This window comes from Aureibaculum koreense, from assembly GCF_034296135.1.
Taxonomy (GTDB): Bacteria; Bacteroidota; Bacteroidia; order Flavobacteriales; family Flavobacteriaceae; genus Aureibaculum.
In genome coordinates, this window is the sequence record NZ_JAXKVV010000006.1 from 57672 (window position 1) to 115342 (window position 57671).

Here is a 57671-nt window from a genome sequence, read left to right on the forward strand (position 1 = left end):
TTAATAGATTTACCTGATAAATAACGTTGCACTTGACTTTGATCCGTGCCAAAATAAGACAATGCCAAAAAACTACCACCAATAATACCGCTCCAAAAGGTATATCTGTTGTTAAAATCGAATGAAAAATCTAGGACTTTCATTTTGTCACTTGCTCCTGCAATATCCAATGCTTTAGTAAATGTTACATCCGCTGGCAACGCGTTAACAATCATAAAAAAAGCAATAAACATGCCCGTAAATATAACCGCCATTTGATGTTTTTGGGTTACACTTACCGCTTTTGTACCGCCCGAAACGGTGTAAATAACAACTAAAATTCCGATGATAATATTTAGCGTAATCAAATCCCAACCCAACACTGCCGATAAAATTATAGCAGGTGCATAAATGGTTATTCCGGCCGCCAATCCACGTTGGATTAAAAATAAAATGGCCGCCAAACTTCTTGTTTTTAGATCGAAACGGCTTTCTAAGTATTCATAAGCAGTATAAACTTTAAGACGATGGTAAATGGGAATAAATACCAAACAAATAATAACCATGGCAATGGGTACACCAAAGTAAAATTGCACAAACCCCATTCCGTCATGAAAAGCTTGACCAGGCGTTGATAAAAAAGTAATGGCACTGGCTTGTGTTGCCATTACGGACAAACCAATTGTCCACCATTTGGACTGATTACCTCCACGAATAAAATCCTGAACATTTTTACTGCCCCTGGTTTTCCAAACACCATAGGCAACAATAGAAATTAAAGTAAAAATTAAAACTATCCAATCAATTTGTTGCATTAATTAATGAGTTATTGAGTTATTGAGAAAATTGTGTTATTAGTTATTAAAAACAATGAAAAATCTGACACCATAAACAATATAATTGGTTTAACTATTATCCATTCTGAACAGTCCGAAAAACGAAATCCTACAACCCGAAACCCTCAAGAAAAGAGTTTCATAATAATAAAAAAGAGTATTACATAAAAAGCATTGGTTACCAACACCCAAGTATATAATTTTTGCCAAATGTATTTTGGTTTTTCTTCCATTTGTTTATTTTTTACCAACCGACAACATATTAGCGAATAACTTATAAGCTCCCGGAACACCGGCCGGCAGCTCTCTAAAGAAGCTAATTCCGGTATAAATAAAATGCCCTTTGCCGTGTTTCGCTATTAACAAGCTTCCTTTTTTAGCAGATTCGCCTTTATCATTCATAGAAAGAATCGGTGTAAATTCTTTGCTCCATTCATCTGGAAAATAGAGACCACGTTCCTGAATCCATCCCTCAAAATCGCTTGAATTTATTGTATTCGGATAATTTAGCAAATCATGGTCTTTAGCCAATAAAGTTACTTCGGCATCTTCTTCCACTACTCTATCTCTAGACAATTTCAGTTCATAGGGAGCTACTCTATCTACTTTCAAACTTCTACTGGTGTTATATTGTACAATTAAAGTACCTCCGTTTTCTACATAGTTATGAAGGGCGTTTTGATAGAATTTTGCTTTATCACTAATATTATAAAGTCTTATTCCCAATACAACTGCATCATATTTTTGCAAATTGGTTAGATTGATATTATCTTCGTTCAATTCCTCCACTTTATACCCAATTTGAGCCAAACTGGTTGGAATTTGATCGCCCGCTCCTTGAATATATCCAATTAAATTCCCTTTCTTTTTTATATCCAATCGCACCAATTTTGCTTCTGAAGGCATTAGAACAGTTTGTTTCGGAATATGATCGTAATCGATATTTATCAATTCACTGGTGAAAATCTCCCCATCTATTGTTACCATAGGCGACATCAATCCCTCGCTTTGCTCATTTGGCGGTGTTACCTTAAAAACAACCGTTTTTTCACCGCCTCTGTTGTCGATGTTAAAATCAATTTTATCGGGACTCACTTTCCAGTCATTTGGATAGCATAAATTAACCGATCCTGATAGGTTATCTTTAGAAGATTTAATAACAACAGGGATTTCCTTTGAAGAATTATCAGCAAAAATATTTACCTTATTTGTAATTTTAGCGGTTACTTCAGGAAAAATTTCAAAAGGTTGGTACACCTCGCCTTTTACAGGACTATTATATTTGTAAACTATATCTTTTTGAAAAGGAATATCGGTACCGTTTATCTCGACGTTAAAAACTGCTAGCAACTCTTTAGGGGTTTCAGGGTTTCCTATTAAATTTTTATCTGTTACCTGATACATTCCCAAATTGCTAACTTTCCATAACCAATAAGGTGATGTGAATTGATTATTTTTCAAGACAACCGTTTTGGCAGTAGTTTTATAGGGTTCGTTATTTTTTAAATTCTGATTTATAATAAAGCTGTTACGCTCGTTTTGCAAATCGATCGAGTATAAAACAACAGGAACATCACTTCTATTTATAGCTTCCAAAGAAACCTTGATACTATCATTCAAGGAAGCATACGAAATTTCTGCTACTGCTTCTAAATATAGTCCGGCACAAGCAGCAATAATTTCCTTAATCTCAGGCAACTTAATGGATTTCCAATGTCCACTGGGCAATTTATTTATTAACTCATAAGCCTTTAGCAATTCAGGAATACTTTTAGCTGGATTTCTAAAATCATAATCTTGCTCAACTTTTGTCAAAACATCAGCTATGGCTTTACCACCTTTAATCCTGTTCCAAGAAGTATCTATACCATCAAAAACGTCGGCATTTTTTGGCATTTCACCTTTTAAAAGTTCAATATATTCCATTTCAGAACCTCTGGATCCAGTACTACCAAAACCTTGCGATTGGTGTTGGCTTCTACTCAAAGAAGCAATTTCGCTGTTGGACAACCCACTTGACGGATAATAAACGCCCATATCAAAATTCATCAAGTTAGATTTATCCGCTTTTTCAAATTTTTCTTGACTGCCATAAAACCACCAAGAAGTATTAAAAAATAAGTTTTTAGGCTGCCAAGGTTTATATAAATTATGGCCTTTAAAATTTTCATCGCTCACCAAGTCAAATGCCTCAACACTTAACATTGCCGAAGATGTATGATGTCCATGTGTGCTTCCAGGCGTTCTGTGGTCAAAACGATTGATGATAACATCGGGTTTGAATTTTCTGATGATGGAAACCACATCTTTTAACACCTCATCTTTGTTCCAGATGGCCAGCGTTTCATCGGGATGTTTAGAATAACCAAAATCTTTAGCCCTGGTAAAAAATTGTTCACCACCATCCACGTGTCTTGCAGCTAATAATTCCTGTGTTCGTATTACACCCAAAAGTTCTTGTAATTCTGAACCTATTAAATTTTGACCACCATCCCCTCTAGTTATTGACAAATAACCTGTTCTAGCTTTAACATGATTGGAAAAATAAGAAATTAAACGTGTGTTTTCATCGTCAGGATGTGCCGCAACATACAAAACCGTACCTAAAAAGTTTAACTTTTTTATGGATTCGTAAATTTCAGAAGAACTCGGTTTGTTGGGTTTTTGAGCATTTATCGGAATTATAGAAAGAAGAAATACTAGTAGAAATACTATTTTTTTCATGGATTTTAAGTAGTCTAATTAAATCTTAGGTTCACAAATCTACTTAAAATTTACGATTGTGAATAAAACAGTAAAATTTATTTTTTTCGCTCATTTATATTAATCTATATTTGTAATCATATACAAAACCCTTAATAAGGGATTTGGCACAAATTGTTTAGTCCGTTTTATAATCGCAAATGATTAAACTAAAAAACTCTTTAACCTATTTATAATCATATGAAATTTATAGTTTCAAGCAATCAACTATTAAAGCAACTTCAAGTTTTAGGAGGTGTTATCAATAATAGCAATACCCTACCCATTTTAGACAATTTCTTGTTCGAGTTGTCCAATAATCAATTAAAAGTTTCAGCATCTGATTTAGAAACGACCATGACTACGGTTATTGAGGCTGAGGCTGATGAAGATGGTACAGTTGCCATCAACGCGAGGTTATTATTAGATACGCTAAAAACTTTTCCCGAACAACCTTTAACTTTTGTGGTTGAAGAAAATAATACGCTTGAAATCAGTTCTGAAAGTGGTAAATATGCTTTGGCCTATGCAGATGGTGCTGAATTCCCAAAAGCAGTCGAGTTAGAAGATCCGAGTAAAACAGTGATAACCGGTGATATTTTAGCTACCGCCATTTCTAAAACTATTTTTGCTTCTGGTAATGATGATTTACGACCCGTGATGAGCGGGGTTTTCTTTCAATTTTCTAAAGAGAACTTAACTTTTGTGGCTACCGATGCCCATAAATTGGTTAAATATACACGTAATGATGTAAGTGCAAGTGAAACGGCAGAATTTATAATGCCCAAGAAACCGTTGAACTTGTTAAAGAACATTTTATCAGGTTCTCCAGATGATGTTGTTGTTGAATACAACGATGCAAATGCAAAATTCACTATTGATCAAACCGTTTTAGTTTGTCGTTTAATTGATGGTAAATACCCCAATTATGAGGCCGTTATACCTAAAGAAAATCCAAATAAACTAACATTGGAAAGAAGTTCTTTCCTAAATTCCGTAAGACGTGTTTCTATTTTTTCAAGCAAGACCACACATCAAATACGTTTAAAAATGGCAGGTACGGAATTAAATATTTCTGCCGAGGACATTGATTTTTCTAACAAGGCTGATGAACGCTTAAAATGTAACTACGAAGGTGATGATATGCAAATAGGCTTCAATTCTAAATTCTTATCAGAAATGTTAAACAATTTAGAATCAGATGAGATTTTGTTGGAGATGTCTTTACCAAATAGAGCTGGAATTTTAACACCCATTGACGGTTTAGAGGATGGCGAACAAATTACCATGTTGGTTATGCCCGTAATGTTGAATGGGTAATGTTAAGCTTTGGCTCTTTGAGCAACGGGATATTTTATCATATTCGACTGATTTTAAGACCAGTCGGTATGTTTTTTGTTAAAAAAACAGTTTACTATCAATAAATTACCATTCGCTTAGAAAAGCTTACTTTTTGTTGATTTTATTGTAATGTAATAAAATAATTAGTACATTAGCAATCTTATAGAACCCCTAAATTCTATTTTTTATCATTTTTTTGTATTTATAAAATTAATATTATTTCACTAAAATATTATTAATTTTCGTGTGTAAAAGCGAAGTGTAACTAAAGTAACTCTATGAAAAGAACACTACTCTCTATTTTAACATTCACGGTATTCACTTATGTAGCAGTCGCTCAGGCAACTGACTACAGCAAAGTTATTTTCAGTAGTAAAATATACGAATACAAAAATGACGAACCCAGAACTCAAGAATTGGGCATCGACAAGGATTTATTGTCCAATATTGTTGATAACCTTGGTGATTCGTTATATACGGAAAAAGAAAGAAAAGACATTGTTGACAAAGCATGGTTAGCTTTTTCAAATCCCAAATTATTTGATTTCGTATATAAAGATTTTGCCGTTAAAACCATTAATAATTGGGGGCAAGTAAATGCTAAAGGCGAACTGGTCTTAGAACCCAACCCTTATCTTACCGAATGGACAATTAATAGTGACGAATTCCCGTACTTTCAACTGGCCTTAAGTAAAATATTAAGTCATTATGATTTAATTACTTATGGTGATGACGCTGAAGGTGTGCAATCATCTTTCAATGAATTGCTAATTACAAAAAACATTAACTTTCAAGATCCAAAAGATGATGATTGGGCGTATTCCTATTTGGAAACCATTAACAAAGAATTAGCTCCTAAAGGATTGGTAGCCTTGGTTACAAAAGGTTACTACAATATTATTGTATGTAAAGTTGAAAAGAAAGAAGAAATCACCGAACTCTTTAAAAAAATTGAATGGGATTTTATTCAACCATAAATTTTAATAAAAAAATTATACTCAAATAATTAAAAAACCGTTCTTTAGGGAGCGGTTTTTTCCATGAAACTACCCAACACCAATTGATAACATTAAAACAGATTATATGAAGAAGATATTATTGCTTGGTATCGCAGTTATAGCGTTCAATTTTAACAGTTGGTCACAACCCGATTATGCTGAAATACGTTTTTACAGCACAATAAAAGAATACAAAAAAACCAAACCAAATATAGAAACTGAAGGGTTTAATATACAAAAGGAAGATATTTCAACTATTATTTCTCTATTGGGCAGTTCTTTTTATAATGATGAGGAAATCAATGATATAACTGAAAAAATTTGGTTGGCATTAATAGACCCGAAAAAATTTGATTACGTTTTTAAAGACATTGCCGTTCAATCCATTCCAAATTGGAATAAAAAGAACTTCAAGGGCGAAATTGTTATAGAGCCCAATCCTTTTTTGGCAAAATGGACCAACGCCCAAAACGATTTAGTTTATTTTAAAGAAGCCTTGGGGCAATTGCTCACATTTTACAAATTAATGGGCTATAGTGAAGAAGCCAAGGGAGTTAAAAAAGCATTGGCAAATATGCTACATACCGAAAAATATAAATTCAGACCCATTAGAAGTGATGATTGGACAAGTTACTATCTAAATTCCGCAAATGCAGTAATTAACCCCAAAGGATTGATTGCCATGCAGTCGAATTTTGATTTCTTTGTTTGCAAAAAAGAAAAGAAAGACAGTTTAGTTGCTCTATTTGAAAAGATGGACTGGCATTTTAGTATCCCTGAAAAATAAGTAAAATTTTGCAATTTCGATTGAGCTACTATCTGTAAAAACTGCCTACTGAATACTGCGGACTGAATACTTTTTTCCCTATCTTTCCCAAATGAATTTTTTGGCACATATATATCTTTCTGGTGATAACGATGAACTTAAAATCGGGAATTTTATTGCGGACGGCATAAGAGGTAAACGTTATAAAAAATATCCTTTAGATATTCAAAGAGGAATTTTATTGCATCGGCAAATAGATTCTTTTACCGATGCACATCCTATAGTACGTAAAAGCAAAAAACGGTTACACCCCAGGTACAGACATTACGACGGCGTTATTATAGATATTTTATATGACCATTATTTAGCCAAAAATTGGTCAAATTACAGTCAAACTCCATTAAAAGATACTGCTCAGGAATTTTATGCACTATTAGAATTCAATTATGACCTATTGCCCAATAAAATTCAAAATTTATTGCCCTACATGATTAAAGGAGATTGGTTGTATAATTATCGTACTTTAGAGGGTATTGAAAATGTATTGATAGGTATGAACAGACGCACAAAAAACATTTCTAAAATGAACTTGGCAATTGAAGACCTAAATCTATATTACACTGAATTTGAAAATGATTTTAAAGTTTTTTTCGAAGATTTGCGTGTATTTTCTTATGAGCAAATAGAGTTATTAAAATAATTAAAAAATGAAAAAACTACTAATTCTTCTATTTGTTGGTTTACTTATTGTTAACTGCAAAAAAAGCGAACCTAAAACATCAACGAGTAAAACTCAAGCCAAAACCGAAAAAACCTATGGCTTTATAGCTGATTCAGCAATGGTGGTTTCTGCAAGAGAAGAAGCCTCTAAAATTGGTATTGCTGTTATGAAACAAGGTGGCAATGCCTTTGATGCTATGGTCGCTACCGATTTGGCATTATTGGTTTCATTTCCGTTTGCAGGCAATATTGGTGGTGGTGGATTTATGGTGTATCGTTTAAACGATGGTAAAACCGGTAGCATAGATTATCGCGAAAAAGCTCCATTGGCAGCCACAAAAGATATGTACTTGGATAAAAATGGAAACATAATTCCCAATAAAAGCACTTTAGGTGCTATGGCGGTTGGTGTTCCCGGAACGGTTGCGGGACTGTTTCAAGTACATAAAAAATTTGGGACAATACCAATTGAAAAATTAATACAACCTGCTATTGACTTAGCTACTAATGGTGTTGTGGTTACTAAAAACCAAGCCAGAATGCTCAATGCCTACAGGCATCTTTTTGAAAAAGCCAATAATAGAACTATATTTTTAGATAAAGAGTGGGAAGTCGGTGACACCATCAAATATCCTGCCCTAGCAGCCACCTTAACCAGAATTAGGGATAATGGCAGGGATGAGTTTTACAAAGGTAAAACAGCGGACATGTTGGTTAACTATATACAAAAATTAGGAGGTATTATCACCAAAGAAGATTTAGCAAAGTATGAAGCCAAATGGCGAGACCCTATTACCTTTACTTATAAAGGAAATAAAATTATATCAATGTCGCCACCATCTAGCGGAGGTATTTGCATTGCCCAGATTTTAAAAAGTATTGAGCCTTATAATATCGGTCAATATGAACATAATTCACTGGAATACATTCAGTTAATTACAGAGGCAGAACGACGAACCTATGCGGACAGATCGGAATTTTTAGGTGATCCCGATTTTGTACCTATTCCTGTTGATACTTTGATTTCACCGTATTATTTGTCGCAAAGAATGTCCGATTTCAGTTGGGACAAGGCAACAAAATCTACTGATATTACTTATGGACAAATTACATTGCCCGAGAGCGAGGAGACCACACATTATTCAATCATTGACCAGTTTGGTAATGCCGTAGCGGTTACCACAACTTTGAACGGTGCTTATGGATCTAAAGTTTATGTGGAAGAAGCCGGATTCTTTTTGAACAACGAAATGGACGATTTCAGTTCTAAACCCGGAGAACCCAATATGTTCGGTCTGTTAGGTGCAGAAGCTAATGCCATAGCTCCGCAAAAGCGAATGCTAAGTGCCATGACCCCTACTATTGTTGAAAAAGATGGTAAACTGAAAATGGTAATTGGAACACCTGGTGGTTCAACAATTATCACTTCTGTTATGCAAAATATTTTAAACGTGTTGGAATTTGATATGACCATGCAAGAATCGGTTTCCCAGCCTAGATTCCACCACCAATGGTATCCTGATGATATAAAATTTGAAACTACTTTTGACACATTGGTTTTTTCAAGATTGCGGGAAAAAGGCTACAACATAGACCAAAGCGATTCTAGAATTATTGGTAAAGTAGATGCCATTTTGGTATTACCTGACGGAAAATTAGAAGGTGGTGCCGACCCAAGAGGCGACGATAGTGCCATAGGATTTTAGATTATTATAATCTGTCATTCCGACGCAGGAGGAATCTCATAAACAGTAAGTGTAATTTTAAAAGATTCCTTGTATCTCTTAATGACAAGATGATTTAACTTTTTTATAACCTACGGCTGAACAATCTTTTAACAAAATATAAGCCTATATGGCTAGTTTTTTATATTTTCGCAGTCTCAAAAACCCATCTGTTTTTTACTCTACAAATTTTGAGAACAATAGGGTTGATTTTATAGATTATGGAAGAAAAGAAATTTGACGTAAATTCCCTCATCGGTTTTTTATTATTAGGTGCCATAATGGTTTGGTATATGTACACCAACCAGCCTACCCCAGAAGAACTTGAGAAACAAAAAACCGAGCAAAGACAAGATTCGACTCAAAAAGCGAATCAACAACAAATTGCTCAACCCGATACTAAGGTTATTGACTCCACAATAACAACGGTAAATCCTACAGATTCTTTGGCATTAACTAATGCCCAAAGCCAATTGGGCGTATTTGCGTACAGTGCGACATTACCGTCTGCAACTGCTAATGAAACTGTACTTGAAAACGATTTGGTAAAAATTAAAGTGGGCAATAAAGGTGGGCAAATTACCGAAGTAGAGCTAAAAAACTTTAAAACCCATGACCAAAAACCCTTATATCTGATTAAAGATAATAATGCACTTTTTAATATCAATTTTGCGACTACCGATAATAGAACTTTAAACACAAAAGATTTATTTTTTGAACCTACTTTGACCAAGAATGGTGAAAATCAGGTGCTTTCCATGAAACTAAAAGTATCTAACAATCAGTTTTTAGAATATCGTTACGAAATAAAACCTGGTAATTATATGCTTGATTTTGCCATCAAATCACAAGGGATGGACCGGGCAATAAACACTTCGCAATCTTTACAACTGGATTGGGATTTAAAAGCTTATCGTCAAGAAAAAAGTGCCTATGCCGAAAATATGTACAGTTGGTATTATTATAAAGCCGACGATGATGTCAGTTATTTAAGCTCTGATGACGAAGATGAATTAGTTGATGTAAACTGGGTTGCCTTTAAGCAACACTTTTTTACCTCCATATTAAAGACAGATACACCGTTAAGTTCTGCCAAGGTTATTTCAAAAGATTTGATCGAGGATGATGAAAAGGATACTATTTTTACAAAAAAATTCAGTATTTCTGCACCGTTAAACATGAAAAATGGCGAGTTGGATTATGCCATGAACTGGTATTACGGCCCAACGGATTTTAATGTTTTCAAACAATACAAGGGCACGGACATTAAAGAAGTTGCCGATCTGGGTTGGGGTATTTTTGGATGGATAAACAGAATTATATTTATACCGGTATTTACATTTTTAAGTTCTTTTATCGGTAATTATGGCCTGATTATAATTTTAATGACCATTGTTGTACGGATCATTATGTCTCCCGTTGTTTACAAGTCGTATTTATCAAGTGCAAAAATGAAGGTATTACGCCCTGAAATGCAAGAGATAAACGAGAGGCTTAAAGGTAAAGAAAATGCCATGAAGCGTCAGCAAGAAACCATGGCGTTACAGCGTAAAGCAGGTGTAAGCCCATTGTCTGGGTGTATTCCCGCATTGATACAAATGCCCGTATTTTTTGCGTTGTTCAAGTTTTTCCCAACGCAGATAGGGTTACGTCAAAAAAGTTTTTTATGGGCGGAAGACCTAGCGTCTTACGATACCATTGCCAAATTACCTGAGTGGCTTGACATTCCTTTTTATGGAAACCACGTAAGTTTGTTCCCCATTTTGGCTTCGGTTGCTATTTTCTTTTATATGCGTATGACTCAAAGTCAGCAAATGAACATGCAACAACCTACACAAGAAGGTATGCCCGATATGGGCAAAATGATGAAGTATATGATGTACTTCTCCCCTATTATGATGCTCTTTTTCTTTAACAATTACGCCAGTAGTTTAAGTTTATACTACTTTGTATCTAACTTGTTAACCATTGTAATTATGTTGGTGATTAAGAAATTTATTATTGACGAAGATAAAATCCATGCTCAAATACAAGAAAACAAGGCCAAGCCCGAAAAGAAGAAAAGTAAATTCAGACAACGTTTGGACGATGCCATGAAACAAGCCCAAGAGCAACAGGCACAGCAGAAAAAAAAGAAGTAAATTTTAAAAACCGAAGCTTATTGTTTCGGTTTTTTTATGCGATTAACAATTTGATTTTTCGATAAAAAGTACGACCTTCGTTTAATATGACTTAAACTAAATGAATAAAGGAAAATCAAATAAGAGCTACTTTGGTCTGAAGTTCATTGCGACCGGGAATGAAACTGGAGGAAAATATTTCTTGAGCGAAACTATTATTCCGTCCGGTGATAGTGGACCGCCAATTCATAGTCATTCAAAAGAAGATGAAAGTTTCTTTGTACAAAGTGGTAAGTTGACGTTCAATGTTAACGGAAAAGAATTTGAATTGAACAAAGGAGAATTCTTAAACATTGAAAAGGGAGAAAAGCATACATGGAGAAACGACTCTGACAAAGATGCAGTAGTTTTAGTAACTTTTGCACCAGCTGGAATCGAAAATATGTTTGTGGAATTGGATGAGGATATATCTAAAATTAAGGAGGTTGGGCTAAAATTTGGAACTGAGTTCGAACTCTAAAAATGGGAAAGCCTATACAACATAACAGATATAAAGGCACACTCTATCTCGATTGTGCAGAATCATATCCAAATTGTTAAGAACAAGCTAAAAAACGAACAAAATATTAATGAACTATCAAACATTTCGACCACATTCAGATCTAGAATCACTCGTTAGTTGCTATTGGACTTTGGAAGTACCTGTCCAAAATGAAACGCAAAAACAACGGATTATACCTGATGGTTGCATTGAAATGGCTTTTATTCTTGGAGATGACATAAAAAGATATACTTCCGAAGATAACTTTATTCTTCAACCTCGTGCTATGGTTCTCGGACAAACCATTGAACCATTTTATATTGAGCCAACAGGTTACGTCAACACATTTGCAATTCGCTTTTACCCTTATGGTTTTGCAAACTTTGTAACCGTACCTATCGAAGATTTAGCAAATAAGGAAACACCAATAGAATTGCTATTTGGAACAAAGACCGCTAAAGAATTGGAACAAAATATTATTCAAGCAACAACCACTGAACAACGGATAGAAATCATTGAAAAATTTCTTTTAGATAAGTTAAATGACCTAGTAATTATTGACAAAATCGTAAAAAAGACCATTGAATCACTTCTATCAACAAATGGAAGTGCTTCTATAAACTCAATACTTAAAAGTGACCTGTCAAAAAGAAGACAGCTTGAAAGAAATTTTAAAAAACAAATTGGAGTTAGTCCGAAACAATTAGGTAAAGTAATTCGATTGCAAACAGCATTAAAAATGCTGCTTAACCATAAATCTGAAAACTTGACCAAAATAGCATACGAAAGTGAATATTTCGATCAAGCACATTTCATAAAAGACTTTAAGGAGTTTACCGGAATTAATCCAAAGGAGTTTATGGACAATGAGAATATGGCACTTTCAACGCTTTTCTACAAGTAGATTTAGGTGTCGCATTTTTACAATTTAAAACGATTTCCTACACATAAATTTGTCCCATTATTAAACAGTTTAACATGAAAAGTATAATCTTGGGTGTAATAATCATGGCTTTCAGCCTTATATCGTGTAAGAATAAGAACACTTCAATTTCTGAAACGAACATTAATGATTCAACCCAAACTAAAAATGTAAAAAATATGAATAGTTTTATTTCAATTTTTGAAATTCCAGCAACGGACATTTCAAGAGCAATCGGTTTTTATCAAGAAATTTTAGGAATTAATATTGAAAAAATGGATTTTCCTGAAATGGAAATGGGCTTGTTTCCTTATCAAGATCAATTGGTAACAGGAGTGATAATGAAAGGAGAAGGTTACCAACCTTCATCGGAAGGAGTAACTATCTATCTTAATGGTGGCGATAATCTTCAAGTAATTCTTGATAAAGTAGATGAAAATGGTGGAAAAACAATTATTCCAAAAACACCTCACGCAGACGAAAGTGGCTTTTTTGCTATTTTTCACGATTCTGAAGGAAATAAAATTGGACTTCATTCACCAAATTAAAAAAGAGCGAACGCACAACATTTTGTATAAGCCATAGCTGAGTTCAGACTCCTCTGTGGCTTTTCTTATAGAAAAACTACTACGGCTTATAAGAAGAACGTTTAAAGAAATCAAACTAGCCCCTTCAACACCTCAACCGTTTTATCAATCTCTTCTTTGGTATTGTATTTACCAAAAGAAAAACGGACCGAAGTATTTTTAGCCTCATCTTCAGATAAAATAGCATTTAAAACATGTGAGCCTTTGTTGCTTCCACTTTGGCAGGCACTTCCGCCAGAAGCCGCAATTCCTTTTAAGTCTAATTGAAACAGCAACATGGGCAATGTTTTTGGAAAACGAACATTTAAAATGGTGTAAGTACTATTTTCTAAATCAGCGGAGCATCCGTTGAACTCCACATTAGGCAAAGTACCTTTTAGTTTATCAATAAAGTACTTTTTTAATTCCGTAATGTGTTTTCTGTCCGCTTCAAGATTTTCCAATGCAATGTCCAACGCGGTTTGCATTCCAGCAATTTGCGGTACATTTTCCGTTCCCGCTCTCGCACCACGCTCCTGCTCTCCTCCAATTAAAATAGGTTTTATACCAAATCCTTTTTTGATAATGGCAAATCCCACTCCTTTTGGCCCATGGAATTTATGGGCACTTGCCGTTATAAAATCTATAGGTGTTTTTTGCAAATCCATTTTAAAATGTCCAATAGCCTGAACGGTATCGGAATGAAACAGAGCATTATTGGCAATACAAAGACCAGATACTTTTTTAATATCCAACAGATTGCCCAATTCATTATTTATGGACATTAAGCTGACTAAAGTTCTATTGAAATTATCCTCCAATAACGCTTCTAAATGTATGTAATCAACCATTCCTTTTTCGTCTAAATCCACAAAGTCAATGGCAAGGTTAAACTCATTCATTAAGGCTTCAACGGTATGCAATACAGCGTGGTGTTCTATTTTTGTAGTAATAATTCGTTTCACCCCTAAATTAACAATGGCATTTCGTAAAATCAAATTATCGGCTTCACTACCACCTGCGGTAAAAAAAACTTCACCAGCAGAAACGTTAAAGTGCTTGGCAATGCTTTTTCTAGCTTCTTCAACTACCACCTTAGCTTTTCTTCCCAATTGATGGGTAGAAGACGGATTTCCGTAAACGGTAGTCATTACCTCTGTAATTCGTTCAATTACGTTAGCATCTATTGGCGTTGTTGCAGCATTGTCAAGATAAATTGTACTCATGATTGCAAAAGTAATCAAAATTAACAGTAACTATTTTTACTTTGTAGTGCATTTCTGTTATTTTTGTCCGTATGAATAGAATAATAATACTTTTTATATTTTTAGCAACATTGTCCTGTGACGATGGTAATTTTGACATACCAGAATTTCAATTTTCATCAATAGATCCTGAAAGTTGCGGAGATGTGGTGCTTTACAAAGTCAATGAAAATGAAACACTAATTATTGAAATTAATACAAGCCTTCCAGATGCTGTAGATTCTTTTCTTACCAATAAATGGGATAATGAGGTATTCACAGTAAGCGAATCGGGAGCTAATAAAATTATTTACAGAACTTTATCCGAAAAACCTACCAATAATTATTTCTGTCAAAATATACCGCCAACCAGCCCAAAAGTTATTAGCGAGTGGATTGGGACCGGTTCTATATTGGTTAATACTGAATTTTCAGAAGACGACAATGACAATGTGGACGAAGAAGTTAATGAGGATATAGATTTAGATAAAGATGGTTTTCCAAATTATATCGATTCAGATGATGATGGCGATGGCATACCTACCTCCCAAGAAGATTTAGATGGAGATGGCGACCCCACAAACGACGATACCGACGGAGATGGTATCCCTGATTATTTAGAAGAAGATGATGATAATGATGGTACGTTAACTAAATTTGAATCAAAGACTGAAGATGCCAACGGAAACGATATTGTAGATTATCGAGACCCAGAAACTACAACTAAATTACCCGAAGCTAGACCAGTAAAAAATAGCTATGACAAAATTTATGTGCATACCATTAGAATTGAGCCTCTAAAATTAACAAATGAAAATGGCAACCCGATCAATCGGGATGTATATGAATTTGGCACAATAGAGGAAATAAAAACCGAAACCCAAGAATAATATGAGCATTGTCTCTTTTTTAGAAGAAAACATGCTTTCATGCCAATGGAAAAAAATTGGTATGGAATGTATGGGCTGTGGTATGCAACGTTCGTTGATTCATTTGCTGAAAGGGGAATTTATTGAGGCTTTTTATATGTACCCTGCCATCTATACTTTAGTAAGTATGTTTGTATATTTGGGCTTTCACTTAAAATTTGCTTTTAAGAACGGACATAAAATTCTATTATTTTTATTTATTGGTAATGTGCTGATAATGCTTAGTAACTACATCTTAAAATTTATTAATTAACTAAAATCAAAAAGAATCAACATTATGGAAAAACAAAACTTACCAAACGCAACGCTCATTTTAGTAATGGGAATTCTATCTATTGTGGGAGCTTGCTGTTATGCTTTACCGGGCTTATTGTTCGGCATAATCGGTCTGGTACTCGCTACAAAAGACACCAAATTGTACAAACAGGCCCCAGACAACTATTTAAATTATGGCAATGTACAGGCCTGAAAAATAATGTCTATTATAGGATTAATTTTGTCTATTTTATTTCTTCTTTCAATTGTTTGGGTAATTATGTATATTGGATGGGATGTAATGCAAGATCCAGAATTATTACAAGAAAGATTAGAAGAACTGCAAAATCAGTAAGCTAATAATTGTGAAATACAAGAAAATAATAATGCTGTTACTTTTAGTGGTAACAGCATTATTTTATTTTAGTATAAACCCAAATAGAGTTGATTTTCTGTTAAAATGCCCTTTATACTCAACTACGGGTATTTTCTGCCCTGGCTGTGGAAGTCAACGTGGATTTCACAATTTACTGCATGGTAATATTTTAGCCGCTTTACAGAATAATATACTATTGGTTTTAGGGCTGATTGGGCTGTTATATCACTATGGCATACAATTCAGTAATCATCTTTTCAAAACTACGTTCAAGAGTTTTTTTGACAATAAAAAAGCGGTATATTTTGTAATTGTTTTGCTCTTGTTATTTTGGATAGTAAGGAATATTCCTATGTCCCCTTTTAATTTATTAGCTCCAACAAATTAAGCAACATTTTTAGTTTATTTAAAATTTAGGTAGGACTTTTGCTTTCTTAATTGTTCTATATATAACCAACTTCCCGAACCTAAACCACACTATTAATCCTAATATTAAGGGTTAATAGCATTTTGTATTAACATAAATTTAAAATTTACGCTATGAAAAAGTTAATTTTAACAGCATTTTTAATGCTATCAATGTCCATATATTCGCAAGAATATAGCAGAATAACCATTGAACCTTCAATTGGTATTACAAAGATCCAAGATATAACCTCTTTTAGGTTTGCCAATTACAATCTAGGTGGCAGGTACATGTTTAACAATAAGTTTGGTGTTCGGTTAGCAGCAACTTACACGGATAATATTGAGAATTACACGTCAATTACCTTTCAAGGGGTAGCCAATGTGGGCAGAATGCTAAACTTTGAAGATTTTACAGATAAATATACCATATTACTTGGCATTGGTGGAGATTTTACATACCTGCATAAAATAAATAACCCAAAGATATTTAGACCAAATACAAATTTTCATTTAATGGCGAGTATTGATAACCTATATAAAATCAATAAAGATGTAGCATTAAAAGCGTCTTTAAATGTTGTTACTGGTATTAATGATATTCAACAAAGTGATCTTTACACTACAAATTCCATAGGTATAAATTTAGGTATTTCGTATACTTTAGGAAAAAAAGACCATATTGATTGGTATGTTAAGGAAATTGAACCAATTGTTATCGATAGTACCAAAACTATAATTGAAAAACCCGTTATAAATAATTACATCACTAAAGAAAGCGATTGTAATTGTAGCCAAAATGAATATGTATTCTTTGATAACGATAAATCAGAAATAAAAGAAACCGGTTTAAATGCTATTGCCAAGATCGTTAACTATTTGAAGGCTAATGCTGAAAAAGAAGTAATATTAATAGGTTATGCTTCTAATACAGCTAATACAACTGCCAAATATGACAACTCCCTTTCAGAAAAAAGAGCACAAACAATCTTTGAAAAACTAATGGAATTAGGTATTTCTGCGGGTAGAATAAACTTAGAATTTAGAGGAAAAGATATTGATAAAAAGGAAACTTCATTTGATTTTGCCCGAAGGGTAGAATTATTAATAAGGTAAATTAGACCTTTATATTAAAATAAAATATTTTCAAAACTCCTGAAATTTAAAAATTTTAGGAGTTTTCTATTATTTCTAAACTTAATAAATCGTAATGAGAAGCATACTTTACCGCTTTTCCGTTTTTTATAATGAGTAATTGTGGAGACTGATGAACGACATTAAATATTGAAGCAACTTCATTAGAGATATTTCTAAAATTCAATAAATCAAGATAGTACAAATCAACTGAATCGTCAATTTCTTTCTTTTCAAATTGACGAATTACGCCACTGCTAATTCCACATCTTGTGCTGTGTTTAAAAATAACCTGTGTTTTGGATTTTGATTTTTCTACAATTTCATCCAACTGTTTGTTCTCGGTTAACGGAATCCAATTAATTTTAGGTTGTTCGGTTTTAGTACTGCTTTTTCCAAAAAGACTTTTTAGTATTCCCATATAACTAATTCAAGTATTAAAGTTCAAAGTTAACTAATTTATCGCCAATTAAAAATTTATGAACTTTACCAAAATCTTTATGATTCGTGAGTGAAACGCACAGGAAAGACAAAAAGTCATCAAATATTTCAAAATACGGTCATTTTGTCCTGCTTTATATCTTTTTAATCAATGGAACACAAATTGCTCTTTATCCATAAAAAAAAGACAAATGAATTTTAATAACTATACTATAAAATCACAAGAAGCCGTACAACAAGCTCAGCAAATTGCACAAGGCTTTGGACATCAACAAATTGAAAATGCCCATATTTTAAAAGGTATTTTTGAAATTGATGAAAACGTTACTCCTTTTTTACTCAATAAACTAGGGGTTAATGTTGATATTTTCAAACAAACATTAGATAATATAATTGCTAGTTTTCCAAAAGTTTCTGGAGCAGAATTGATGCTCTCTAGAAATGCAGGAACCACCCTTACCGATGCTGCCAATATTGCTAAAAAAATGAAAGATGAGTATATCTCTATCGAACATATTTTATTGGCAATCTTAAAATCAAAAGATGATACTGGGCAGCTAATGAAAGATAACGGTATCTCTGAAAAAGATTTAAAAGCAGCTATTGAAGAATTGCGTAAAGGCAGTAAAGTAACCAGTCAAGGTGCAGAAGACACTTATAACGCTTTGAGCAAATATGGTAAAAATTTAAATCAGTTGGCCAATGATGGTAAACTGGATCCCGTTATTGGACGTGATGAGGAAATTCGTAGAATACTGCAAATTTTATCACGAAGAACGAAGAACAATCCTATACTTATTGGTGAACCAGGAGTGGGTAAAACCGCTATTGCAGAAGGTTTGGCACATAGAATCGTAAAAGGAGATGTTCCTGAAAATCTAGCTGAGAAAATAATTTATTCGTTAGATATGGGAGCATTAATTGCTGGTGCTAAATATAAAGGTGAATTTGAGGAAAGGTTGAAATCCGTTGTAAAAGAAGTAATTTCCGCTGACGGACAAATTGTACTCTTTATCGACGAGATTCACACGTTAGTTGGAGCTGGTGGTGGACAAGGAGCAATGGATGCCGCTAATATTTTAAAACCCGCTTTGGCAAGAGGTGAACTGCGTGCTATTGGTGCAACAACCTTGGATGAATATCAAAAACACTTTGAGAAAGACAAAGCATTGGAGCGTCGTTTCCAAAAAGTAGTGGTTGATGAACCCGATACAGAAAGTGCCATTTCAATATTACGCGGTATTAAAGATAAATACGAAACACATCATAAAGTACAAATAAAGGATGATGCGATTATAGCTGCCGTAGAACTTTCGCAACGTTATATTACGGATAGATTCTTACCAGATAAAGCTATTGACCTGATGGATGAATCAGCCGCTAAGTTACGTATGGAAATCAATTCTAAACCCGAGGAATTGGACGTGTTAGACAGAAAGATAATGCAATTGGAAATTGAAATTGAGGCCATTAAACGTGAAAAAGACGAGAAAAAACTGAAAAGTTTAAAAGAGGAAGTCGCCAATTTAAAAGAAGAACGCGAGAGCATTTATGCCAAATGGAAAAGTGAGAAAGAAGTTGTAGATCAAATTCAAGCCGCTAAAAAAGCCATTGAAGAATATAAATTGGAAGCAGAAAAAGCTGAACGAAATGGTGAGTATGGCAAGGTTGCTGAAATTCGTTATGGTAAAATAAAAGGTGAGGAAGAAAAGCTTGCTGAGCTGCAAAAAGATTTGCAAGAAAATCAGGAAAATGCCTTGATTAAAGAAGAAGTTACCGCTGAAGATATCGCAGAAGTTGTAGCTAAATGGACGGGAATTCCTGTTCAAAAAATGTTACAGAGCGAACGCGAAAAACTATTGCAATTGGAAGATGAACTTCACAAACGTGTTATTGGACAAGATGAAGCCATTCAGGCTGTTGCTGATGCGGTAAGGCGTTCAAAAGCAGGGTTGCAAGATAGCAAAAGGCCTGTTGGTAGTTTCTTGTTTTTGGGAACAACAGGGGTTGGTAAAACTGAGTTGGCAAAAGCCTTGGCAGAATATCTATTTGATGATGAAAGTGCCATGACCAGAATAGACATGAGCGAATATCAAGAACGCCATGCGGTAAGCCGACTGGTAGGTGCACCTCCAGGATATGTGGGTTATGAAGAAGGTGGGCAATTGACGGAAGCCGTAAGACGCAAACCATATTCTGTGGTGCTGTTGGACGAGATAGAAAAAGCACATCCTGATACGTTTAATATTTTATTGCAAGTGTTGGATGAAGGTCGCTTAACGGATAACAAAGGCCGTGTTGCCGATTTTAGGAATTCCATTATTATTATGACTTCGAATATGGGTTCAGAAATCATTCAAGAGAATTTCAAGGATTTTGATATGAACAATCGAGACCAAGTAACTGAAACCACTAAAGTAGATGTATTGGGCTTGTTGCGAAAAACCATTCGTCCGGAATTTATAAACAGGATAGACGAGATTGTAATGTTTACACCTTTAAATGAAGCTGAAGTTACGCAAATTGTAAATCTACAGTTAAACGGTTTGAAAAAAATGTTGAAAGAAAAAGGTATTACTTTAGATTCTACCAATGAAGCCATTGAAAGTCTATCACGCCAAGGTTTTGACCCACAATTTGGTGCAAGACCTATAAAGAGAGTGATACAGAAAAAAGTGTTAAACGAACTGTCAAAAGAAATGTTAGCTGGAAAAGTAACCGCAAACAGTTCGATTTTGTTGGATGCCTTTGATGATAAATTGGTGTTTAGGAATAAGTGAATGAGATGTTAGACAATAGATTTTAGACATTAGACTTAAAAATCAGGTCTTGATTGACCTGATTTTTTTTATTTAAAACAAACCCACTATGAACTGGCTTTTAGGCTTACTATTTATATTAATTATTATTTATTTAATAAATAATTACAACAAGAAAAAAAGATTGTCCAGATTAAAAAAAGGGTTTATAGAAAATTGGGGCAAACCAAAGTCGGAAAAATTTTATTTCCAATCCATTGGTCAGTATTTTTATAATAATCAACACAAAAATGAAATCTATCATTTAATTTCTGATCGCGTAAAATCCGATTTGGATATTGATGCTGTTTTTCAATTTATAGACCGTACAACTTCAAAAATTGGTCAGCAGTTTTTATACTATAAATTAAGAACAATTGGGAGCATTGAGAAATTAAAAAAGTTTAGTGCTTTTAGTAAAGTTTTTATAAACGACCCGTCATTAAGACTAAAGTGCCAAGTACTTTTGTCTAATTTAAACGCTACAGAATCTTACGAACTAGAAAAGTTAATTAATGATAAAACCATTGAAAAACCGAAGAATATAAAATGGGTTTATGCATTAACAATCACGGCAGTATTATCAATTATATTCGCATTTGTACATCCATTGTTTCTTTTGATTTTGATTCCTGTTTTTGCCATAAATACCATTTCTCATTATAAAAATAAAGAAAACATAACTTATTATCTAGATGGTGTAACACAACTGAACAAAAGTTTGATCGTAAGCAAGGAACTGATTAAATTTAAAAAAATAAAATCCTATTTTACTGATGTTGAATTTATTAAAAAGATAAATGCCATACATATTAAAACGAAATTTATCGGATTTGAAAAGCAAATAGAGGGCGAATTTACTGCATTATTTTGGCTGTTAATAGAATTGGTAAAAATCCTGTTCAACATAGAATATATTGTCTTTTATAATTTCATTGATGCTATCACTAAAGAGAAAAAAAGTATAGAACAACTGTTTCTTTTTATTGGTGAAATAGATGCGGCTATTTCAGTAGCATCTTTAAAGGCAGGTAAAGAACAAATCTGCACACCCAATTTTACTGACGAAAAACAAATTCAAATAACTGAAATTTATCATCCATTAATTAAAAATTGTGTTGATAATGATTTGAACCTCACGGATAAAAGTATGTTGTTGACAGGTTCTAATATGTCTGGAAAAACCACATTTATTCGAACTATTGCCGTAAATAGTATTTTGGCACAAACACTACATATTTGTTTTGCCAAAAGTTATACCACACCATTTTTCAAAGTTCATACTTCAATTAGAATTGCGGATGATCTGCAAGAAAGCACAAGTTATTATTTACAAGAAGTGCTTACAATTAAAGACTTGATAGAGGCTTCAAATACAGAAGAAAACTGCTTATTCGTACTTGACGAAATTTTTAAAGGTACAAATACCATTGAGCGAATTTCAGGAGGAAAAGCGATTTTATCGTATCTCAATCAAAAAAATCATATCGTTTTAGTTTCTACCCATGATATTGAATTGACGGAATTATTAGAAAAAGAAAACTACGACTTATATCATTTTAGTGAGCAAATTAAAAATGATAAATTGTTATTTGACCATAAACTAAAAAACGGAAAACTAAAAACAAGAAACGCCATTAAGATTTTGGAACTGTATGATTATCCAGCAGAAATTATCGCAGATGCTAAAAAAACTGAATTCGATGGTTTCAAATAATGTTACAAATTTCTTCCCTAATCCAAAATCATACTTCACTCATTAAAAAGTATTACTAACACAACATTAATTTTAAATTATTCAAGGTAAAGGTAGATTTACTACAAAATCAAACCTAACCAAAATGAAAAAATTACTATTTACACTACTCTTCATCAGTTCGCTAATAATTACGGCACAAGAAATTGCAATTAAAGGTATAGTTTCTGCCGAATCGTACCCTTTACCTGGTGCTAATGTAACGATTAAAGGATCTTCCATAGGCACTCAGACAGATTTTGACGGTAATTATGAAATCAAAGCAAAAATTGGAGACACTTTAACCTTTAGCTTTATTGGTTATCAAACCAAAGAAATAATGATAAGTGAAGAAAAGGATTTACATATTGAACTAACAATTGATGTTGATTTAGAAGTACATACTTTTCATTGTTATACTCTCTCAACCACTATAAGCCCATATTATACGCACGGTATGAAATACAACCACAGCGGAATTCACTTAGAAATAAACAATTTGTACCAACTAAGTCAAAACTTAAGTTTTAATTTAAGTTATCAGTCTAATTTTACAAGTAACACTATATTTCAGTTTGAAAGTACATTCAATAATTTATTTTACATAGGTGGCAATTATAATGCAACATTCGAATATAGAAATTACACAATTGAAGAACTTAATTTCAATTTAAAAGATTATAAAATAATTTTAGACTCATATTATAAGACTATATTTAATCGTTTTACAAAATTTTACTTTGGTCTTGGAATATCAAACTTCTACGAAGAAAACAATTTTGGAATTGAAGGTGGATTTCAACAGTATTTATTTTCTAATTTATCTATTTATTCTAAAACGACCTATTGGAGTAAATACTGGGAGTTTAAAAATGGAGTGAGATTTAATTTTAAAAGAATTGAACTTTTTGCAGAACATCATAAAATAAACAATTACCATGATTATATTTTAGGTATCGGATACAAATTTTATTTTTAAATTCAAATGCAAACTTAAAATCAGATCACTTTTGGTCTGATTTTTTAGTTTTATTATATTTTTTTCAATTTTATTAATAACTTACAGACAGATTTTTAAAAAATCAAATGCAAGATAAAAACTTCATTTTTTGGCAAAAATGGTTAACCTACGCAAATGTAATTACCGTTATAGTCGGTTTATTAGTTGCGTTTGCCGGAAATTCATTTTTCTTTGAATTGCATAATGAATATACTAGAGACGTTTTCTTTAAATCTAAAGAATTTCAACCAGAGGTATTAGCATTAAAAAACTGGCTCTTCGGAATAATTGGAGCCACTATTATAGGATTTCATATTTTGATGATAATGATTTCTGAAAATGCTTTTAAAAATGAAGAACGATGGGCGTACAATTCCATGTGGTACGGAATACTTTCTTGGTTTTTAATAGATAGTGGTATTTCTCTTTATTATGGAGCTATTCATAATGTTGTTTTAATTAATTTAGTTGCATTACTGATAATTGGGATTCCATTAGTTATGACCAGAAAAAATTTTTATCAATAAAAGAATGGGTTATATCTCCAAACGTTTACTAATACTTGCGGCATTATGTTTATTGACCAATTGTGGTAAAAAAAACGATGAAAGCTTAAAAATTAAAGCTAAATCCATAGATGCCGTTGTAGAAGGCGACATTTTAAAAGGTGAATCTGTGTTAAATGACCCAGATCGGTTTGTATGGGGAGCCTCTGTTATAAAAGGTGAGGATGGTAAATATCATATGTTTTATAGCACTTGGGAGTGTGGAGATTCCATTCCTAAATTTACAGATTCTTGGGTGTTGCACTCTAAAATAGCCTATGCAGTTTCTGACGAGCCTGATAAAAATTTTAAATTTCAAAAAATTGTATTGCAAGGGAAAGGCTTGGAGGGAGATTCTATTGCTTGGGATACACAAATGGTTCACAACCCGCATATAAAACGATTTGAAAACAAGTATTATTTATATTATTTAGGTTCAAAAGATCCGGGAATTCAACCGCAAGGTTCTAAAGGAGAAAAACTGAACAAACGTAATCGCGTACAGCAAAACCAGCAAATTGGTGTTATAGAATTTAATACTTTTGATGACTTAGTTGTTGGTAATTTTACAAGGCCTACTTCTCCCCTTTTATCTCCAAGAACTAGGGTAAAACCTGACAACATTGTCAATCCATCACCAGATGGCACAACCCCTAAGCCCGATAATATAATTGTGGTTAATCCATCTGTAGTGAAACGTCCGTCAGACGGAAAATTCTTACTGTACTTTAAAGGCAATTTTTACAATCCGCATTGGAGAGGGGTTCATGGTGTAGCTATTGCCGATTCTCCAAACGGTCCTTTTACCACAACCGATAATTTTGTATTTGACTTTATGGATGCCGAAGGAAAAATTGCTTCGGCTGAGGATCCTTATGTCTGGCATCATCCTGAACATAAGAAGTTTTATAGCGTAGTTAAAGATTTTTCTGGACTCATAACTGAAGGAAAACCTGGTTTGGCTTTGCTGGAATCTTTAGACGGAATAAAATGGACAAAACCAATTAATCCTTTCTTTATGAAAAAGGAAGTAGTTTTAAATTCTGGAGACAGCATAAAAGTCAATAGGTTGGAACGTCCACAATTGTTGATTGACGAAAATGGAAACCCAACCGTATTGTATGCCGCCTGTTCCATTGTTGATATCAACCCTCGACAGGATGGAGCTTCGTTTAATGTTCATATTCCACTTAAAATAACAAAATAAAAATTAAATATACCAATTGGTATATTTTTTATATATTTGCTTCATGTTAACTAAAGCAGAACTCACAAAACAGCATATTTTAAAAACAGTTGCCCCGATTTTTAATCAAAACGGTTATGCTGCTACAAGCATGAGCGATATTACCGCAGCGACCAATTTAACAAAAGGTGCCATTTATGGGCATTTTATAAATAAGGAAGAACTTGCCATTTCGGCGTTTAACTACAATGTAAGAAACATGTTGCTGCGTATTGGTGAACATTTGGACTCAAATGACTCACCTATTCAAAAATTATACTTAATTACCGACTTTTATCGCAATTATTACGATTACAGTCAAGAACTTGGTGGATGCCCTATCATAAATGTGGGCGTTGATGCCAATAACCAAAATACTATTTTGTTGGAACGTGTTCGTTATGTAGTTCAAAAAATACAAGACCAAATAGCAACATTAATCGAAAACGGAATTGAGGCTGGTGAAATAAGCTCGGAAATAAACGCTATGACCTATGCCAAACGAATTGACACCATGTTGCAAGGTGCCATTTTCTTAACCTATACCATGGATGATGATTCCTACCTAAAAGATACCACAAATCATATTGATAATATTATTACCAATGAATTAAAACAGTAAAAAAATTTATTTAACTATATACCGATTGGTATATTTAAAACCAATAACATGAAAGAAATTCCAAAAACTGTAACTAGTAAAACTAAAATTAGATTCCAAGATTGCGATCCCTTTAACCACCTAAACAATGGCAGTTATATCAATTACTTTATGAACCATCGTGAAGATATGTTAATTGAGCATTACAATGTCGATATTTATGCTCTGGCAAAGACCATTTGTAAAAGTTGGGTTTCATCTACAAACCAAATTGCTTATTTACGTCCTGCATTTTTAATGGAAACAGTTACCATTGAGTCACAATTAATTCGTTATACGGATACAGACCTTCTCGTAGAAATGCGAATGTACAATAAAGACAAAACGGAATTAAAAGCAATTATTTGGTGCGGATTTGTCCATTTTAACCTTTTGAAGCAAAGTCGCGAAAAACACGATGAAAATTTTATGAATTTGTTTAAAGACATTTGTCATCCTTTAGAAAATATCACAACTTTCGAACAAAGAATTCAAGGATTGAAGCCTAGAAAAAAAGAGATGGTGTAATTTTATAATAAATCCGTAAAAATGTCATAAACACCTAACAATCAGAAGTCAAAATGTCATTTTACACTAAATAAATATGACAAATTAACATAAAATTTCTATTGGTATTCAATTTGCTCTATTGCTAACAAATAAAACAAAAGTTTAACTTAAAATTTATAAAACCATGTTAGTAAAAAGCAAAGGCGTTCCTGTAATGCCAACAATTTTTGACGATTTTTTTAGAGATTGGTCTTCTACCAACTTTTCAGATACCAATACAAGTTTACCAGCCGTAAATATTAAAGAAAATGAAGATGAATTTACAGTAGAAGTAGCTGTGCCTGGTATGGAGAAAAAAGATTTTCAGATTGATTTGGACAATGATGTATTGACCATTTCTTCAGAAAAGAAAACCGAAAACGAAGAAGAAAAAGATAATTATACCCGCAGGGAGTATAGCTACCAATCGTTTAAAAGAAGTTTTAATCTGCCAAAAAATGTAGTGGATAGCGATAAAATAAAAGCTACTTACAAAAATGGAGAGTTACGTATTGCCATTCCAAAACGTGAAGAGGCAAAACCAAAACCAGCCAGATTAATTGAAGTAAAATAAAATATCATAGGGGCGAATACAATTCGCCCTTTTTTGACAATTTTGATTAACTTATAAAATTTTTAACTATGAAAAAAATAATAGTACTTAGCCTATTGTTGTCTTTTTCATTAACTAGTTGTACAGGTCAGGAAAAAACCGAAAAAAATACTGATGAAAAAGATACAATACAGCCAAGAATAAGCAGTAGTGTACATAAAGAGTATGACGAAAACGGGAACTTAATAAGTATAGATTCAACGTATTCTTATTTTTATTCCAATATTAAAAACGATTCTATTTTAGAGCAAAAATTCTTCAAAGACTTTAAGATGGGATTTGATGATAATTTCCCTGCAATAGATAGTCTTTTTATGAGGGATTTCTTCTCTGACACTCCTTTTAGAATGAACGATTTTTATACCGATGACTTTTTTGAAAACAGATTTGAATTGCGACAAAAAAGTATGAGAGATATTTTTAAGCGTATGGACTCTTTAAAAAACAGCTACTATTTAGACAGGAAAAATGAAATTAAAAAACAAATGTAAAATATCAAACTCCCTAAATTGATATTTTATGAAAAAGGTGCGGAATATTCCGTACCTTTTTTTTAGAAGCCTTTGCAGAACCTAACGCGAAAAGATTTATTAGCAGAAATTTACCTATTTGAGGCGAAAAATGAAGCTAATATCTAGATATTGGCAAGTTTTACAACGAAGAAGAGGGTGAATTTATGCAATAGATACTTCGATGGTAGGTGCTGCAAAGGCTTCTTATATAAGAAAACATAAAATATTACGTTATAAAAGTAGCTAAACAACTTAAACTAGTAACTTTTCTAACTAAACCAACCCAATGAAAAAGTATTTAATCTTCGTTTTACTGTTTTCACTAACTTTTACTGCCTTTTCACAAGCAAAAGAAAAAACTACATATTATTTAATTCGTCATGCCGAAAAAGATAGAAGCGATACAACCGATAAAAACCCTGAGCTTAATAAAAAAGGGAAAGAAAGAGCCAAAAAATGGAATACCATTTTTAAAGAATTAAAAGTAGATGCAATTTATTCGACTGATTACAATCGTACGCTTCAGACCGTTGCTCCAATTGCCAAATCTAAAAAGTTAACTGTAAAAAAATATCACCCTACAAATATGGATATGATGTCGTTCTTAAACGAAACAAAGGGAAAATCTATATTGATTGTTGGTCATAGCAATACGGTGCCAAGTTTTGCAAATAAACTCATAGGTAATGGTAAATATCTGAATATGGATGATACTGACAACGACAACCTATATCTGGTTACTATTGAAGGTGATTTGATTGAACATGTAGTGATTGATGTGGAGTAATTAGTATAGGGCCTGCCTACCGGCAAGGTAGGTACAAAGAATTAAGTATTAAGATTCGTAGTTGGAGGTACAAGGTATTATAAAGAAAGACAACAATTTTCAAATTCTGAATCTTAAATTTTAAATCTTTAATCTTTTTAATCCTCCAATTTTCGTTAATTTTGCAGCAATGCAACCGAACATTAACATAAAGAATAAAAAGGCCCGTTTTGAATATGAAATTTTAGATACTTATGTAGCTGGAATTCAACTTACAGGTACGGAAATAAAATCCATTAGAGCCAGTAAAGCCCGTATTACCGAGAGTTTTTGTGAATTTAACGATAAAGGAGAACTTTTCGTTATCAATATGTATATTGAAGAATATATAAATGGTAATATATACAATCACAAGCCTAAAAGTGAACGTAGATTATTATTGAATAAACGTGAACTTAAAAAACTTCAAAAAGAAGTTCAAAATGTGGGATTGACCATAATTCCCTTAAAATTGTTCTTAACGGACAAAGGTTGGGCAAAACTTCAAATTGGTCTGGCAAAAGGTAAAAAACTATACGACAAACGCGAAACCATAAAAGATAGAGATAGCAAAAGAAATTTAGATAGAATTAAAAAAATCTATAAATGACCTTGAGCTCTTTTTTGAAACTAGTTCGATGGAAGAACTTGGTCATGTTGGGGCTGATCCAGTTACTTTTTAAATATATTTATTTCCCTGCCTTTTCAGTAGAAACAGCTTTATCAAATTTCAATTTTTCAATTTTAGTTTTTACCACGTTAATTATCGCAGCCGCTGGATATATAATCAATGATATTTACGATGTTGAAGCGGATAAAATAAATAAACCTACCAAGGTTTTAGTCAGCCGAAAAATAACGAAAAAACAGGCAAATTTTCTCTATAATATTTTTAATGGCGTAGGGTTGTTAACTGGATTATATCTAGCATATACAATAGACAAATTATCTTTTGTAGCCATATTTGTGATTACCATTTTGTTATTAAAAGTATATAATTCCGATTTTAAAAAGAGGCCTGTAATAGGTAATATTGTTGTTTCTCTATTGGTTTCTTTAAGTATTTTAATCGTTGGTGTATTTGATATTATCCCAATGGTTACAGAAGATAATGATGTGGACCAGTATTATGCGTTTAGGGTATTGATAGATTATGCCGGTTTCGCTTTTATGTTTATGCTTTTACGCGAAATGGTTAAAGATGTAGAAGATGTTGATGGTGACAAACATGTTAATATGAAAACACTTCCTATACTATTAGGTAGAAAAAGAGCAAATTATGTTATTTTCGGACTTAGTTTTATCCCTTTAATTTTAATCACTTCTTATAGCTTTAATAGTTTTACCAATGTGCCTTTTGTATTGGCATATATGCTTATCGTAGTGCTTTTACCACTGCTTTACTTTATGACAAAAATATTATATGCCAAATCAAAAAAGGATTATATTTTAGCAAGCAGATTATTAAAATTGATTATGTTGTTAGGAATGTTTTCCATAGTTATACTTTCATTGACCATTTATTATGCTGACCGATAAATTAAAAGATTATAAAATCTTATTAGGATCTAAATCTCCTAGAAGACAACAATTTCTAAAAGATTTAGGATTGAACTTTACTTCTGTTTCTATCGATGTTGAAGAAGATTATCCAAAATATTTGCATGGTAATGAAATCACTAGTTTCCTGGCGAAACTCAAGGCGGATGCTTACGAAAACGCATTAAAAGATAATGAAATTCTGATAACCGCAGATACGATTGTCAGAGGCTTTGGAAAAGTATTGGGAAAACCTAAAGATATTGACGATGCTAAAAAAATGTTGTTATTTTTATCGGAAAGACAGCACGAAGTTATTACTTCTATCTGTCTCAAAACCAATAAGAAAACCAAAATAATAAGCGATACTACAACTGTACATTTCAAAAAATTAACAGAAAAGGAAATAGATTTTTATATTGCAAATTACCAACCTTTTGATAAAGCAGGAGCTTATGGTATTCAAGAATGGTTAGGTTATATTGCTGTTGAAAAAATTGAAGGTAGCTTTTATACCGTAATGGGTTTTCCTGTTCATAAGTTTTATAAAGAAATGATGGAATTTTCCGGTTAATACACCTTACAATTGATATTTTTGTTTCAAATAATTAATTTTCATGAAAAAATACACCTTTACCGAAAAACAAGATACACGTTCAGGCTTTGGAGCCGGATTAGCAGAACTGGGCAGAACCAACCCTAATGTGGTTGCTTTATGTGCCGATTTAATTGGCTCTTTAAAAATGGATAAGTTTATTGAGGAAAATCCTGACCGTTTTTTTCAAGTGGGTATTGCTGAAGCTAATATGATGGGAATTGCTGCGGGACTAACCATCGGTGGTAAAATACCGTTTACGGGTACCTTTGCCAATTTTTCAACAGGAAGGGTGTATGATCAAATTCGTCAGTCTATTGCGTATTCAGGTAAAAATGTTAAAATCTGTGCTTCTCATGCAGGTATAACCCTAGGCGAAGATGGTGCCACGCATCAAATATTAGAAGATATTGGTCTAATGAAAATGCTTCCAGGGATGACGGTCATTAACACTTGTGACTACAATCAAACAAAGGCAGCAACTATTGCCATTGCCGACTATAAAGGTCCGGTATATTTACGTTTTGGACGACCAAAAGTTCCCGTATTTACAGATCCAGATCAAGAATTTGAAATTGGTAAAGCGGTGCAACTTACTGAAGGAACTGATGTAACTATTATAGCTACAGGACATTTGGTCTGGGAAGCCCTGCAAGCATCTGAAGTATTGGAAACTAAAGGTATTATAGCTGAAGTTATCAATATCCATACTATAAAACCTTTGGACAAAGAAGCTATTTTAAAGTCTGTTAAAAAAACAGGTTGTGTGGTTACTGCCGAAGAACATAACTATTTAGGTGGTTTGGGTGAAAGTGTAGCACGTTCATTGTCTGAAGAGCTTCCAACACCACAAGAATTTGTGGCCACACAAGATACTTTTGGAGAATCTGGAACACCTGAACAGCTCATGGAAAAATACGGATTGAACAGTGATGCTATTGTAAAAGCTGTAGAAAGGGTAATTAAAAGAAAATAATTTACTTTTTTTCGGTTACTAATTTATTTCATATTAAAGTTATAATAAAGTAGACCTTTATTTTAAAGGGCTTTAACATTTTTATAACATTTTTAACATTGAAGATTTATTAACATTTCGCATAATGGCTCGACTTTTGCGTTTAGAGTAAATAATCAAACCCGAATTGTGTATCGAAATTTCATTATGAAATTTGAGTGAGCAAAAAAATAAAAACTTATTTTTACGCTTTTTCCAGATTTTTATAGAATTTTTTGATGTGTAATACGGGTTTTTAATTTTAACTAAAAATTAATTATTATGAAGAAATTAGTATTAACGCTACTAACCCTTACCTTAACTACAACATTTTTATCTGCACAAATTGATATTGGCCTAAAGGGTGGTGTCAATTACAACTTTGGTGGCGATTTGTCAGAAGTTATTTCTGAAGTCGGTAATAATGCGGAAAATCTTATCGCTGGAGCTGATAACAAAGCAGGATTCCATCTTGGTTTGTGGACCCGTTTCCATTTTGCAGGTTTATATTTAAGACCGGAAATCAGTTATACCGAGTTGAACAACTCATATAACAATAATGATGAGAATGTTGACACTGATTTTAAAACAAAAAAAATAGACATCCCTATTTTGTTGGGTACAAAGCTCATTGGCCCTGTTCATATTTACGGAGGCCCTTCCATCCAATATATTACCAAATCCGACTTTAGCCAAAGTGAATTTGATAATATCAGCACTAATGATTTTAGTGTTGGTCTTCAAATTGGTACCGGATTGGAATTAGGAAGACTTGGTATTGACGTACGTTGGGAAAAAGGATTCTCTAACGATTTAGATGGAAAATTGGGAGATACCAATATTAATGTTGACAACAGGCCTAATCAGATTATATTTGGTTTGGCATATCGTTTTAATGATAGAAGGCGTTAGACGTTAGACCTGCCTTGCCTGCAGGCAGGCGTTAGACGAAAATAAAAAATTCTTCATAAGCTAAGCTTATGAAGAATTTTTTATTTTAACTATTTTTTACTAATGACTAACCTCTAATTACTAGAATCTATCAACTATCAGCATCTAAATAATCTGGTGTACCGTCATTATCACTATCTAATGCATCATTTGGGTTACCATCTCCATTAGGGTCAGCGTTTTCATCTTTGGTTAGTTTGCCATCACCGTCATCATCAGTGTCAATAAAATCTGCCGTACCATCCTCATCTGTGTCATCATTAAAAACACTTCCATCACCATCAATGTCTTCATACAAATTATAAATGCCATCACTGTCAGAATCTGTTCTTTTCACCAATCCTAGTTCAATATGAAAAACTAAGGGTTCATTCGGTCCAATTACACCTTGTCCAATGTCTTCATAGCCAAGTCCTGATGGGAAAAAAATAACACCTTTACCAGTGTTTTGAAATTTCAAAGGTTCACCAGTTTCAGATATGTTCATACCATCCTTAAAAAATGGCAATCCATAATTCCAACCTACCCTTAAACCTGCTGAAGATAAACCAAACCATATGAAGTCAGTTTTGTGATCAAAACGAGTACTGTCCAATAAAAAGCCACTATATCTTACTAAAACAGAGTCTGTTCTGCTAGGATTTATTCCTTCTTCACTATTTTCATGCTCATAATAATAAAGTTTATAATCAATTTCATTATAAGTCAAATTTTTCGTTTCAACTTGTAAATACAAAGACTCTTCCCCACTTAAAATAGTATCAATAACCCCAAATGATTCACCATCTTCCGGAGGAATATAATAATGGGTTTGTAAATAATCCACCAATTTATCATCATCAATTAATGCCTGTGCTACGGGGTCATGCGGTTCACCATCGTCTTTGTCTTTTTTACAAGAAACTAGGATTAGTCCTAATAACAAAATGCAAAAAATGGTATTTAAATTCAATTTCATCTTCTAATTTTTTAATTATCGGTGCAATTTACTGCTATTTTCTAAAATTTAGAATAGCATTTTTATTTTAACAAAAATTTATTATTAACCTTTATTTATTAAACTTAAGGTTTAAAATTAATCTTACGCATTCGTAAACTCTTCGGTGTAATTTCCAAATATTCATCGTCGCGGATATATTCCATACATTCTTCCAGAGAAAAATCCACTTTGGGGAATATTTTTGCAGCATCATCAGCTCCTGAACTACGGACGTTTGATAATTTTTTTCCTTTAATCAAATTTACGCCCATATCATCGGCACGGCTATTTTCACCAACAACCTGTCCTTTATAAATTTCTTCATTCGGATCAATAAAAAACTTGCCCCTGTCTTGCAATCTGTCAATAGCATAAGCGGTTGCTTTTCCACTTTCTGATGCTACTATTGCTCCGTTGGTAACATCGTTAAATTCACCTTTATAAGTGTCGTAACCTCGTAAACGGTGATTAATAATAGCCTCTCCCGCAGTAGCTGTTAATAATTTATTTCGCAATCCTATCAATCCCCTTGAAGGGATATCAAATTCCAAATGCTGTAAATCGCCTTTAGGCTCCATAACCAATAAATCACCTTTACGCAAGGTAACCAAGTTAATTACTTTACTTGCCGAACTTTCGGGTACGTCAACCACCATAGTTTCGTAAGGCTCACACTGCTGTCCGTCAATCTCTTTAAGGATTACTTGTGGGCGGCCGACTTGCAATTCGTAGCCTTCTCTACGCATGGTTTCAATTAGAACTGATAAATGCAGAATACCGCGGCCAAAAACATTAAATTTATCCTCGGTATCTGTATCTTCAACCCGTAAAGCTAAATTCTTTTCGGTTTCTTTGTACAGCCTATCACGCAAGTGTCGTGAAGTAACAAATTTACCTTCTTTACCAAAAAATGGTGAGTTGTTAATGGTAAATAACATGCTCATGGTAGGCTGGTCAACAGCAATTCTTGGTAATGCCTCTGGGTTGTCAACATCAGCTATTGTATCGCCAATGTCAAAACCTTCAAGACCTGTAATGGCACATATATCCCCACTGCGTACTTTAGAAACTTTTGCCTTGCCCATGCCTTCAAAAACATGTAATTCTTTAATACGTACTTTTTTAGTGACGCCATTCGCTTTGCACAACATATAATCTTTCGCTTCTTCAAGCTCTCCTCTAAATACCCTTCCGATAGCTATTCTTCCCGTAAAAGCGGAAAAATCCAATGAGGTAATTTGCATTTGAGCCGTACCTTGGTGATTCGGTGCTTCTGGAATGGATTCGATAACAGCATCTAATAACGGAATAATATTATCGGTAGGTTGTTGCCAATCAGTGCTCATCCAGCCATTTTTGGCCGAACCGTATATTGTTGTAAAATCCAATTGTTCTTCGGTTGCATCTAAAGCAAACATCAGATCAAACACTTTTTCGTGAACGATATCTGGCGTACAGTTTTCTTTATCTACTTTATTCACCACAACTATTGGAGTTAAGCCTAATTCCAATGCCTTACCTAACACAAAACGTGTTTGGGGCATTGGTCCTTCAAAAGCATCGACCAATAATAGTACACCATCTGCCATTTTTAAAACACGCTCTACCTCACCTCCAAAATCGGCGTGACCAGGTGTATCAATTACATTTATTTTTACATCTTTGTAAATTACGGACACATTTTTAGAAAGAATGGTAATACCACGTTCACGCTCCAAATCGTTATTGTCCAATAACAAATCGGTACGTTCTTTACGATCATCCAATATTTTGGCCTGATCGATAATTTTATCGACCAAAGTAGTTTTACCATGATCAACGTGTGCTATAATAGCTATATTTCTGATAGATTGCATATACGTTTTTTTCGAGGTGCAAAAGTAACGTTTAATTTGATTAATAGTAACTTAACCATCTTCTTTTTTTACGATATGAGAAATATAACTTATCTTTAACTCCATAAACCCAACCAACCTATAAAATGCCAGTGCCAATAAAAATTTTTATAGTAGAAGATGAAATGATTATTGGAGCAAATATTTCCTTGCAATTACAAAAATTAGGTTATGAGGTTACAGGTCTTGTGCCAAAAGGGGAAGAAGCATTGGAACATATAAAAAATAATCTACCCGACATCATTCTGATGGACATTCAACTTAAAGGTAAGCTAACCGGAATTGAGACCGCTAAAATTATTCAAGCCAATTACAATATCCCTATTATATACCTTACCGCCAATACGGACGATTTTTATTTTAACGAAGCTAAAACCACAAAACCAGCGGCGTTTATTTCGAAACCCTTTAAAAATTTAGACTTGCAGCGTGCAATAGAATTAACAGCAAATGAATTAATTTTAGAGAAAGAAACAAAAAAAACAACGACTCCATATGTATTGGATAATTGTATTTTTGTTAAAGATCATGAAAAAATGGTAAAAATTGCCATTAAGAAGATTTATTACATTGAAGCGGATCGTAATTATTGCCGAATTTTCTCTAAGGATAAAGCTTTTTTAATAGTTAGTACGCTTAAGGACATTAACGAAAAACTACCAGAAGCTCATTTTTTAAGAGTACACAGATCGTATATTGTTAATCTTTCAAAAATTGATGAAGTTGGCGGAACCCATTTAATCGTTTCCAAAAAAGTAATTCCGTTTAGTAAAACATTTCGTGAGGCATTACTGAATAGACTTCAAACTATCTAAGCCGCTTTTTCGTATTGAAATTCGCAATAAATACCAGTTCCATCATTGGTGTTTCTAGTAATTTTTCCACCGAGTTGCGTAACCAAAAGATTGATCAACTGAGTTCCAAAACCGACATCATTTGTTTTTTTAGTTTGAATCAAACCAATACCATCATCTTCAAAACTTAGGCTGTATGTATCTTTGGTTGTTTTTTTTAAGTTGATTATAATTTTACCTTTTCTGTTATTGGGAAATGCGTATTTCATAGCATTTGTAAGTAGCTCATTCACAATTAAACCCAACGGGATTGCCATATCTATATCCACTTCAAGTGGTTTCATATCACATTCAACCGAAATCTGATTTTCAATTCCAAAAGAATCTAGCACATGCGAACTTAAATTCACAAAATAATCTTTCATTTCAACTTTAGATAAGTTATTGCGTTGATATAATTTTTGATGAATCATACTCATGGCCTGTACCCTATTTTGACTATGCTGCATTACATCTACAATTTTTGAATCTTTAATTTGGGCAGATTGCAAAGCCAATAAACTGGAAACTATTTCTAAATTATTTTTTACACGATGATGAATTTCTTTTAATAAAAATTCTTTTTCTTGATTTTGTTTTTGTAACAATATCCTTTTTTTTCTAATATTCTGATAGGCTAAATAAATAAGCAATAACAATAAAAACATTACAGAAGAAAAAACAATGATCAGGGTCTCTCTTAAATTTTGTTTTTCTATGGTAATTTTTTGTAATTCTATGGTATTTTCTTTTTGTGCCACTTCAAATTCTGTTTGCATTAAGGATATTCGCTCATCAGCTTCTGCAGTAAATACCTTGTTGCTTAACGCGTCATATTCTGCAAAAGCAGCATAGGCTTCCCTATAATTATGATTACCGGCATATGCCCTACCCAGACTGTTATAGGCTTGACTTAAATAATAGTTGTCGCCAAAATCATCCGTTGCAATAGTGATTGATTTTTGCAAACTTTCAATCGCACTTGCATATTTACCTTCTAAATTTTGAGTTTTTCCTAAAGACAACCAAGAACGCATCAGCAAAAAATTGTTGTTCAGTAATTCAGCATATTTAATGGCATTTTTTCCTGCGGTTTCTGCTTTTTCAAATTCATTTAAATACGCATAAAGATCAATCAAAGAAATATAAATATCACTTAAGTTATTATAAAATCCATAACGCTCACCAATTGCAATTGCATGTTCGTAATATTTGAGAGCTTCTTTTTCCTGTTGTAATGCCAAATAATTATTGCCTACTATGTATAAGGTAAAATCGTAATCCAAACTGTTCATTCCTGTTTCTTCGAAAATTTTAACCGATTTTAAACCGTATTCCAATCCTTTGTCAAACTTGGACTGTTTCCAAAATAGGTTACTTAAATCACTATACGCCAAAGCAATGGCTCGTCTATCTTGCAATTCTTTTCCCAATCTAAGTGATTCTAAGGCATAATCTGCAGCTTTTCCAATTAGTCCTCTACGTTCAAAAACATATCCTAATTCGGTATTTAATTTTGGTAAATCGTGCTTAATTACTTTGTTTTTGGCTTCTTGCAAAACCAGAAATGCACTATCCAACTTTTCCATTCGCAATAAAATAGCCCCTTGAGTTATTTGAAATCTACCATGCCACAATGTGTCCTTTTTCGCTTTTGTAATTTCCAAACCGTTTAATGTAAAACTCAACGCTTTATTCAAATTACGGGTATGCCAGTAATACGCTAAATCGTTTAATATGGAGAACTTAACAGTATCTATTTTTATTTTGGGAAGTGCATTTTCCAATGTGTCCAAATAAGATGCTCCAAAATTGTCCGTATCAATAAATACTTTGTTATAAGGGTTTTCTTTGCTCAACTCGATAATTTGAGCATAGCAAAAAATACTGCTCAGCATAGCAATAGTATTTAACAATATTATCTTTTTAAGATTTTTATTCATTCGGTAAAAGTGCAACTATTTGATTTAGGCTAATTTACCAAATTTATAACAACCGATAATATCGCTTAGAAAAATATAAAAGGGGCTTCGGACAGTAAAAGGAGTATTTCGTCCTAACCCGCTTGTTTTCTGAACCTAAAATCAATTATTTAGAGGAAAATTACAAAAAAATGAGGATAGCAATTGCCTTTCAAACTATTATATTATTGCTGTTACTTTCTTGTAGCCAACCGCTTAAAAAAGAAGCCATTTTTGATACCAGTAAAATTGAAGAAACAATTTCTAATTATTTGGAAGCTCAAAATAGTATTGGAGAAAACAAGGTTGACACCTTAATTACTGAAAGTTATATTAGAAATATGAACGGAATAGAAATGGTTTCCAATATAAATGAGCATAAAGCCAGTATGGATATTTTTCTTACTGGATTTCCTGATATGACCTTAACCTTTCCCAAACGACTTATTAAAGACAAACACGCCTATATAGAATGGACTTTTTCAGGTACACACACAGGTACATTTGGTGAGCTTACTGCTACTGGAAAAAAAGTAAATATAAGTGGAATTACCCATCTATATTTTAATGAAAATGATAGAATTTATAGAGAGGACGTATTTTACAATGAATTGGATCTATTGCAACAGTTGGGCTACACGTTAAGCCCACCAATAACCGAATAAAATCAACAAACAATTATAATTAATCTTAAAACTAACTATTATGAAAACAATTAAAAAACTAATGATCTTGAGCCTTTCAATGTGTTTGGCTGTAAATTTATTATCTGCTCAAAACCAATCTTTCTGGGTACATACCGATGAAGTAACCCCGGGAATGAGCCAAGAATATGAAAAAGTTTCAAAAGATTTTATCAGTGCCTGTAAAGAACATAAACTGGAAGGATCTGACTGGACAACCGCACGCATGGATGATAATACCTATTTGACCATTGCACCCATAGAAAACATGGGTGATTTTGATAAAAATCCTTTGGCTCCCTTGGCGGAAAAAATGGGAAAAGAAGCCTTTGGAAAAATATTTGAACGCTATAATAAATGCTATGACAAACACGGCGATATGGTGGTGGTATTAAACGCAGCACTATCTTATATGCCCGATGGCCTCACAACAAATACGGAAGACCAAAACTATCGAAAATGGTACTATTTGTATGTAGCACCGTCCAACATTCAAAACCTAAAGGGAAAATTAGAGGAGATAAAAGCCCTCTATGAGAAAAAAGGAGCAAAACAACACTACAGAATTTATCACAACGGTTTTGGAAGTACAGGAGATTATTACGTGGCGGTAGTTTCGGGGAAAGACCCAGTATCTTACGCCGAATTAAATAAGGAAACCAATGACCTATTGGGCGAAGAAGGAAAAAATCTCTTTGAGGATATGATGAAATACGTACTCAAATATGAAACAAAAACTGGATGGATGCGACCAGATTTAAGCTATACAGCAGAAAAGGAAAATGACTAACTTAACCAAAACCTGCAAGGTCTTGAAGACCTTGCAGGTTTTAAACACAAACAAAAATGAAAAAACTAATTTTATTAGGATTTGCAATAATCCTCTTTACAGCTTGCGGAAAGCCAGAACAACGCTATACACAACAATCTCCAGAGATTGAAACTGTAAAAACCTTGATAAACAATTACAATACTAAAAATTATGATACGAGTATTTATGCGGATACTTCACAAACCTTCTATAATTCGAATAGTAAGAAAGGTTTAAGTCCTGATGAGACCATAAAATATCACAAACAAAACGATGAAAATTATTCGTCCAGAGGATTTTCGGATAAGGATCCTGAATATGAGATGGTAGTTACGGACGAGGGCAATACATGGGTAAATTGCTGGTTGGGTTGGAAAGGCACATTAGCAGGAAATGACAAAGAAATAGAGATACCCATTCATTTGACGTATCAATTTATAGATGGGAAAATTGTAAGGGAACATGGTTATTGGGATCCTACAGAAGTAGTATTGAACCTTCAAGCGATTGAGGCTGAAAAAAACAATTCGGCATCCGAGGAGAAAAATGAAGCTACTGAATAAATAATTATAATTAATCTTAGAAATAACTTTTATGAAAACGTTAAAAACAATAATGGCACTAGCCTTAACTTTATTCCTAACACCTGTAATTTCAAATGCACAAGAAACCACGTTGGAATTCGAAAATGCAGAGTCTGCTCAAAATCTTGTAGTAAATTATGTAAAAGCATTACAAGCTGGTGATGTTGCTAAAATGACCGAGCAACTAGCTCCAAATGCCATGATCTATGGCTTGGGTGGCGGATTAGATTCGCTCACCGTTAATCAGCACGCTACCTATTTTAAAAATAGTTTTGACACCTATACACATGTTACCACTGGAGATCTTTATTTACCTGTTAAAGTAACTGATAATTGGAACGAAGGTGAATGGGTGTTGGCTTGGGGTACAAATACGGTTACCAATAAAAAATCTGGTAATAAAATAGTAATCCCGTTCCATTCTGCAAATTTAGTGGACAATGGTAAAATTATAATGATACGCTATTTTTATGATATGGCCAATATTATGAAAAATTCAGGATGGACTTTGACTCCTCCAAAAGAGTAAATAACTCAATTAAAAAAAAATGAAAACAACAAAATTTTTAACATTGGCAGTCGCTTTATTGGCGATATTATTTTTCTCAAGTTGCAACGAGAAAACCAATAAAGAAAAGACGATAGAAAAATCTGAACCTAAAGAAGCCATTGTTGTAAACGAAATACCAGACTATTTTAACTTACGTCCGGAAGTTGAGAAAGCTTACGGCTATAGTCACGCGGTAAAAATTGGCAACAACATCAAAATCTCTGGGGCAGTAAGTATGGACAATGAAGGGAATCCAACAGCAGTTGGTGATTTTGAGCAACAGATGAAAAATTGCTATGCAGATTTGGAAAAAATCCTAAAACATTATGGATGCACCTTTGACGATGTGATTGTTGAAAATATATTCACCACCAATATGCCCAAGTTTTTAGAGATTGCGGGTTATAGAACTGAAATCTATAAAAATCATTTCCCAACAGGTTCTTGGATTGGTGTTAAGGAATTGGCAATTCCGGAATTTCTGATTGAAATAGAATTGGAAGTGCATAAATCAAATTAACAATACAACTAAAACAAAAATTATGAAAAACACCCAAATCATTGACAGTATGTATAAAGCATTCGCCACAGGAGACATACCAACGGTTCTCGGCAGTATGGATCCAAACATAGAATGGAACGAAGCTGAAAGCAACAAACTTGCAGACGGCAATCCGTACATCGGTCCAGATGCTGTTTTAAATGGCGTATTTGCAAGGCTTGTAGCTGATCACGAGTATTTTAAATTAGCAGATATTGAACTTCACGAAATGAGCAACAATAAAGTGTTGGCTACTTTAAGATATGATGCAAAAAATAAGGAAACCGGCAAAGCATACAATGCCCAAGCAGCTCATTTATGGAAGTTGAAGGATGGAAAAGTAGTAGCTTTTCAGCAATATGTGGATACTAAAAAATTGGCGGATGCGGAAATAAAATAATCAATCAAAAACGTTTTTCCAGTTTAATTATAAAACTCCGATATCAATGTCGGAGTTTTATTTTTTAGTTTAGTTACGCTGATTATTTTAACTACTTTTGTTCTTATGATAAAAGAAATTCAGCTCCGTATCACTTTAAAAGAAGCTAGTACAGAAGACATTCTAAAAGTTAAGGCTGCTGAACAATTATCGCTTTCTGTTAAAAACATTAACAGTGTCAAAGTTTTAAGAAAATCTATTGATGCTCGAAAACCCACTATAATCTTTAATTACAAGGTTGCTGTTTTTGTAAACGAACCCGCACCCGAAAATAAAGTAAAACAATTTATTTATAAAGATGTTTCCAATGCAAAACCCATTCATATTATCGGTTTTGGTCCTGCGGGCATGTTCGCTGCATTGCGTTGTTTAGAATTGGGTTATAAACCGATTGTGTTGGAACGTGGTAAAAAAGTGCAAGAAAGACGACGCGATTTAAAAGCTATCAATCAAGACCATTTAGTTAATGAAGATTCCAACTATTGCTTTGGTGAAGGTGGTGCGGGTACCTATTCCGATGGAAAATTATATACACGTAGTTTAAAACGAGGTAACGTAAGACGTATTTTCGAACACTTTGTTTTTCATGGTGCTACGGAACAGATTTTGATAGATGCCCATCCGCATATTGGCACCAACAAACTTCCTAAAATAGTAGAGAATATTAGAGAAACCATTATAAAGTATGGTGGAGAAATCCATTTTGAAAGTCGGGTTACCGATTTCGTAGTTAAAGACAATCAACTAAAAGCTATTCGTTTACAAAACGATATTGAAATGACTACGGAAGCGGTTATTTTGGCAACTGGACATTCCGCTAGGGATATTTATTATTTGTTGGATGAAAAGAAAATAGCCATCGAAGCAAAATCATTTGCTATGGGCGTTCGTGTTGAGCATCCTCAGCATATTATTGATTCAATTCAGTACCACTGCGAAGGGAAAAGAGATGAATTATTACCTGCTGCCCCTTATAGTTTGGTACATCAAGTAAAAGACCGTGGTGTGTATTCTTTTTGTATGTGTCCTGGTGGATTTATTGTTCCCGCAGCGACCGCAATGGGCGAAGTGGTTGTCAACGGTATGTCGCCTTCAAAACGGAATAACGAATTTGCGAATTCGGGCATTGTTGTGGAAATTGATATAAATAGAGATCTTTATAAGTACAATAATTTCGGAGAACTAAGAGGATTAGAATTCCAAAAAGATTTAGAAAAATTAGCGTTTAACGCAGGTGGAAAAACACAAACCGCTCCAGCACAACGCATGACCGACTTTGTTACTGGAAAATTATCAGCCGATTTGAATTCAACAAGTTATCAACCAGGGTTAAAATCTGCTCCGTTGCATTCTTTATTGCCCAAAATAATCGGAAGTCGACTTAGAGCAGGTTTTAAGGAATTTGGACAAAAAATGAGAGGCTATTATACTGAAGAAGCAAATGTTGTAGGTGTAGAGTCTAGAACCTCATCACCAATAAAAATTCCGAGAAATGAAAATTTAGAGCATCCACAAATCAAAGGGCTTTTTCCCTGCGGCGAAGGAGGTGGTTATGCCGGCGGTATTGTATCTGCGGCCATGGATGGGGAGCGATGTGTGGAGGCGGTTGTGAAGTTTTTTGGGTAAAGCATGGCAACGACAAGACACAAAAATCTTATTTTTAACTTAATCTTTTGTATTGTAACGAACGGTATGGATAAAATGTCTTGCAACGACTATGTTCGCTGGGCATAAATATTTCTCTCGTTGTAAGGTGTTTATTTATTAGTCCATTTTATTCCTTTGGCAGAAATTTCCAGAACCGAATAACGATTCAATTCCTTCCATGGAATTCTAGAATCATCATATTCTATTATTACATAATTTCTTCCACAAGTCTCCCATGAAGTACACGGGCATCTGTTGGGTTTTTCGCTCCAAGGAATTTCTGCTCTTCTTTTTAATTCATTTATAGCATCCTTGTAGGAATTAAATTTACCCATTTGAAGTTCAGCGTGCGATTCATCTTCTATTTGAAACATATTACTTCTTTAAATCCATTAGAACAAAACAATTAGATACGAGCAATGATTTCTGTCGTATTTAGTTACTAGTTATTCTTTCTTATACACTCTTACAACCTTCCCAATTTCTTTCTTCTTTTCCGCTCTTTTTTTAGCAAACTCAATTCCCTACTGGTTTGCCCAGCTACGGAAGTGTTTTCTTCTGCCCTTCGAATTAAATATGGCATTACGTCTCTAACTGCACCATAAGGCAAGTATTTGGAAACGTTATAACCTTCTTTTGCTAAATTGTAAGTAATATGGTCACTCATACCATAGAGTTGCCCAAACCAAATGGTTTTATTGTCTTTTGCAAGTCCTTTTTCCTTAGCCAATTCCATAACTTTTAAGGTACTTAATTCATTGTGTGTTCCGGCATATAATGATAAACCTTTACCCGTTAACATATAGTCAATACCCGCGTCATAATTTTGGTCCGTTGCTTGTTTATCAGCACAAATGGGTGATGGATATCCTTTTTCCTCCGCTCTTTCACGTTCTTTTTCCATATAAGCACCCCGCACCATTTTCATACCAATTTTATACCCTTTTTTTTGAGCTCTTTGGTGCAATTCCTTTAAATAATCTAACCGATCCCATCTATACATTTGCAACGTGTTATAGACAATTGCTTTTTCGGTATTGTATTTTTCCATCATGGTCTCAATCAATTTGTCGGCCGCATCTTGCAACCAGCTTTCTTCGGCATCAATTAATACACATACATCTTTGTCGTAAGCTGCTTTGCAAGCAGTATCAAAACGGTTCACTACATTGGTCCAATTTATTTTTTCTTGTGCGGTTAAATTGCCTCCTTCACTTACTTTTTGTAAAAGACTAGACCTTCCAAAACCTGTGGGTTTAAAAACAGCGAAAGGAATACTTGGCTTTTCTTTGGCAAAACTGATGTTCTGCAATGTTTTTTCTAAGGCCAGATCAAATTGGTTTTCTGCTTCTTGACCTTCAACCGAATAATCCAACACGGAATGTACATTGTATTCGTACATTTTATCGATTACGGGCAAACAATCTTCCTCTGTAATGCCACCGCAAAAATGGTCAAATACAGAAGCCCTAATCAACTGTTCTACTCGCAAATGGGCTTTTAAGGCAAAATTGGTAATTGCCGCACCTATTCTTACCAAAGGTTCACTTTTTATCATTTTAAATAAAAAGTAAGCACGCTCTAGCTCAGCATCTGATTTCAGAGCGAATGCAGTTTTAGTATCTTCAAATATTGTATTCATTCAGGTTGATTGTTTTGACAAATATAATAAGAAGACACCGATAGTAATTTAATTTTCAATAAATTCGCAAATATTTTTTATACGATATGACGCCAATTAAATCTACTGATTATTCTATTTATTTTAATGATGATGCTTATCAACAATTAAACGATTATATTTCTAATAATCAGTTAGATACAATTTTTGTGTTGGTAGACGAAAATACACAACAGCTTAGTCTACCAAAATTCAAATCCAAAATTTCGGAAAGTTTAACTATAGAAACTATCCTTATTAAAGCTGGTGAAGTCAACAAAAATATTGATACCTGTGTTAAAGTCTGGAAAAAATTAACTGAACTTGAAGCAGACCGAAAAAGCCTTATAATTAATCTTGGTGGTGGTATGGTTACCGATCTTGGTGGATTTGTCGCTTCTACCTTTAAAAGGGGAATAAAATTTATAAACATTCCCACTACCCTATTAAGTATGGTAGATGCTTCTGTAGGGAGCAAAACTGGGGTGGATTTAGATAACCTGAAAAATTTAGTGGGCTTGTTTTCAAATCCGGAAATGGTTTTGATAGATACTACCTATTTAGAAACTTTGCCTGAACGGGAATTGAAATCTGGCGTAGCAGAAATAATCAAATATGGATTGACTTTCGATCCAAAACTATTGGACGCTATATATCAAGATAAATGGAAAAATGTTGATGAATTAGCCGTTATTATCTCTAAATCCATACAAATTAAAAATAAAGTTGTTTTAGAGGATTATAAAGAAACAGGGTTACGAAAGGTGTTAAACTTTGGGCATACCGTTGGTCATGCCATAGAATCTTATTATTTAGAAAATCCAGATTTGGATAGCCTTTTGCACGGTGAAGCTATTGCCATAGGAATGGTTGTGGAAGCTTATATTTCGAGTCAACTACATAATTTCCCTGAAAAAGAATTAGAAAATCTAAAAAGATATGTTCTAAAAACTTATGGAAAAACCAACATAGACAAAAAGCACTTTTCTGCCATTTTAGATTTAATGAAGCATGATAAAAAGAACACAAAAGGTACAGTCCGATATATTTTATTAGAAGATTTGGGTAAATTTGTTATCGATGCAGTAGCAAGTAATGAAATGGTGGTTGAGGGGATGCAGTATTATGGTGCTAAATAGTATTAAGAATTAAGTACAAAGTATTAAGAATACTAATTTAATTTTTAAAACGCAATAGTTCCCCTCTTGAGAGGGGTTAGGGGTGTGTTTTTGATTGAAATCGAAGTTCAAACCAAAGGCAACAGAATTTATTTCAACATGCTACCTCCATTGATGAGATTGCCACAGGCATTTGATACATTTACTTTTCGATAGTGTTTCTAGAATACCTTCGCAATGACAATTGTATCAATGGTATAAACAGTGCTTATAAACTAAAACAATACTATTATGAAAAAAATAATAACAACTTCAAAAGCCCCGGCACCAATTGGGCCTTATAACCAAGCGGTAATGATAAATAACATGCTTTTTACCTCTGGTCAAGTGGCATTTAATCCTGAAAATGGTAAACTTATTTTAGACGACATCCAATCTGAAACGAAACAAGTTATGGAAAATCTAAAAGCGGTTTTAGCCGAAGCTGGATTGACTTTTGAAAACGTAGTTAAAACCTCTATTTTTATTGCCGACATGAACGACTTTACTAAAATAAACGAAACTTATGGCTCTTATTTTAATGATGAAACCGCTCCTGCAAGGGAAACAGTTCAAGTGGCTCGTTTGCCCAGAGATGTAAACGTTGAAATTTCTATGATAGCCGTTAAATAGAGCCAATTAATAAGTCCGCAGTAGCAGGATTTGTTGCCAACGGCACGTCATGTACATCACATAATCGCATTAACATCAATACATCTGGTTCATGCGGATGTTTTTCTAACGGGTCTCTAAAAAACAATACCATATTACATCTTCCCTCTGCTACTCTTGCCGCTATTTGGGCATCTCCTCCAAGAGGCCCGGAAAGTAACTTGCGGACTTCAAATCCCGCTTTTTCTACTTTTTCGCCTGTGGTTCCCGTTGATATAAAAGTAATTCCTTTATCTTCTAATATATCTCTATGTTCGTTTAAAAACTGAACCATTTCAGCTTTTTTTCCGTCATGAGCTATCAAAGCAATTTCCATATAGTTTTATATTATTTTATAACCCCAAAGTTAGGACTATAAAGAATCATGGCAATAAAAGCCAAAATTAAGAAAACGTTAAATCTAAACTATATTTTTAGCATGATAAGAAACCAAGCCTTCAATAGGTCTTCTTACAAAATTACCAACTCTAAAACCCATTTCTTGGGCAACTTCTTTAATTTGGTCTTGCCCATAATATGCAATGGAACCTGCAAAATGAACTGGTACTGTTTTTAACTCTTCTTTAAATTGAAAAATCATATTTTCAGCAAAAACACGAATGCCTTTTTTAATCAAATCAGTACTATAGGTCTGGTCTTTATTCAAAAATAAAAATTCTGCAAAAGTCGCTAAATATGCGTTAGGATTGGGTTGTTTGTATAAATTAAATTTTATAAAGTCCTCATCCATATTAAATTTCTCTGCCATTGAAACCCTTAAACTTTCGGGCATGTGCTTAAAAAAATAATCCCTTATCATTTGTTTGCCATAATAATTACCACTAGCATCGTCCATTAACATATAACCTAAAGATTTTACCCGTTGATGAACATTTTCACCATCGTAATAGGTGCAATTGGAACCCGTACCTAAGATACATACTACGGCAGGCTCGTTATTATCTATAGTAGAATAAATGGCAGCTAAGGTGTCTTCAGAAACCACTACCTCCGCTTTTGGAAATAACTTTTCTAACACTTGTGTCAATGCCTTGTTAGGATCGTCCGTGCCACAACCTGCTCCATAAAAATAAATATGTTCTATTTCCATTTTGTGCTGCATCAACCTTTCACTTTCCTGAATTCTGGCTATTAAATCGTCCGGTGATAATGTAGCTGGATTTAATCCTTTCGTTCTCACTTTTTCGAATAATTGTATTCCGTTATCGTCTATTGCAATCCAATCACACTTTGTAGAACCGCCATCAGTAATTATTGTCATAATACTCTAAATTTAAAGGGTAAAAGTAATCATCTAAGATAATAAAAAAGATAATAATGGTATAATATTTTAGACTGTTAATATTATGGTTCATAACTAATTTTAAAAACTGGAAGATAATAGACAGTAAATCATACTTTTGATATGTAGTAAAGTGATTATTTTATAACAACTCCTTTTTTCCCTTTAAAGTCCTAATTTGAGAATTTTGGGACTTTTTTTTATTAACTACATTGAAGTTAATTGTTGATGAGTTTGTTCGTTTAAATAAGACGCTAATTAATACTAAGAAAATTCTAAACTCATAAACTCAACAACTAACTAATATTAGCCCAAATGGCTTTATTCCTGGTTATTTCTTGATAAGCTCTTTTTAATTGTTTATGATTTTCACTGACCAAATTTGGATCTTTTTTTAAGATTTGAAAAGCCATTTCCCTAGCTCTTTTTAAAATAGTTGCATCTTTAACAATATCTGCAATTCTTAAGTTTAATACACCACTTTGCTGCGTGCCCATTAAATCACCTGGACCACGAAGTTTTAAATCAACTTCGGCAATTTCAAATCCGTCATTGGTTTCTACCATGGTTTCCAATCTTATTTTAGCATCACTAGTTAATTTAAAACTTGTCATTAAGATACAAAAACTTTGTTCTGCCCCTCTACCAACTCTTCCACGTAACTGATGCAATTGCGAAAGTCCAAACCTCTCAGCACTTTCTATAACCATAACACTCGCATTAGGGATATTTACACCAACCTCTATAACCGTAGTTGCCACCATAATCTGCGTTTCTCCTTTTATAAATCGTTCCATTTCATAGTCTTTATCGGCCGATTTCATTTGTCCATGAACGATACTGATCTGATATTTAGGTTTAGGAAATTCTCGTGTAATACTTTCATAACCGTCCATTAAGTCTTTAAAATCGAGCTTTTGCGATTCTTGTATTAACGGATAAACGACATAAATCTGCCTCCCTTTTGCAATTTCTTCTTTCATAAATTTAAAAACGCCCAATCGATTACTATCGTAGCGATGTGCCGTAATAATTTGTTTTCTTCCAGGTGGCATTTCATCGATTACGGAAATATCCAAATCGCCATAAACACTCATCGCCAATGTTCGAGGGATTGGTGTTGCAGTCATTACAAGGATGTGAGGAGGAAAAGCCCCTCCAACTTCCCCAAAGGGAAGGCTTTCCAATTGTTGCGAAATTTTATTGATGACTTCATCTATATTACCAATTACTTCTTGATTTGTAAATCGTATTACTTTATAACCTAATTCATTTAATATTTGAGTTCTCATTTCATCAGCTTCTTTTTGCTCAGCTGTATTATGATAACCATCATCAATCTCTATAATTAATTTCTTAGAAATACATATAAAATCAACAATAAACATATCTATGATATGTTGCCTTCGAAATTTAGTACCCAACTTCTTTGTCTTTAAATATTCCCACAATATCTGTTCTGCTTGTGTAGTTTGCTTTTTCCGTTCTTTTTGAAGTTCTTTTAACAACTTATAGGTCGAAGGTTGAGCCGTTTCATACTTTCGCAGAATTTCAGCTCCCCTCCCTTCGGGAGGGGCTGGGGGTGGGCTCTTCATCCACATTTTTGCTCGTTGTGCTACACCAAATCGGTGCTGTTCATCAATAATGGCTAGTCCTAGATTTTGAAATTGTACTTTATCTTCAAACAAAGCATGAGTGCCGATTAAAATATGCAATGAACCGTCTTCTAAGGCTTCATGAATTATGCGGCGTTCTTTTGTTTTTGTAGAACCCGTAAGGAGTTTTATTTGAATATCCATATCAGATAACAACTCAGAAATAGCATTAAAATGTTGATTTGCTAAAATTTCCGTAGGTGCGATTAACGCGGTTTGAAATCCGTTATCCAAGGCTATTAAAATTGTTAATAGAGCCACAATGGTTTTTCCTGAACCTACATCGCCTTGCAATAACCGATTCATTTGAGCACCCGTACCCATATCTTTTCGCAATTCCTTAACTACTCTTTTTTGAGCGTTAGTGAGTTCAAAAGGTAAATACTTTTCATAAAAAGTATTAAAATGATTACCTACGGTATCAAATACAAAACCTTTTATCTGGGTTTTGTGAATCATATTTTTCCGAATCAATTGTAATTGGATAAAAAATAACTCTTCAAATTTTAACCGCTGTTGGGCTTTGGTTAATAATTGTTGGTTTTTAGGAAAATGTATATTAAATAATGCCTCACTTTTAGACAATAGTTTCAATTGATTGATAATATCATCCGACAAGGTTTCCTGAAATCTATTTCCTACTTCAAGAAATAAATTTTGCATCATTTTCGCCACTACCCTATTGGTCACACCTTTTTTGGATAATAGTTCAGTGGATGGATAAACGGGTTGCATAGCCGTTTGTAGGCTTTTTTTATAATCTGTCACTAGTTCCAGTTCTGGATGTGGCATATTAAACATACCATTAAACCAATTCACTTTTCCAAAAGCTACATAAGGTGTATTTATTTTTAGAGATTCCTTGATCCATTTAACACCTCTAAACCATACCAATTCCATAGAGCCTGTTTCATCGGTAAAAGTGGCAACCAGGCGACTTCCCCTCTTTTGTTGTATCGTTTTTATATGGGTTATTTTACCGACTACTTGGACCTCCGCCGAGTTTTGCAACAAGCCTTTGATCTTAAAAAACTGGGTGCGGTCAATGTATCTGTTCGGAAAAAAGTGCAATAAATCTGCCAAAGTTTTAATTCCTAGCTCCTTTCGGAGCAAATCTGCACGAGCCGAACCTACGCCTTTAAGGTATTCAATAGAAGTATGTAATTTAGTAAAAGACAAAAATTAGTTTTGACAACGAAGATAGTGATTTGGATAGTTTTATACTAAATTTGAATTTCTATACTTGAAGCAAAAATTTTTACTTGGATGATTATGAAACTAAAAATTCCACCTGCTCTACAATTTTTATTATTTGCATTAATAATGTATGGAATTACCAGATTATCGGGTAATCATTTTGTATTTGAATTTCAAAATATTATAGTTTGGGTTTTTATTATTTTGGGTTTGTCCATTGGATTAACTGCTGTATTTTCATTTAGAAAAGCTAAAACTTCCGTTGACCCACTCCATCCGTCAAAAGCCTCTCAACTAGTGACTTCTGGACTGTATCGATACACAAGAAACCCGATGTATTTGGCAATGCTATTTGGGCTGATTGCTATATTTTTCAAATTTGGAAATTATTATAATATTGCAATTGTGATGCTTTTTATTTGGTATATTACAACATATCAAATTAAACCTGAAGAGAAAGTTTTGATAGAAATTTTTGGTGATGATTTTACTAATTATTGCAAAAAAACCCGAAGATGGATATGACCCAACCCGAGCTTAAAGAATTTTTGGATGCTAAAGTTATTCAATACAACAATCCCAAATTTATTGAGTCTGACCCGATTCAAATTCCACATCGTTTTTCAAAGAAAGAAGATGTTGAAATTTCTGGGTTTTTAACTGCCACCATTGCTTGGGGAAACCGAAAAATGATAATTAACAATGCCCATAAAATGATGGAATTGTTAGATAATAGTCCTTATGATTTTATTGTAAATCACAATCCGAAAGATTTAAAATCCTTAGAAAATTTTGTCCACAGAACTTTTAACGGAAATGATTTTAGCTACTTTATAAAAGCACTGCAACATATTTACCGCAATCACGGCGGATTGGAATCTGTATTTTCAACTCATATGCAAAACAACTCAACACAAAATGCAATTCACCAATTAAAAAAAATGTTTTTTGAACTCGATCATTTACCAAGAACCCAAAAACACATTTCCGACCCCTTAAAAGGTTCTGCCGCCAAACGGATCAATATGTTTTTACGTTGGATGGTGAGAAAAGATAACGCCGGTGTAGATTTCGGAATCTGGCAAACATTGCCCTCTTCAAGTCTTTCCTGTCCTTTGGATGTGCATTCTGGTAATGTGGCTAGGAAATTAGGCTTGTTATCACGTAAACAAAATGATGCCAAAGCCTTGGCGGAATTAGATAGCAGTTTACGCCAGTTAGACCCGAACGATCCTGTAAAATATGATTTTGCCTTGTTTGGTTTGGGCGTTTTTGAAAAGTTTTAGTTCTCGACTCCGCTCGAATTGACAGTATTATTGGTTACATTTGCATCCTCAAATTAAATCTTAAATGCGTTTACACAGAAATTTAGTATTAGCAGTAATTGACTCGCTTAATTATATTTATAATGACGGTTTATATGCCGACAAAGTGGTTGAAAAAACCTTAAAAAGAGATACCCGTTGGGGATCAAGAGATAGAGCTTTTATAGCAGAAACGGTTTATGATTGCGTCCGTTGGAAAAGATTATACAATGAGATTGCAGGAACAAAAAACCATTTTACACAAGAAAATCTGTGGAAAATATTTACGGTTTGGGCCACATTAAAAGGTATTACGTTACCAGATTGGAAGCAATTTGAAGGCACTCCTACGCGACGTTTTAAAGGTAAGTTTGATGAATTTCAAAACAATCGTGCCATTCGTGAATCTATTCCAGATTGGTTGGATGAATTAGGGGTAAAAGAATTGGGCAAGCAATGGGACAAAGAAATTAAAGCGTTGAACCAACAGGCCAGTGTTGTTTTAAGAGCCAACACCTTAAAAACGACCAAAGAAAAACTGTATAAAATTTTATTGGAAGAAGAAATAGGTTCTGAATTTATAGAAGGTTATCCTGATGCCTTAAAATTGATAGAACGCAAAAATGTCTTCAGAACGGACGTCTTTAAAAAAGGCTTTTTTGAAGTGCAAGATGCTTCGTCACAATTAGTAGCAGAATATTTAGACGTAAAACCCGGTATGCGTGTTATAGATGCTTGTGCAGGAGCAGGAGGAAAAACCTTGCATTTGGCAGCTTTAATGGAAAACAAAGGGCAGATCATTGCATTGGATATTTATGCCAACAAACTTAAGGAATTAAAACGCAGGGCAAAACGTGCTGGAGCTCACAACATAGAACCTCGTCACATTGACACCACCAAAGTCATTAAAAAATTATATAACCAAGCGGATAGGGTTTTAATAGATGCCCCTTGCAGCGGTTTAGGTGTATTAAAAAGAAACCCTGATGCAAAATGGAAATTACAACCTGAATTTATTGAGAATATTAAAAAAACACAAGCGGAAATTCTTGAAACCTATGCCAAATTCTTAAAAGTTGGCGGAAAAATGGTGTATGCAACATGTTCTATATTACCCTCGGAAAATGAAAAACAGGTACAAGCATTTTTAAAAACTCATGAGAATTTTAATTTAATAAAAGAGAAAAAGGTTTCACCTGCCAAATCAGGTTTTGACGGATTTTATATGGCACTCTTAGAAAGAATGGTTTAATTTCACTGTTATTTAAGTTATAATCGTATTTCTTTATTTATCAATTCCGTACAATTAACCTCATCTTGGTACGTTTTATGTTATAGCTATTGAAAAATCAATAAATATACCCTATTATGCTCTTACAAAAATCCACATTTACATTTGTAATATTGCTAGTTTTTATGCTACCGGTTACATTGGTCTCAGCACAAACCGACAGTATTCCAAAAGAAGATTATAACATTTCAATCGGGAAATCCATTCATAATAAAAAACTATGGTCGCAACCTTATCGCTATGAAGATAAGGTATTACAAACCCTTAGTGTTCAAGTAAATATTGAAAAATTGCATCGTAAAGCAGATGAACTAGATTTTAATCTTTTTGCATTGACCGATGAGGAAAAAAAATGGAGAATTAGACCTGTTGCCATCTATTATTACAGAACGGACAGAAAAATTTATTTAAAATCAAAAGCGGATAATAGGAATTATGAAGATTTTGAAAAATATCAATTAGACGGCTATACCGACTTTGAGGCCAAAACTTACAAAACGAATACATTGGGCATTAAAAAGAAAAGAAAAGAGAAACCTACGGTACAATCTTTAGACAAAATGAAAATCAGCGGCTCAAAAATTACCTATTATTTAGATTTTCCGGTCAGACCTGTTTTTGATTATGGAAAAGTTTATTTTAAAGATAAAATTATTGGTTATACCGGCGTTAAGCACTAAGTTATTTTTAAATTTGATAAATGGAATCGTTTATCAATTTTCTTTCAAATAAATTAGGAATTACTTTTCTAAAACACACACCTACTTCTGGTGGCGATATTTCGCAAGCCTTTATAATCAGTGCGGAAAAGCAAGAATATTTTCTTAAAATAAATTCCAATTTCGATGCTTTAGCAATGTTTAAAGCAGAGCAAGTTGGTCTGGATTTTATTGCCCAGACCCAAACTATAAAAACCCCAAAAATAATTGATTGTGGAAAGTTTGAGGCATCTGCATATTTGCTGTTAGAATATATTCCCTCAAAACTACCAACGGATAAAGATTTTGAAAAACTTGGTCGTCAATTGGCGAGCTTACATCTTAAATCTCAAGATAAATTTGGTTTAGGTTCAAACAACTTTATTGGAAGCCTCCCTCAATCGAATCAGAAACATAAGGATTGGATAATATTTTACGCAAAAGAAAGATTGCTGCCTCAATTTGAACTGGCAGTAAAGAACAACTTATTAGGCGATAATGAAATTCCTCAAGAGTTACAAATTATGGAAACTTTGTATAGGTTTTTCGGAAAAGTAAAACCTGCATTATTGCACGGCGATCTCTGGTCGGGCAATTATTTGATAGCAACTGATGGAGAGCCTTACTTAATTGACCCTGCCGTTTATTATGGGCATAACGAAGTTGATATTGCTATGACCAAACAATTTGGTGGCTTCCCTCCTGCTTTTTATAAAGCTTACCACGAAGTTATTCCAAAAACCAAACACTACGAAAATTGTATGAAACTTTACCAATTGTATTATTTATTAGTGCATTTAAATCTATTTGGAAGTTCATATTATAATTCCGTAAAACAAATAGTAAAAAATTATTTTTAAAAATCGTTTGCCCAAGCACCTAAAAAATCTTAAACTGAAAAATAGATTTTTTTTATTGTAATGTTTATTCCGTTTTTCGTACTAAGTTTATAAGCTTAAAATAGAAACTATAAAATTTATGTCGAAAACATATTATGATCCCGCTGATTTAAGAAAATTTGGTAACATAACCGAATGGAACGAAGAACTCGGAAATAAGTTTTTTGAGTATTACGGAAAAGTTTTTGAAGAAGGTGCTTTGTCTGCTAGAGAGAAATCATTAATAGCCTTAGCAGTTGCCCACACCGAACAATGTCCATATTGCATTGATGCTTATACTAAAGATGGTTTAGAGCGGGGCATTACCAAAGGCGAAATGATGGAAGCTATTCATGTAGGGGCAGCTATTAAAAGTGGAGCTACTTTGGTACATGGGGTTCAAATGATGAATAAAGTTAATAAATTAGATTTATAACCACCTTTACATGTTAAAGAAAACACTTAAAGCTAGAAATAGTGAACTAGCAAATATAAAACGCCAATTAAAATTCTTGTCCAATGGTATTTTTGCCAATGGAAATTTACCCACTTTCGCCGATAAAATAAACGAGACCGATCAATTTCCGCTCGTTCCAAAAACATTGGAAATCTTGCAACTTAACTTAGGGTATATGTGCAACCAAGTGTGTTCACATTGCCATGTGGATGCCGGACCCGACAGAAAAGAAATTATGACCAAAGAAACCATGTTACAATGTTTAGAGGTTATAAAAAAAACAAAAGCACATACGTTGGATTTAACCGGTGGTGCCCCGGAAATGAATCCTAATTTTAGATGGTTTGTTGAAGAAGCAGCCAAAATTGGTATTAAAGATTTTATAGTGCGTTCAAACCTAACTATTATAAGGGCCAATAAAAAGTACTATGATCTACCTCAGTTTTTCAAAAAGCACAATGTACATCTTATTTCGTCATTACCTCATTACACCAAAGGTAAAACCGATAAACAAAGAGGTAAAGGTGTTTTTAATAAATCTATTGAAGCCCTGCAATCATTAAACGATGTTGGGTACGGAATTAAAGATAGTTCTTTTCGATTAGATTTGGTCTATAATCCTTCTGGGGCGTTTTTGCCCGGTAATCAGATGGCATTGGAAAATGATTTCAAAAAAGCATTGTTAGATGATTTTGGTATTTCTTTTCATAATCTGTTTACCATTACCAATTTACCCATTAGTAGGTTTTTAGATTATCTGATTGCTACCGATAATTATGAAGATTATATGTACGAACTGGTAAATGCCTACAATCCCGAAGCTGTAAAAAATGTAATGTGCACCAACACCATTTCGGTAAGTTGGGACGGGTGGTTATACGATTGTGATTTTAATCAAATGCTGAACTTAAAAGTAGATAGCAAAGTGCAGCACATTTCAGAATATAACGAGGAGCTGCTCAATAATAGAAAAATAATTATCTCTCAACATTGCTACGGTTGTACCGCTGGTGCAGGAAGTAGTTGTCAGGGAGTGGTTACCTAAATCTAATACGTTTGTTTAAATGAAAGATATGACAAAAAAGCTTATCATCATATTTGTAAAAAATATTAGGTTAGGTAAAGTAAAAACACGGTTGGCCAAAGAAATTGGCAACCAAACCGCTTTTGATGTTTATAATGAACTGGTAAAAATAACCGAAACGGCTACAAAAAACATAGCTATAGATAAACGCATTTACTTTTCTGATACCATAGTAAATACAAAATGGAATAATACATCTAAAAAAGTGCAAAAAGGTATCGATCTGGGAGAGCGGATGAAAAATGCCTTTATAGACGGTTTTAATGAGGGCTACAATCATATTGTTTTAATTGGCTCCGATTTGCCGGACATAGATTCAACACATATTTTAAAAGGGTTAGATGCTTTAAAAACAAATGAAGTTGTTTTTGGCCCGGCCGTAGATGGTGGTTATTATTTAGTGGGGCTGTCAAAACTTCATGAAACTATTTTTGATGATAAACCTTGGAGCCAATCTCACTTATTAACCGAAACATGCCAAGAACTTAATAATGATAAAATAGCATATAGCTTACTTGAACCTTTAAATGATATTGATACCATTGACGATTTGCTAGCTTCTGATTTTTACAAAAACAATAGCAAGTTCCAACAAAAAATTCAACAATTAAATGATCGATAAGATAAAAGAATCTGTAAATTACTTAAAAAAGATCGGTTTCAAAGATGCGGAAACGGGTATTGTTTTGGGTACCGGACTTGGCCAGTTGATAAATGAAATTACGGTTATCAACGAGGTAAATTATGAAGACATTCCCAATTTTCCGACCTCTACGGTTGAATTCCATAAGGGCAAATTAGTTTACGGCACGTTGGAAAATAAGCCCGTAATTGTAATGCAGGGCCGTTTTCATATGTACGAGGGATACTCGT

General features: G+C 33.6%; 60 protein-coding genes (2 of these 60 cut by a window edge). 48 read left to right on the plus strand and 12 right to left on the minus strand.

Annotated elements, in window-relative coordinates; translation table 11 throughout:
* Together UMM65_RS07390 and UMM65_RS07395 are read right to left on the minus strand one after the other, a co-directional pair.
* Positions 1-794 carry the 5' end (the start) of a sodium:solute symporter family protein gene (locus UMM65_RS07390; RefSeq protein ID WP_321975856.1) on the minus strand. The gene continues 934 nt to the left of window position 1, outside the view, so only the first 794 of its 1728 coding nucleotides appear in the window; the start codon lies at positions 792-794; its stop codon lies beyond the left edge, outside the window.
* 258 nt (positions 795-1052) lie between these two features.
* Entirely contained in the window at positions 1053-3539 is a 2487-nt protein-coding gene (locus UMM65_RS07395; protein WP_321975857.1) for a PIG-L family deacetylase, read from the minus strand.
* Positions 3540-3758: 219 nt separating this feature from the next.
* Between UMM65_RS07395 and dnaN the strand changes: the two genes are divergently transcribed.
* The 9 genes from dnaN to UMM65_RS07440 all read left to right on the plus strand — a co-directional run bounded on the left by dnaN (position 3759) and on the right by UMM65_RS07440 (position 13237).
* Entirely contained in the window at positions 3759-4877 is a 1119-nt protein-coding gene (gene dnaN, locus UMM65_RS07400; protein ID WP_321975858.1) for a DNA polymerase III subunit beta, read from the plus strand.
* Positions 4878-5176: 299 nt separating this feature from the next.
* On the plus strand, positions 5177-5875 hold the full coding sequence (locus tag UMM65_RS07405; RefSeq protein WP_321975859.1) for a DUF6630 family protein: 699 nt from the start codon (positions 5177-5179) through the stop codon (positions 5873-5875).
* Positions 5876-5981: 106 nt separating this feature from the next.
* On the plus strand, positions 5982-6683 hold the full coding sequence (locus UMM65_RS07410; RefSeq protein WP_321975860.1) for a hypothetical protein: 702 nt from the start codon (positions 5982-5984) through the stop codon (positions 6681-6683).
* A gap of 91 nt (positions 6684-6774) precedes the next feature.
* The gene (locus UMM65_RS07415; protein ID WP_321975861.1) at positions 6775-7362 is read left to right on the plus strand and encodes an acyl carrier protein phosphodiesterase; all 588 of its coding nucleotides are present in this window, start codon (positions 6775-6777) and stop codon (positions 7360-7362) included.
* A gap of 7 nt (positions 7363-7369) precedes the next feature.
* Entirely contained in the window at positions 7370-9088 is a 1719-nt protein-coding gene (gene ggt, locus UMM65_RS07420; RefSeq protein ID WP_321975862.1) for a gamma-glutamyltransferase, read from the plus strand.
* A 239-nt stretch (positions 9089-9327) separates the two neighbouring features.
* Positions 9328-11247, plus strand: a complete 1920-nt coding sequence (yidC, locus tag UMM65_RS07425; protein ID WP_321975863.1) for a membrane protein insertase YidC — start codon at positions 9328-9330, stop codon at positions 11245-11247.
* Between the two features lie 100 nt (positions 11248-11347).
* Positions 11348-11746, plus strand: a complete 399-nt coding sequence (locus UMM65_RS07430; protein ID WP_321975864.1) for a cupin domain-containing protein — start codon at positions 11348-11350, stop codon at positions 11744-11746.
* 109 nt (positions 11747-11855) lie between these two features.
* A complete protein-coding gene (locus UMM65_RS07435; protein ID WP_321975865.1) occupies positions 11856-12671 on the plus strand; it encodes an AraC family transcriptional regulator in 816 nt (271 codons plus the stop codon).
* Between the two features lie 74 nt (positions 12672-12745).
* Positions 12746-13237: a VOC family protein gene (locus UMM65_RS07440; protein WP_321975866.1), complete on the plus strand. Its 492-nt coding sequence runs from the start codon at positions 12746-12748 to the stop codon at positions 13235-13237.
* Between the two features lie 110 nt (positions 13238-13347).
* Here the strand turns inward: UMM65_RS07440 and UMM65_RS07445 are convergent, their stop codons facing one another.
* The gene (locus tag UMM65_RS07445) at positions 13348-14481 is read right to left on the minus strand and encodes a cysteine desulfurase family protein (RefSeq protein ID WP_321975867.1); all 1134 of its coding nucleotides are present in this window, start codon (positions 14479-14481) and stop codon (positions 13348-13350) included.
* Between the two features lie 71 nt (positions 14482-14552).
* Between UMM65_RS07445 and UMM65_RS07450 the strand changes: the two genes are divergently transcribed.
* The 5 genes from UMM65_RS07450 (at position 14553) to UMM65_RS07470 (ending at position 17580) form a co-directional block, all read left to right on the plus strand.
* Positions 14553-15389, plus strand: a complete 837-nt coding sequence (locus UMM65_RS07450; RefSeq protein ID WP_321975868.1) for a hypothetical protein — start codon at positions 14553-14555, stop codon at positions 15387-15389.
* A gap of 1 nt (position 15390) precedes the next feature.
* Positions 15391-15681, plus strand: a complete 291-nt coding sequence (locus tag UMM65_RS07455) for a DUF2752 domain-containing protein (protein WP_321975869.1) — start codon at positions 15391-15393, stop codon at positions 15679-15681.
* A 24-nt stretch (positions 15682-15705) separates the two neighbouring features.
* Positions 15706-15897, plus strand: a complete 192-nt coding sequence (locus tag UMM65_RS07460) for a CCC motif membrane protein (protein ID WP_321975870.1) — start codon at positions 15706-15708, stop codon at positions 15895-15897.
* A gap of 172 nt (positions 15898-16069) precedes the next feature.
* The gene (locus UMM65_RS07465) at positions 16070-16447 is read left to right on the plus strand and encodes a DUF2752 domain-containing protein (RefSeq protein WP_321975871.1); all 378 of its coding nucleotides are present in this window, start codon (positions 16070-16072) and stop codon (positions 16445-16447) included.
* Positions 16448-16599: 152 nt separating this feature from the next.
* Positions 16600-17580: an OmpA family protein gene (locus tag UMM65_RS07470; RefSeq protein ID WP_321975872.1), complete on the plus strand. Its 981-nt coding sequence runs from the start codon at positions 16600-16602 to the stop codon at positions 17578-17580.
* A 55-nt stretch (positions 17581-17635) separates the two neighbouring features.
* Here UMM65_RS07470 and ytxJ read toward each other — a convergent pair whose 3' ends face one another.
* The gene (gene ytxJ / locus UMM65_RS07475; protein ID WP_321975873.1) at positions 17636-18019 is read right to left on the minus strand and encodes a bacillithiol system redox-active protein YtxJ; all 384 of its coding nucleotides are present in this window, start codon (positions 18017-18019) and stop codon (positions 17636-17638) included.
* 211 nt (positions 18020-18230) lie between these two features.
* On the opposite strand from ytxJ, the gene clpB reads away from it, so the two are divergent.
* The 15 genes from clpB (at position 18231) to UMM65_RS07550 (ending at position 32501) form a co-directional block, all read left to right on the plus strand.
* On the plus strand, positions 18231-20819 hold the full coding sequence (gene clpB / locus UMM65_RS07480) for an ATP-dependent chaperone ClpB (RefSeq protein WP_321975874.1): 2589 nt from the start codon (positions 18231-18233) through the stop codon (positions 20817-20819).
* A gap of 88 nt (positions 20820-20907) precedes the next feature.
* Complete coding sequence (locus tag UMM65_RS07485; RefSeq protein WP_321975875.1) at positions 20908-22554, plus strand: MutS-related protein; 1647 nt, start codon at positions 20908-20910, stop codon at positions 22552-22554.
* Positions 22555-22678: 124 nt separating this feature from the next.
* Positions 22679-23551 (plus strand): carboxypeptidase-like regulatory domain-containing protein, encoded by an 873-nt coding sequence (locus UMM65_RS07490; RefSeq protein ID WP_321975876.1) that lies wholly within the window; start codon positions 22679-22681, stop codon positions 23549-23551.
* Positions 23552-23658: 107 nt separating this feature from the next.
* Entirely contained in the window at positions 23659-24099 is a 441-nt protein-coding gene (locus UMM65_RS07495) for a hypothetical protein (protein WP_321975877.1), read from the plus strand.
* A gap of 4 nt (positions 24100-24103) precedes the next feature.
* Positions 24104-25324 (plus strand): glycoside hydrolase family protein, encoded by a 1221-nt coding sequence (locus tag UMM65_RS07500; protein WP_321975878.1) that lies wholly within the window; start codon positions 24104-24106, stop codon positions 25322-25324.
* Positions 25325-25367: 43 nt separating this feature from the next.
* Positions 25368-25964, plus strand: coding sequence for a TetR/AcrR family transcriptional regulator (locus tag UMM65_RS07505; RefSeq protein ID WP_321975879.1), 597 nt, complete (start codon positions 25368-25370; stop codon positions 25962-25964).
* Positions 25965-26012: 48 nt separating this feature from the next.
* Positions 26013-26510 carry an acyl-CoA thioesterase gene (locus UMM65_RS07510; protein ID WP_321975880.1) on the plus strand — a complete coding sequence of 166 codons (498 nt, stop codon included), beginning with the start codon at positions 26013-26015 and terminating at the stop codon, positions 26508-26510.
* Between the two features lie 166 nt (positions 26511-26676).
* On the plus strand, positions 26677-27105 hold the full coding sequence (locus UMM65_RS07515) for an Hsp20/alpha crystallin family protein (RefSeq protein WP_321975881.1): 429 nt from the start codon (positions 26677-26679) through the stop codon (positions 27103-27105).
* A gap of 68 nt (positions 27106-27173) precedes the next feature.
* Positions 27174-27635, plus strand: a complete 462-nt coding sequence (locus UMM65_RS07520) for a hypothetical protein (RefSeq protein WP_321975882.1) — start codon at positions 27174-27176, stop codon at positions 27633-27635.
* A gap of 307 nt (positions 27636-27942) precedes the next feature.
* Positions 27943-28443 carry a SixA phosphatase family protein gene (locus tag UMM65_RS07525; protein WP_321975883.1) on the plus strand — a complete coding sequence of 167 codons (501 nt, stop codon included), beginning with the start codon at positions 27943-27945 and terminating at the stop codon, positions 28441-28443.
* Positions 28444-28612: 169 nt separating this feature from the next.
* Positions 28613-29071, plus strand: coding sequence for an SsrA-binding protein SmpB (gene smpB, locus UMM65_RS07530; RefSeq protein ID WP_321975884.1), 459 nt, complete (start codon positions 28613-28615; stop codon positions 29069-29071).
* On the plus strand, positions 29068-30000 hold the full coding sequence (locus tag UMM65_RS07535) for a geranylgeranylglycerol-phosphate geranylgeranyltransferase (RefSeq protein WP_321975885.1): 933 nt from the start codon (positions 29068-29070) through the stop codon (positions 29998-30000). The genes smpB and UMM65_RS07535 overlap by 4 nt, the downstream gene beginning before the upstream one ends.
* Positions 29987-30574 carry a Maf family nucleotide pyrophosphatase gene (locus UMM65_RS07540; RefSeq protein ID WP_321975886.1) on the plus strand — a complete coding sequence of 196 codons (588 nt, stop codon included), beginning with the start codon at positions 29987-29989 and terminating at the stop codon, positions 30572-30574. Before UMM65_RS07535 ends, UMM65_RS07540 begins: the two co-directional genes overlap by 14 nt.
* A gap of 43 nt (positions 30575-30617) precedes the next feature.
* On the plus strand, positions 30618-31571 hold the full coding sequence (locus UMM65_RS07545; protein ID WP_321975887.1) for a transketolase family protein: 954 nt from the start codon (positions 30618-30620) through the stop codon (positions 31569-31571).
* 300 nt (positions 31572-31871) lie between these two features.
* The gene (locus tag UMM65_RS07550) at positions 31872-32501 is read left to right on the plus strand and encodes an outer membrane beta-barrel protein (protein ID WP_321975888.1); all 630 of its coding nucleotides are present in this window, start codon (positions 31872-31874) and stop codon (positions 32499-32501) included.
* Positions 32502-32631: 130 nt separating this feature from the next.
* On the opposite strand, the gene UMM65_RS07555 is transcribed toward UMM65_RS07550, so the two are convergent.
* Together UMM65_RS07555 and typA are read right to left on the minus strand one after the other, a co-directional pair.
* The gene (locus UMM65_RS07555; RefSeq protein ID WP_321975889.1) at positions 32632-33498 is read right to left on the minus strand and encodes an FKBP-type peptidyl-prolyl cis-trans isomerase; all 867 of its coding nucleotides are present in this window, start codon (positions 33496-33498) and stop codon (positions 32632-32634) included.
* Positions 33499-33602: 104 nt separating this feature from the next.
* A complete protein-coding gene (typA, locus tag UMM65_RS07560) occupies positions 33603-35375 on the minus strand; it encodes a translational GTPase TypA (RefSeq protein WP_321975890.1) in 1773 nt (590 codons plus the stop codon).
* Between the two features lie 125 nt (positions 35376-35500).
* Here typA and UMM65_RS07565 point away from each other — a divergent pair, with 125 nt between their 5' ends.
* The gene (locus tag UMM65_RS07565; protein ID WP_321975891.1) at positions 35501-36229 is read left to right on the plus strand and encodes a LytR/AlgR family response regulator transcription factor; all 729 of its coding nucleotides are present in this window, start codon (positions 35501-35503) and stop codon (positions 36227-36229) included.
* Here the strand turns inward: UMM65_RS07565 and UMM65_RS07570 are convergent.
* The gene (locus UMM65_RS07570; RefSeq protein ID WP_321975892.1) at positions 36226-38190 is read right to left on the minus strand and encodes a sensor histidine kinase; all 1965 of its coding nucleotides are present in this window, start codon (positions 38188-38190) and stop codon (positions 36226-36228) included. The genes UMM65_RS07565 and UMM65_RS07570 overlap by 4 nt on opposite strands.
* A gap of 170 nt (positions 38191-38360) precedes the next feature.
* On the opposite strand from UMM65_RS07570, the gene UMM65_RS07575 reads away from it, so the two are divergent.
* From UMM65_RS07575 to UMM65_RS07605, 7 genes are all read left to right on the plus strand, one after another.
* On the plus strand, positions 38361-38873 hold the full coding sequence (locus UMM65_RS07575; protein ID WP_321975893.1) for an ester cyclase: 513 nt from the start codon (positions 38361-38363) through the stop codon (positions 38871-38873).
* 40 nt (positions 38874-38913) lie between these two features.
* Entirely contained in the window at positions 38914-39681 is a 768-nt protein-coding gene (locus UMM65_RS07580; RefSeq protein WP_321975894.1) for a hypothetical protein, read from the plus strand.
* A 56-nt stretch (positions 39682-39737) separates the two neighbouring features.
* A complete protein-coding gene (locus UMM65_RS07585) occupies positions 39738-40265 on the plus strand; it encodes a nuclear transport factor 2 family protein (RefSeq protein WP_321975895.1) in 528 nt (175 codons plus the stop codon).
* A 31-nt stretch (positions 40266-40296) separates the two neighbouring features.
* On the plus strand, positions 40297-40815 hold the full coding sequence (locus tag UMM65_RS07590) for a nuclear transport factor 2 family protein (RefSeq protein ID WP_321975896.1): 519 nt from the start codon (positions 40297-40299) through the stop codon (positions 40813-40815).
* 19 nt (positions 40816-40834) lie between these two features.
* The gene (locus UMM65_RS07595) at positions 40835-41356 is read left to right on the plus strand and encodes a RidA family protein (protein ID WP_321975897.1); all 522 of its coding nucleotides are present in this window, start codon (positions 40835-40837) and stop codon (positions 41354-41356) included.
* 22 nt (positions 41357-41378) lie between these two features.
* The gene (locus tag UMM65_RS07600; RefSeq protein ID WP_321975898.1) at positions 41379-41777 is read left to right on the plus strand and encodes a nuclear transport factor 2 family protein; all 399 of its coding nucleotides are present in this window, start codon (positions 41379-41381) and stop codon (positions 41775-41777) included.
* A gap of 105 nt (positions 41778-41882) precedes the next feature.
* Entirely contained in the window at positions 41883-43442 is a 1560-nt protein-coding gene (locus UMM65_RS07605) for an NAD(P)/FAD-dependent oxidoreductase (protein WP_321975899.1), read from the plus strand.
* Positions 43443-43573: 131 nt separating this feature from the next.
* Here UMM65_RS07605 and UMM65_RS07610 read toward each other — a convergent pair whose 3' ends face one another.
* Both UMM65_RS07610 and UMM65_RS07615 read right to left on the minus strand, forming a co-directional pair.
* On the minus strand, positions 43574-43837 hold the full coding sequence (locus tag UMM65_RS07610) for a hypothetical protein (protein ID WP_321975900.1): 264 nt from the start codon (positions 43835-43837) through the stop codon (positions 43574-43576).
* Between the two features lie 92 nt (positions 43838-43929).
* On the minus strand, positions 43930-45105 hold the full coding sequence (locus UMM65_RS07615) for a proline dehydrogenase family protein (protein ID WP_321975901.1): 1176 nt from the start codon (positions 45103-45105) through the stop codon (positions 43930-43932).
* A gap of 86 nt (positions 45106-45191) precedes the next feature.
* On the opposite strand from UMM65_RS07615, the gene aroB reads away from it, so the two are divergent.
* Positions 45192-46262: a 3-dehydroquinate synthase gene (aroB, locus tag UMM65_RS07620; protein WP_321975902.1), complete on the plus strand. Its 1071-nt coding sequence runs from the start codon at positions 45192-45194 to the stop codon at positions 46260-46262.
* Between the two features lie 270 nt (positions 46263-46532).
* Positions 46533-46913 carry a RidA family protein gene (locus UMM65_RS07625; RefSeq protein ID WP_321975903.1) on the plus strand — a complete coding sequence of 127 codons (381 nt, stop codon included), beginning with the start codon at positions 46533-46535 and terminating at the stop codon, positions 46911-46913.
* On the opposite strand, the gene UMM65_RS07630 is transcribed toward UMM65_RS07625, so the two are convergent.
* The 3 genes from UMM65_RS07630 to UMM65_RS07640 all read right to left on the minus strand — a co-directional run bounded on the left by UMM65_RS07630 (position 46906) and on the right by UMM65_RS07640 (position 51068).
* Entirely contained in the window at positions 46906-47268 is a 363-nt protein-coding gene (locus UMM65_RS07630; RefSeq protein WP_321975904.1) for a methylglyoxal synthase, read from the minus strand. The two genes, UMM65_RS07625 and UMM65_RS07630, sit on opposite strands and share 8 nt — an antisense overlap.
* A gap of 84 nt (positions 47269-47352) precedes the next feature.
* Positions 47353-48213: an N-acetylglucosamine kinase gene (locus UMM65_RS07635; RefSeq protein ID WP_321975905.1), complete on the minus strand. Its 861-nt coding sequence runs from the start codon at positions 48211-48213 to the stop codon at positions 47353-47355.
* Between the two features lie 317 nt (positions 48214-48530).
* Positions 48531-51068 (minus strand): DUF559 domain-containing protein, encoded by a 2538-nt coding sequence (locus UMM65_RS07640; RefSeq protein ID WP_321975906.1) that lies wholly within the window; start codon positions 51066-51068, stop codon positions 48531-48533.
* 93 nt (positions 51069-51161) lie between these two features.
* Between UMM65_RS07640 and UMM65_RS07645 the strand changes: the two genes are divergently transcribed.
* From UMM65_RS07645 to UMM65_RS07685, 9 genes are all read left to right on the plus strand, one after another.
* Positions 51162-51611, plus strand: a complete 450-nt coding sequence (locus tag UMM65_RS07645; RefSeq protein ID WP_321975907.1) for a methyltransferase family protein — start codon at positions 51162-51164, stop codon at positions 51609-51611.
* Positions 51608-52372, plus strand: coding sequence for a TIGR02757 family protein (locus tag UMM65_RS07650; RefSeq protein ID WP_321975988.1), 765 nt, complete (start codon positions 51608-51610; stop codon positions 52370-52372). Before UMM65_RS07645 ends, UMM65_RS07650 begins: the two co-directional genes overlap by 4 nt.
* 64 nt (positions 52373-52436) lie before the next feature.
* On the plus strand, positions 52437-53642 hold the full coding sequence (locus UMM65_RS07655; RefSeq protein ID WP_321975908.1) for an RsmB/NOP family class I SAM-dependent RNA methyltransferase: 1206 nt from the start codon (positions 52437-52439) through the stop codon (positions 53640-53642).
* A gap of 116 nt (positions 53643-53758) precedes the next feature.
* Positions 53759-54361: a hypothetical protein gene (locus UMM65_RS07660; RefSeq protein ID WP_321975909.1), complete on the plus strand. Its 603-nt coding sequence runs from the start codon at positions 53759-53761 to the stop codon at positions 54359-54361.
* Between the two features lie 20 nt (positions 54362-54381).
* Positions 54382-55239 (plus strand): fructosamine kinase family protein, encoded by an 858-nt coding sequence (locus UMM65_RS07665; RefSeq protein WP_321975910.1) that lies wholly within the window; start codon positions 54382-54384, stop codon positions 55237-55239.
* Between the two features lie 118 nt (positions 55240-55357).
* On the plus strand, positions 55358-55693 hold the full coding sequence (locus tag UMM65_RS07670; RefSeq protein WP_321975911.1) for an arsenosugar biosynthesis-associated peroxidase-like protein: 336 nt from the start codon (positions 55358-55360) through the stop codon (positions 55691-55693).
* A 10-nt stretch (positions 55694-55703) separates the two neighbouring features.
* The gene (arsS, locus tag UMM65_RS07675) at positions 55704-56759 is read left to right on the plus strand and encodes an arsenosugar biosynthesis radical SAM (seleno)protein ArsS (protein ID WP_321975912.1); all 1056 of its coding nucleotides are present in this window, start codon (positions 55704-55706) and stop codon (positions 56757-56759) included.
* A 28-nt stretch (positions 56760-56787) separates the two neighbouring features.
* Positions 56788-57420: a TIGR04282 family arsenosugar biosynthesis glycosyltransferase gene (locus UMM65_RS07680; protein ID WP_321975913.1), complete on the plus strand. Its 633-nt coding sequence runs from the start codon at positions 56788-56790 to the stop codon at positions 57418-57420.
* Positions 57410-57671 carry the 5' end (the start) of a purine-nucleoside phosphorylase gene (locus tag UMM65_RS07685; RefSeq protein ID WP_321975914.1) on the plus strand. Its footprint extends 551 nt past the window's final position, so 262 of the gene's 813 nt are visible here — the first part of the coding sequence; the start codon lies at positions 57410-57412; its stop codon lies beyond the right edge, outside the window. Before UMM65_RS07680 ends, UMM65_RS07685 begins: the two co-directional genes overlap by 11 nt.

Bases quoted from the DNA above. Each gene is read 5' to 3' on its own strand.
- UMM65_RS07635 (WP_321975905.1), bottom strand. From the start codon at position 48,213: ATGACAATAATTACTGATGGCGGTTCTACAAAGTGTGATTGGATTGCA.
- ytxJ (WP_321975873.1), bottom strand. From the start codon at position 18,019: ATGGGAATACTAAAAAGTCTTTTTGGAAAAAGCAGTACTAAAACCGAA.
- typA (WP_321975890.1), bottom strand. From the start codon at position 35,375: ATGCAATCTATCAGAAATATAGCTATTATAGCACACGTTGATCATGGT.
- UMM65_RS07565 (WP_321975891.1), top strand. From the start codon at position 35,501: ATGCCAGTGCCAATAAAAATTTTTATAGTAGAAGATGAAATGATTATT.
- UMM65_RS07430 (WP_321975864.1), top strand. From the start codon at position 11,348: ATGAATAAAGGAAAATCAAATAAGAGCTACTTTGGTCTGAAGTTCATT.
- ggt (WP_321975862.1), top strand. From the start codon at position 7,370: ATGAAAAAACTACTAATTCTTCTATTTGTTGGTTTACTTATTGTTAAC.
- UMM65_RS07660 (WP_321975909.1), top strand. From the start codon at position 53,759: ATGCTCTTACAAAAATCCACATTTACATTTGTAATATTGCTAGTTTTT.
- UMM65_RS07570 (WP_321975892.1), bottom strand. From the start codon at position 38,190: ATGAATAAAAATCTTAAAAAGATAATATTGTTAAATACTATTGCTATG.
- UMM65_RS07670 (WP_321975911.1), top strand. From the start codon at position 55,358: ATGTCGAAAACATATTATGATCCCGCTGATTTAAGAAAATTTGGTAAC.
- arsS (WP_321975912.1), top strand. From the start codon at position 55,704: ATGTTAAAGAAAACACTTAAAGCTAGAAATAGTGAACTAGCAAATATA.
- UMM65_RS07630 (WP_321975904.1), bottom strand. From the start codon at position 47,268: ATGGAAATTGCTTTGATAGCTCATGACGGAAAAAAAGCTGAAATGGTT.
- UMM65_RS07535 (WP_321975885.1), top strand. From the start codon at position 29,068: ATGACCTTGAGCTCTTTTTTGAAACTAGTTCGATGGAAGAACTTGGTC.
- UMM65_RS07610 (WP_321975900.1), bottom strand. From the start codon at position 43,837: ATGTTTCAAATAGAAGATGAATCGCACGCTGAACTTCAAATGGGTAAA.
- yidC (WP_321975863.1), top strand. From the start codon at position 9,328: ATGGAAGAAAAGAAATTTGACGTAAATTCCCTCATCGGTTTTTTATTA.
- UMM65_RS07440 (WP_321975866.1), top strand. From the start codon at position 12,746: ATGAAAAGTATAATCTTGGGTGTAATAATCATGGCTTTCAGCCTTATA.
- UMM65_RS07590 (WP_321975896.1), top strand. From the start codon at position 40,297: ATGAAAACGTTAAAAACAATAATGGCACTAGCCTTAACTTTATTCCTA.
- UMM65_RS07490 (WP_321975876.1), top strand. From the start codon at position 22,679: ATGAAAAAATTACTATTTACACTACTCTTCATCAGTTCGCTAATAATT.
- UMM65_RS07455 (WP_321975869.1), top strand. From the start codon at position 15,391: ATGAGCATTGTCTCTTTTTTAGAAGAAAACATGCTTTCATGCCAATGG.
- UMM65_RS07555 (WP_321975889.1), bottom strand. From the start codon at position 33,498: ATGAAATTGAATTTAAATACCATTTTTTGCATTTTGTTATTAGGACTA.
- UMM65_RS07415 (WP_321975861.1), top strand. From the start codon at position 6,775: ATGAATTTTTTGGCACATATATATCTTTCTGGTGATAACGATGAACTT.
- UMM65_RS07520 (WP_321975882.1), top strand. From the start codon at position 27,174: ATGAAAAAAATAATAGTACTTAGCCTATTGTTGTCTTTTTCATTAACT.
- UMM65_RS07540 (WP_321975886.1), top strand. From the start codon at position 29,987: ATGCTGACCGATAAATTAAAAGATTATAAAATCTTATTAGGATCTAAA.
- dnaN (WP_321975858.1), top strand. From the start codon at position 3,759: ATGAAATTTATAGTTTCAAGCAATCAACTATTAAAGCAACTTCAAGTT.
- UMM65_RS07550 (WP_321975888.1), top strand. From the start codon at position 31,872: ATGAAGAAATTAGTATTAACGCTACTAACCCTTACCTTAACTACAACA.
- UMM65_RS07625 (WP_321975903.1), top strand. From the start codon at position 46,533: ATGAAAAAAATAATAACAACTTCAAAAGCCCCGGCACCAATTGGGCCT.
- UMM65_RS07505 (WP_321975879.1), top strand. From the start codon at position 25,368: ATGTTAACTAAAGCAGAACTCACAAAACAGCATATTTTAAAAACAGTT.
- UMM65_RS07465 (WP_321975871.1), top strand. From the start codon at position 16,070: ATGCTGTTACTTTTAGTGGTAACAGCATTATTTTATTTTAGTATAAAC.
- UMM65_RS07605 (WP_321975899.1), top strand. From the start codon at position 41,883: ATGATAAAAGAAATTCAGCTCCGTATCACTTTAAAAGAAGCTAGTACA.
- UMM65_RS07410 (WP_321975860.1), top strand. From the start codon at position 5,982: ATGAAGAAGATATTATTGCTTGGTATCGCAGTTATAGCGTTCAATTTT.
- UMM65_RS07515 (WP_321975881.1), top strand. From the start codon at position 26,677: ATGTTAGTAAAAAGCAAAGGCGTTCCTGTAATGCCAACAATTTTTGAC.
- UMM65_RS07460 (WP_321975870.1), top strand. From the start codon at position 15,706: ATGGAAAAACAAAACTTACCAAACGCAACGCTCATTTTAGTAATGGGA.
- UMM65_RS07665 (WP_321975910.1), top strand. From the start codon at position 54,382: ATGGAATCGTTTATCAATTTTCTTTCAAATAAATTAGGAATTACTTTT.
- UMM65_RS07510 (WP_321975880.1), top strand. From the start codon at position 26,013: ATGAAAGAAATTCCAAAAACTGTAACTAGTAAAACTAAAATTAGATTC.
- UMM65_RS07405 (WP_321975859.1), top strand. From the start codon at position 5,177: ATGAAAAGAACACTACTCTCTATTTTAACATTCACGGTATTCACTTAT.
- UMM65_RS07395 (WP_321975857.1), bottom strand. From the start codon at position 3,539: ATGAAAAAAATAGTATTTCTACTAGTATTTCTTCTTTCTATAATTCCG.
- UMM65_RS07645 (WP_321975907.1), top strand. From the start codon at position 51,162: ATGAAACTAAAAATTCCACCTGCTCTACAATTTTTATTATTTGCATTA.
- UMM65_RS07470 (WP_321975872.1), top strand. From the start codon at position 16,600: ATGAAAAAGTTAATTTTAACAGCATTTTTAATGCTATCAATGTCCATA.
- aroB (WP_321975902.1), top strand. From the start codon at position 45,192: ATGACGCCAATTAAATCTACTGATTATTCTATTTATTTTAATGATGAT.
- UMM65_RS07575 (WP_321975893.1), top strand. From the start codon at position 38,361: ATGAGGATAGCAATTGCCTTTCAAACTATTATATTATTGCTGTTACTT.
- UMM65_RS07485 (WP_321975875.1), top strand. From the start codon at position 20,908: ATGAACTGGCTTTTAGGCTTACTATTTATATTAATTATTATTTATTTA.
- UMM65_RS07580 (WP_321975894.1), top strand. From the start codon at position 38,914: ATGAAAACAATTAAAAAACTAATGATCTTGAGCCTTTCAATGTGTTTG.
- UMM65_RS07450 (WP_321975868.1), top strand. From the start codon at position 14,553: ATGAATAGAATAATAATACTTTTTATATTTTTAGCAACATTGTCCTGT.
- UMM65_RS07545 (WP_321975887.1), top strand. From the start codon at position 30,618: ATGAAAAAATACACCTTTACCGAAAAACAAGATACACGTTCAGGCTTT.
- UMM65_RS07595 (WP_321975897.1), top strand. From the start codon at position 40,835: ATGAAAACAACAAAATTTTTAACATTGGCAGTCGCTTTATTGGCGATA.
- UMM65_RS07655 (WP_321975908.1), top strand. From the start codon at position 52,437: ATGCGTTTACACAGAAATTTAGTATTAGCAGTAATTGACTCGCTTAAT.
- UMM65_RS07615 (WP_321975901.1), bottom strand. From the start codon at position 45,105: ATGAATACAATATTTGAAGATACTAAAACTGCATTCGCTCTGAAATCA.
- smpB (WP_321975884.1), top strand. From the start codon at position 28,613: ATGCAACCGAACATTAACATAAAGAATAAAAAGGCCCGTTTTGAATAT.
- UMM65_RS07600 (WP_321975898.1), top strand. From the start codon at position 41,379: ATGAAAAACACCCAAATCATTGACAGTATGTATAAAGCATTCGCCACA.
- UMM65_RS07680 (WP_321975913.1), top strand. From the start codon at position 56,788: ATGACAAAAAAGCTTATCATCATATTTGTAAAAAATATTAGGTTAGGT.
- UMM65_RS07650 (WP_321975988.1), top strand. From the start codon at position 51,608: ATGACCCAACCCGAGCTTAAAGAATTTTTGGATGCTAAAGTTATTCAA.
- UMM65_RS07445 (WP_321975867.1), bottom strand. From the start codon at position 14,481: ATGAGTACAATTTATCTTGACAATGCTGCAACAACGCCAATAGATGCT.
- UMM65_RS07435 (WP_321975865.1), top strand. From the start codon at position 11,856: ATGAACTATCAAACATTTCGACCACATTCAGATCTAGAATCACTCGTT.
- UMM65_RS07525 (WP_321975883.1), top strand. From the start codon at position 27,943: ATGAAAAAGTATTTAATCTTCGTTTTACTGTTTTCACTAACTTTTACT.
- UMM65_RS07585 (WP_321975895.1), top strand. From the start codon at position 39,738: ATGAAAAAACTAATTTTATTAGGATTTGCAATAATCCTCTTTACAGCT.
- clpB (WP_321975874.1), top strand. From the start codon at position 18,231: ATGAATTTTAATAACTATACTATAAAATCACAAGAAGCCGTACAACAA.
- UMM65_RS07495 (WP_321975877.1), top strand. From the start codon at position 23,659: ATGCAAGATAAAAACTTCATTTTTTGGCAAAAATGGTTAACCTACGCA.
- UMM65_RS07500 (WP_321975878.1), top strand. From the start codon at position 24,104: ATGGGTTATATCTCCAAACGTTTACTAATACTTGCGGCATTATGTTTA.